The organism is Leptospira sp. B5-022 (assembly GCF_000347035.1).
Classification (GTDB): domain Bacteria; phylum Spirochaetota; class Leptospiria; order Leptospirales; family Leptospiraceae; genus Leptospira_B; species Leptospira_B cinconiae.
Map to the genome: position 1 here is coordinate 1 of NZ_ANIJ01000015.1, position 57,671 is coordinate 57,671.

Annotated in this window: 57 protein-coding genes and 2 tRNA genes (1 of these 59 running past the window's edge); 30 read left to right on the top strand and 29 right to left on the bottom strand. The window is 42.0% G+C overall.

The window, feature by feature from the left end; genetic code table 11:
* Positions 1-156 precede the first annotated feature (156 nt).
* From LEP1GSC192_RS05735 to LEP1GSC192_RS05750, 4 genes are all read left to right on the top strand, one after another.
* A complete protein-coding gene (locus tag LEP1GSC192_RS05735) occupies positions 157-840 on the top strand; it encodes a hypothetical protein (protein ID WP_020769210.1) in 684 nt (227 codons plus the stop codon).
* Positions 841-963: 123 nt separating this feature from the next.
* Positions 964-1,854, top strand: a complete 891-nt coding sequence (locus LEP1GSC192_RS05740; RefSeq protein ID WP_020769292.1) for an LA_3334 family protein — start codon at positions 964-966, stop codon at positions 1,852-1,854.
* Complete coding sequence (locus LEP1GSC192_RS05745; protein WP_020769411.1) at positions 1,851-3,245, top strand: kelch repeat-containing protein; 1,395 nt, start codon at positions 1,851-1,853, stop codon at positions 3,243-3,245. Before LEP1GSC192_RS05740 ends, LEP1GSC192_RS05745 begins: the two co-directional genes overlap by 4 nt.
* Positions 3,246-3,249: 4 nt before the next feature.
* Positions 3,250-3,882 (top strand): tol-pal system YbgF family protein, encoded by a 633-nt coding sequence (locus LEP1GSC192_RS05750; RefSeq protein ID WP_020769048.1) that lies wholly within the window; start codon positions 3,250-3,252, stop codon positions 3,880-3,882.
* Between the two features lie 37 nt (positions 3,883-3,919).
* Here LEP1GSC192_RS05750 and LEP1GSC192_RS05755 read toward each other — a convergent pair whose 3' ends face one another.
* From LEP1GSC192_RS05755 to rpsT, 9 genes are all read right to left on the bottom strand, one after another.
* The gene (locus LEP1GSC192_RS05755; RefSeq protein WP_232420971.1) at positions 3,920-4,681 is read right to left on the bottom strand and encodes an SH3 domain-containing protein; all 762 of its coding nucleotides are present in this window, start codon (positions 4,679-4,681) and stop codon (positions 3,920-3,922) included.
* Positions 4,682-4,851: 170 nt separating this feature from the next.
* The gene (locus LEP1GSC192_RS05760; protein ID WP_008595143.1) at positions 4,852-5,196 is read right to left on the bottom strand and encodes a P-II family nitrogen regulator; all 345 of its coding nucleotides are present in this window, start codon (positions 5,194-5,196) and stop codon (positions 4,852-4,854) included.
* A gap of 34 nt (positions 5,197-5,230) precedes the next feature.
* Positions 5,231-6,529: an ammonium transporter gene (locus tag LEP1GSC192_RS05765; protein WP_036089191.1), complete on the bottom strand. Its 1,299-nt coding sequence runs from the start codon at positions 6,527-6,529 to the stop codon at positions 5,231-5,233.
* A gap of 306 nt (positions 6,530-6,835) precedes the next feature.
* A complete protein-coding gene (locus LEP1GSC192_RS20040; RefSeq protein ID WP_020769204.1) occupies positions 6,836-8,443 on the bottom strand; it encodes a carboxyl transferase domain-containing protein in 1,608 nt (535 codons plus the stop codon).
* Between the two features lie 18 nt (positions 8,444-8,461).
* The gene (locus tag LEP1GSC192_RS20045) at positions 8,462-9,505 is read right to left on the bottom strand and encodes a GlmU family protein (protein WP_020769261.1); all 1,044 of its coding nucleotides are present in this window, start codon (positions 9,503-9,505) and stop codon (positions 8,462-8,464) included.
* 7 nt (positions 9,506-9,512) lie between these two features.
* Positions 9,513-11,345, bottom strand: a complete 1,833-nt coding sequence (glmS, locus tag LEP1GSC192_RS05780; protein WP_020769025.1) for a glutamine--fructose-6-phosphate transaminase (isomerizing) — start codon at positions 11,343-11,345, stop codon at positions 9,513-9,515.
* A 3-nt stretch (positions 11,346-11,348) separates the two neighbouring features.
* A complete protein-coding gene (gene glmM, locus LEP1GSC192_RS05785) occupies positions 11,349-12,740 on the bottom strand; it encodes a phosphoglucosamine mutase (RefSeq protein ID WP_020769359.1) in 1,392 nt (463 codons plus the stop codon).
* Positions 12,741-12,777: 37 nt separating this feature from the next.
* A tRNA-Val gene (locus LEP1GSC192_RS05790) sits at positions 12,778-12,850 on the bottom strand.
* A gap of 16 nt (positions 12,851-12,866) precedes the next feature.
* Positions 12,867-13,136, bottom strand: a complete 270-nt coding sequence (gene rpsT / locus LEP1GSC192_RS05795) for a 30S ribosomal protein S20 (RefSeq protein ID WP_008594460.1) — start codon at positions 13,134-13,136, stop codon at positions 12,867-12,869.
* A 564-nt stretch (positions 13,137-13,700) separates the two neighbouring features.
* On the opposite strand from rpsT, the gene LEP1GSC192_RS05800 reads away from it, so the two are divergent.
* From LEP1GSC192_RS05800 to LEP1GSC192_RS05810, 3 genes are read left to right on the top strand one after another with little or no spacing between them, the layout of a single operon-like run.
* Positions 13,701-14,816 (top strand): hypothetical protein, encoded by a 1,116-nt coding sequence (locus tag LEP1GSC192_RS05800; protein ID WP_020769177.1) that lies wholly within the window; start codon positions 13,701-13,703, stop codon positions 14,814-14,816.
* Between the two features lie 11 nt (positions 14,817-14,827).
* Entirely contained in the window at positions 14,828-15,622 is a 795-nt protein-coding gene (locus LEP1GSC192_RS05805) for a hypothetical protein (protein ID WP_020769269.1), read from the top strand.
* Positions 15,619-16,314 (top strand): glycosyltransferase family 2 protein, encoded by a 696-nt coding sequence (locus LEP1GSC192_RS05810; protein WP_020769372.1) that lies wholly within the window; start codon positions 15,619-15,621, stop codon positions 16,312-16,314. The genes LEP1GSC192_RS05805 and LEP1GSC192_RS05810 overlap by 4 nt, the downstream gene beginning before the upstream one ends.
* Before the next feature lie 9 nt (positions 16,315-16,323).
* Here LEP1GSC192_RS05810 and LEP1GSC192_RS05815 read toward each other — a convergent pair whose 3' ends face one another.
* On the bottom strand, positions 16,324-17,892 hold the full coding sequence (locus LEP1GSC192_RS05815; RefSeq protein ID WP_020769042.1) for a hypothetical protein: 1,569 nt from the start codon (positions 17,890-17,892) through the stop codon (positions 16,324-16,326).
* A gap of 171 nt (positions 17,893-18,063) precedes the next feature.
* On the opposite strand from LEP1GSC192_RS05815, the gene LEP1GSC192_RS05820 reads away from it, so the two are divergent.
* On the top strand, positions 18,064-18,651 hold the full coding sequence (locus LEP1GSC192_RS05820; RefSeq protein WP_020769280.1) for a YceI family protein: 588 nt from the start codon (positions 18,064-18,066) through the stop codon (positions 18,649-18,651).
* 163 nt (positions 18,652-18,814) lie between these two features.
* Positions 18,815-19,072: an integral membrane protein, PF10048 family gene (locus LEP1GSC192_RS05825; RefSeq protein ID WP_020769355.1), complete on the top strand. Its 258-nt coding sequence runs from the start codon at positions 18,815-18,817 to the stop codon at positions 19,070-19,072.
* Here the strand turns inward: LEP1GSC192_RS05825 and LEP1GSC192_RS05830 are convergent.
* Both LEP1GSC192_RS05830 and LEP1GSC192_RS05835 read right to left on the bottom strand, forming a co-directional pair.
* Positions 19,062-19,817 carry a DNA-binding domain-containing protein gene (locus LEP1GSC192_RS05830; protein ID WP_020769072.1) on the bottom strand — a complete coding sequence of 252 codons (756 nt, stop codon included), beginning with the start codon at positions 19,815-19,817 and terminating at the stop codon, positions 19,062-19,064. The two genes, LEP1GSC192_RS05825 and LEP1GSC192_RS05830, sit on opposite strands and share 11 nt — an antisense overlap.
* A complete protein-coding gene (locus LEP1GSC192_RS05835) occupies positions 19,814-20,626 on the bottom strand; it encodes a DUF692 domain-containing protein (RefSeq protein ID WP_036089276.1) in 813 nt (270 codons plus the stop codon). Before LEP1GSC192_RS05835 ends, LEP1GSC192_RS05830 begins: the two co-directional genes overlap by 4 nt.
* 46 nt (positions 20,627-20,672) lie before the next feature.
* Here LEP1GSC192_RS05835 and LEP1GSC192_RS05840 point away from each other — a divergent pair, with 46 nt between their 5' ends.
* Positions 20,673-21,131: a YHS domain-containing (seleno)protein gene (locus LEP1GSC192_RS05840; RefSeq protein WP_020769207.1), complete on the top strand. Its 459-nt coding sequence runs from the start codon at positions 20,673-20,675 to the stop codon at positions 21,129-21,131.
* On the opposite strand, the gene LEP1GSC192_RS05845 is transcribed toward LEP1GSC192_RS05840, so the two are convergent.
* Positions 21,132-22,043, bottom strand: a complete 912-nt coding sequence (locus LEP1GSC192_RS05845; RefSeq protein WP_020769247.1) for a DnaJ domain-containing protein — start codon at positions 22,041-22,043, stop codon at positions 21,132-21,134.
* A 105-nt stretch (positions 22,044-22,148) separates the two neighbouring features.
* Here LEP1GSC192_RS05845 and LEP1GSC192_RS05850 point away from each other — a divergent pair, with 105 nt between their 5' ends.
* Genes LEP1GSC192_RS05850 through LEP1GSC192_RS05870 form a run of 5 tightly spaced genes read left to right on the top strand, consistent with a single transcriptional unit; the run spans position 22,149 to position 27,502 of the window.
* Positions 22,149-24,008: a carbon starvation protein A gene (locus LEP1GSC192_RS05850; RefSeq protein WP_020769137.1), complete on the top strand. Its 1,860-nt coding sequence runs from the start codon at positions 22,149-22,151 to the stop codon at positions 24,006-24,008.
* Positions 24,005-24,556: an NUDIX hydrolase gene (locus LEP1GSC192_RS05855; RefSeq protein WP_020769052.1), complete on the top strand. Its 552-nt coding sequence runs from the start codon at positions 24,005-24,007 to the stop codon at positions 24,554-24,556. Before LEP1GSC192_RS05850 ends, LEP1GSC192_RS05855 begins: the two co-directional genes overlap by 4 nt.
* 34 nt (positions 24,557-24,590) lie before the next feature.
* The gene (locus LEP1GSC192_RS05860; protein ID WP_020769395.1) at positions 24,591-26,363 is read left to right on the top strand and encodes a hypothetical protein; all 1,773 of its coding nucleotides are present in this window, start codon (positions 24,591-24,593) and stop codon (positions 26,361-26,363) included.
* A 1-nt stretch (position 26,364) separates the two neighbouring features.
* Complete coding sequence (locus tag LEP1GSC192_RS05865) at positions 26,365-27,111, top strand: NRDE family protein (RefSeq protein WP_020769301.1); 747 nt, start codon at positions 26,365-26,367, stop codon at positions 27,109-27,111.
* Between the two features lie 7 nt (positions 27,112-27,118).
* Entirely contained in the window at positions 27,119-27,502 is a 384-nt protein-coding gene (locus LEP1GSC192_RS05870) for a PilZ domain-containing protein (RefSeq protein WP_020769393.1), read from the top strand.
* Here the strand turns inward: LEP1GSC192_RS05870 and LEP1GSC192_RS05875 are convergent.
* A complete protein-coding gene (locus tag LEP1GSC192_RS05875) occupies positions 27,494-28,342 on the bottom strand; it encodes an AraC family transcriptional regulator (protein ID WP_020769066.1) in 849 nt (282 codons plus the stop codon). The genes LEP1GSC192_RS05870 and LEP1GSC192_RS05875 overlap by 9 nt on opposite strands.
* A gap of 303 nt (positions 28,343-28,645) precedes the next feature.
* Between LEP1GSC192_RS05875 and LEP1GSC192_RS05880 the strand changes: the two genes are divergently transcribed.
* Positions 28,646-29,569, top strand: coding sequence for a porin OmpL1 (locus LEP1GSC192_RS05880; RefSeq protein ID WP_369750037.1), 924 nt, complete (start codon positions 28,646-28,648; stop codon positions 29,567-29,569).
* Positions 29,570-29,662: 93 nt separating this feature from the next.
* On the opposite strand, the gene LEP1GSC192_RS05885 is transcribed toward LEP1GSC192_RS05880, so the two are convergent.
* On the bottom strand, positions 29,663-31,837 hold the full coding sequence (locus LEP1GSC192_RS05885; protein WP_020769304.1) for a copper-translocating P-type ATPase: 2,175 nt from the start codon (positions 31,835-31,837) through the stop codon (positions 29,663-29,665).
* 166 nt (positions 31,838-32,003) lie between these two features.
* Here LEP1GSC192_RS05885 and LEP1GSC192_RS05890 point away from each other — a divergent pair, with 166 nt between their 5' ends.
* On the top strand, positions 32,004-33,182 hold the full coding sequence (locus LEP1GSC192_RS05890; protein WP_020769164.1) for an MFS transporter: 1,179 nt from the start codon (positions 32,004-32,006) through the stop codon (positions 33,180-33,182).
* 7 nt (positions 33,183-33,189) lie between these two features.
* Here the strand turns inward: LEP1GSC192_RS05890 and cueR are convergent, their stop codons facing one another.
* Positions 33,190-33,579, bottom strand: a complete 390-nt coding sequence (gene cueR, locus LEP1GSC192_RS05895; protein ID WP_020769106.1) for a Cu(I)-responsive transcriptional regulator — start codon at positions 33,577-33,579, stop codon at positions 33,190-33,192.
* Between the two features lie 137 nt (positions 33,580-33,716).
* Between cueR and LEP1GSC192_RS05900 the strand changes: the two genes are divergently transcribed.
* The 8 genes from LEP1GSC192_RS05900 to LEP1GSC192_RS05935 all read left to right on the top strand — a co-directional run bounded on the left by LEP1GSC192_RS05900 (position 33,717) and on the right by LEP1GSC192_RS05935 (position 41,906).
* On the top strand, positions 33,717-33,923 hold the full coding sequence (locus tag LEP1GSC192_RS05900; protein ID WP_020769403.1) for a heavy-metal-associated domain-containing protein: 207 nt from the start codon (positions 33,717-33,719) through the stop codon (positions 33,921-33,923).
* A gap of 5 nt (positions 33,924-33,928) precedes the next feature.
* Positions 33,929-34,351 carry a hypothetical protein gene (locus tag LEP1GSC192_RS05905; RefSeq protein WP_020769094.1) on the top strand — a complete coding sequence of 141 codons (423 nt, stop codon included), beginning with the start codon at positions 33,929-33,931 and terminating at the stop codon, positions 34,349-34,351.
* Positions 34,335-36,725, top strand: coding sequence for a cation-translocating P-type ATPase (locus tag LEP1GSC192_RS05910; protein ID WP_020769091.1), 2,391 nt, complete (start codon positions 34,335-34,337; stop codon positions 36,723-36,725). The genes LEP1GSC192_RS05905 and LEP1GSC192_RS05910 overlap by 17 nt, the downstream gene beginning before the upstream one ends.
* Positions 36,726-36,796: 71 nt before the next feature.
* A complete protein-coding gene (locus tag LEP1GSC192_RS05915) occupies positions 36,797-37,633 on the top strand; it encodes a hypothetical protein (RefSeq protein WP_020769208.1) in 837 nt (278 codons plus the stop codon).
* 75 nt (positions 37,634-37,708) lie between these two features.
* The gene (locus tag LEP1GSC192_RS05920) at positions 37,709-39,670 is read left to right on the top strand and encodes a DUF4178 domain-containing protein (RefSeq protein ID WP_020769288.1); all 1,962 of its coding nucleotides are present in this window, start codon (positions 37,709-37,711) and stop codon (positions 39,668-39,670) included.
* 9 nt (positions 39,671-39,679) lie between these two features.
* Complete coding sequence (locus tag LEP1GSC192_RS05925; protein ID WP_020769151.1) at positions 39,680-39,880, top strand: hypothetical protein; 201 nt, start codon at positions 39,680-39,682, stop codon at positions 39,878-39,880.
* Between the two features lies 1 nt (position 39,881).
* Positions 39,882-41,381, top strand: a complete 1,500-nt coding sequence (locus LEP1GSC192_RS05930; protein ID WP_036089195.1) for a polyamine aminopropyltransferase — start codon at positions 39,882-39,884, stop codon at positions 41,379-41,381.
* Between the two features lie 147 nt (positions 41,382-41,528).
* Positions 41,529-41,906, top strand: a complete 378-nt coding sequence (locus LEP1GSC192_RS05935) for a hypothetical protein (protein ID WP_020769110.1) — start codon at positions 41,529-41,531, stop codon at positions 41,904-41,906.
* On the opposite strand, the gene LEP1GSC192_RS05940 is transcribed toward LEP1GSC192_RS05935, so the two are convergent.
* The 10 genes from LEP1GSC192_RS05940 to LEP1GSC192_RS05990 form a co-directional block, all read right to left on the bottom strand.
* Entirely contained in the window at positions 41,881-43,905 is a 2,025-nt protein-coding gene (locus LEP1GSC192_RS05940) for a PP2C family protein-serine/threonine phosphatase (protein WP_020769421.1), read from the bottom strand. The genes LEP1GSC192_RS05935 and LEP1GSC192_RS05940 overlap by 26 nt on opposite strands.
* Positions 43,906-43,916: 11 nt before the next feature.
* Positions 43,917-44,396, bottom strand: a complete 480-nt coding sequence (locus LEP1GSC192_RS05945) for an EVE domain-containing protein (protein ID WP_020769085.1) — start codon at positions 44,394-44,396, stop codon at positions 43,917-43,919.
* A complete protein-coding gene (gene ftsH, locus LEP1GSC192_RS05950; protein WP_020769354.1) occupies positions 44,393-46,369 on the bottom strand; it encodes an ATP-dependent zinc metalloprotease FtsH in 1,977 nt (658 codons plus the stop codon). Before ftsH ends, LEP1GSC192_RS05945 begins: the two co-directional genes overlap by 4 nt.
* A 263-nt stretch (positions 46,370-46,632) precedes the next feature.
* The gene (gene pth, locus LEP1GSC192_RS05960; protein ID WP_020769266.1) at positions 46,633-47,196 is read right to left on the bottom strand and encodes an aminoacyl-tRNA hydrolase; all 564 of its coding nucleotides are present in this window, start codon (positions 47,194-47,196) and stop codon (positions 46,633-46,635) included.
* A gap of 42 nt (positions 47,197-47,238) precedes the next feature.
* A complete protein-coding gene (locus LEP1GSC192_RS05965) occupies positions 47,239-47,862 on the bottom strand; it encodes a 50S ribosomal protein L25/general stress protein Ctc (RefSeq protein ID WP_020769343.1) in 624 nt (207 codons plus the stop codon).
* An 18-nt stretch (positions 47,863-47,880) separates the two neighbouring features.
* Complete coding sequence (locus LEP1GSC192_RS05970) at positions 47,881-48,822, bottom strand: ribose-phosphate pyrophosphokinase (protein ID WP_020769221.1); 942 nt, start codon at positions 48,820-48,822, stop codon at positions 47,881-47,883.
* Positions 48,819-49,574 (bottom strand): sugar phosphate nucleotidyltransferase, encoded by a 756-nt coding sequence (locus LEP1GSC192_RS05975; protein ID WP_020769317.1) that lies wholly within the window; start codon positions 49,572-49,574, stop codon positions 48,819-48,821. Before LEP1GSC192_RS05975 ends, LEP1GSC192_RS05970 begins: the two co-directional genes overlap by 4 nt.
* Positions 49,575-49,599: 25 nt before the next feature.
* Positions 49,600-49,675, bottom strand: a tRNA-Gln gene (locus tag LEP1GSC192_RS05980).
* A gap of 10 nt (positions 49,676-49,685) precedes the next feature.
* A complete protein-coding gene (locus LEP1GSC192_RS05985; protein ID WP_020769005.1) occupies positions 49,686-50,579 on the bottom strand; it encodes a 4-(cytidine 5'-diphospho)-2-C-methyl-D-erythritol kinase in 894 nt (297 codons plus the stop codon).
* A 45-nt stretch (positions 50,580-50,624) separates the two neighbouring features.
* Positions 50,625-51,578 carry a YafY family protein gene (locus LEP1GSC192_RS05990; RefSeq protein ID WP_020769136.1) on the bottom strand — a complete coding sequence of 318 codons (954 nt, stop codon included), beginning with the start codon at positions 51,576-51,578 and terminating at the stop codon, positions 50,625-50,627.
* A 162-nt stretch (positions 51,579-51,740) separates the two neighbouring features.
* Here LEP1GSC192_RS05990 and LEP1GSC192_RS05995 point away from each other — a divergent pair, with 162 nt between their 5' ends.
* Both LEP1GSC192_RS05995 and LEP1GSC192_RS06005 read left to right on the top strand, forming a co-directional pair.
* A complete protein-coding gene (locus tag LEP1GSC192_RS05995) occupies positions 51,741-52,046 on the top strand; it encodes a hypothetical protein (protein WP_020769396.1) in 306 nt (101 codons plus the stop codon).
* A 284-nt stretch (positions 52,047-52,330) separates the two neighbouring features.
* Complete coding sequence (locus LEP1GSC192_RS06005) at positions 52,331-52,738, top strand: polymer-forming cytoskeletal protein (RefSeq protein ID WP_020769090.1); 408 nt, start codon at positions 52,331-52,333, stop codon at positions 52,736-52,738.
* Between the two features lie 32 nt (positions 52,739-52,770).
* On the opposite strand, the gene LEP1GSC192_RS06010 is transcribed toward LEP1GSC192_RS06005, so the two are convergent.
* Complete coding sequence (locus LEP1GSC192_RS06010) at positions 52,771-54,336, bottom strand: membrane protein (protein ID WP_020769000.1); 1,566 nt, start codon at positions 54,334-54,336, stop codon at positions 52,771-52,773.
* 128 nt (positions 54,337-54,464) lie between these two features.
* Here LEP1GSC192_RS06010 and LEP1GSC192_RS06015 point away from each other — a divergent pair, with 128 nt between their 5' ends.
* Positions 54,465-54,704: a hypothetical protein gene (locus tag LEP1GSC192_RS06015; protein WP_020769257.1), complete on the top strand. Its 240-nt coding sequence runs from the start codon at positions 54,465-54,467 to the stop codon at positions 54,702-54,704.
* A gap of 207 nt (positions 54,705-54,911) precedes the next feature.
* Here the strand turns inward: LEP1GSC192_RS06015 and LEP1GSC192_RS06020 are convergent, their stop codons facing one another.
* A complete protein-coding gene (locus LEP1GSC192_RS06020) occupies positions 54,912-55,247 on the bottom strand; it encodes a hypothetical protein (protein WP_020769078.1) in 336 nt (111 codons plus the stop codon).
* A gap of 577 nt (positions 55,248-55,824) precedes the next feature.
* On the opposite strand from LEP1GSC192_RS06020, the gene LEP1GSC192_RS06025 reads away from it, so the two are divergent.
* Positions 55,825-56,247, top strand: a complete 423-nt coding sequence (locus tag LEP1GSC192_RS06025; protein ID WP_020768996.1) for a VOC family protein — start codon at positions 55,825-55,827, stop codon at positions 56,245-56,247.
* A gap of 7 nt (positions 56,248-56,254) precedes the next feature.
* Here the strand turns inward: LEP1GSC192_RS06025 and LEP1GSC192_RS06030 are convergent, their stop codons facing one another.
* Entirely contained in the window at positions 56,255-57,370 is a 1,116-nt protein-coding gene (locus LEP1GSC192_RS06030; protein WP_020769374.1) for a helix-turn-helix domain-containing protein, read from the bottom strand.
* Positions 57,371-57,486: 116 nt separating this feature from the next.
* Between LEP1GSC192_RS06030 and LEP1GSC192_RS06035 the strand changes: the two genes are divergently transcribed.
* Positions 57,487-57,671, top strand: partial view of a DJ-1/PfpI family protein gene (locus LEP1GSC192_RS06035; RefSeq protein WP_020769115.1) — the beginning only. The gene runs 958 nt beyond the window's last position; only the first 185 of its 1,143 coding nucleotides appear in the window; the start codon lies at positions 57,487-57,489; the stop codon falls past the right edge of the window.

Sequence of the window (57,671 nt, forward strand, 5' to 3'; positions counted from 1 at the left end):
CATGAATCGTAGAAACTCAGAACCTGAATTTATGGCGAGCGGCTTTTTTAAAGGAAGCGGGGATGCTTGGGGGGCAATTGGAACTGGAATTTACACCGGCACTAGGTTTGATGCGTCGTTCAATACATTCTTCGATGGGTTATGAGAAGGTATCAAATGTATACTAGTAAAATAATTATGAATGATTGCTTAAAACGTTTCGGGATCTGCATATTTTTTTTCAGTTCATTCTTAGATTGCTCCTCAAAGCTCTCACTCTGGAGGGAGAAGATCCAACGCGCAGACATAAACGGAGAAAAAGGTATTTTAGAAATTTCAATAGACAATCTAGAAAATACGAAAATTGAATCTCTTTATTTTCATTTCTTTTTCTTATATGATAAAGAATTAGTCAAGGATCCCAAAAACCTTCCTAGTGCATTTCAAATACATAAAGGAGAGCTTCATTACAATTCTCCATATCAGATACAGTTACCAGCAGGTGAATATTATGCATCGTTACTCTCCGGGAAAGATTCAATAAATCGCCATGATTTAATGCTAAGTTTTGAAGCTTATTTCGGACTTCGTTACGAGTCTACTAGCCTTGCATTTAATCCAAGTTATAAGAAAACTAAATGCAGTATCGAAAAGCAGATCCTTCATCATTGCCAGATGATAATTGTAAAGAAAAACGAAAGAACGAAGATTATCATTCAAATACAAAAAGAAATTCCTATCAAATCAGAAATGGACATTAAATTCATACCAACTCCCCAAGGAATTCCCCTGCCTATTCCCCACCAAATCGTAACTCGCGAAACCCCTGAAGTTCTCATTGAGGTCCAAAATCCGAAATGAGAAATTTATTAAAACATAAAATACAAATTTTAGAAACCAGATGTCCGAAAAAGAAGGAAAATATCATATCATAAATAGATTAAACGATCTTCATAATTCAAGTCTCATAATGAGGAATACTAATTGAAATTAAAATTGAAAATTACCTGGCTTTTAGTAACCATTCTAACGTCGTCGGGAATCCAAGCTACAGAGCTCCTATTGAATAATGGAGACGCATTCATTCTGGAAGTGATTTCAGAGGACGAAAAATACGTAAGAGTGCAATGGAAGAATAGAGTCTATGCAATTCCTAAAAAGGACATTCGTAAATTAGATTATTCTAAAAAAGGAGAACAATCATCCTATAGCTACTCCACGTACCAATTAAAGGACGGAAGCAGGATCCAAGGAATTCTTGCCAAAGAGAACGATTCCGTTTATGTAATCCGTACGGAAGTAGGTTTTTTGGAGATCGATAAGTCCAGGGTCTCTAATGTGGAAAGCTCCGGGATCAAAGAACCGGACCTTCCTTCCGAATACCTACCTGCCAACCAACCGCAGCCGGAAACCGTCTTCGGTTTGACCGCCGCATATATGCCAAATTTTCAACCTCTTGGTCCGGCTTTTCCAGCTACGGGTGCTTTCGGGTTTTTTGTAGAGCCTGCTTTCATGCGAATGAAAGACACTTACCAATGGGGATTTAGGATAGAAGGTCTCGCTTCTAAAAGTGAATCGGGAAATTTTAGCGTCCTGCACGCCTGGACGAATTTTGGTCGAAACTGGCTTATAGGTGGAAATCAAAATTTAGATTTCTACGCCAAGCTCGGATTAGGTGTAGCATCTGTTCAATACAAACATGACGACACTTCCAGAGCTGGGATAGATCCTTCCGCATCCGTAGAACTCGGCTACCAAGGATTCCGTTGGGGAGATTTCCAACTTAGGACAGGGATAAGAGGGACCTGTTTTTTTGAAACGGCTGCATCCTTTTGCATGGCCGGTCTAGAAATTTCTATAGGTAAAAGATTATGAAATTGAAAAATGTATATGTTGTGGTCTTAGGTTTTTGGGCTGTCTTCTTTATCCGATGTGAAAACTCTCCGTTCTTGGAAGGAACAAATAATACCACGAATAAAGTTGAGTGGTTCCACATTTCTTTAGGAGCGAAACAAACCACATTAAATTGGAGTTGCTCATCCTCTACTAAAGCTTGGCTTGCTTACGGTAAACACACTCCCGATTCCTTTAAGGCATCCATGATGAACGAAAAAATCCACTCAGTCCAAATGGACCATCTGGAACCTAATACCGATTACATGGCTTATCCTTACTGTGGAGAAATGTCCGAAGAAAAAATTTTTTCCGTCCCATTCAAAACATGGATCAGCGATGATCCGATTAAGACCAGGGGAATTTGGATAGTTGGTGGGATAGGCGCAGATAGAAAGCCCGTAGCCGAAATCGATTTATACGATCCTGTAGAAAACAAATGGTATCCAGCGGTCTCTCGTATACCTACTCCTAGAGCTTATGCTTCGGTTGTGAACCATAAAGGAATTATCTTCGTAATCGGAGGTATTATCGATGTCTCCGGTGCTTTCGTCATTAGTAATAAAGTGGAAGCATACGATCCGATTTCAAACACTTGGAGATCTTATGCCGATTTACCTACAAATATCCAGGGAGCCGTAGCAACTTCGGTAGAGAATAATATTTATGTTCTTGCAGGTACCACTACAATGGATATGACTACGGGGACTTTAACAAATCAAGTCTACAAATTATTTCCAGATATTCCGGAAGGGAGTGCAGGGACTTGGGTAAACTATACTTCTTCCACAAATATATACAAAAAGATCGATATGTCGGGATGTACGATCGGGGGAACATTATTTTTCACCGGAGGTCGCTTCTTCAATAGCGGAAATCCGGATCCTTCTTCCGATGTTTATGTTCCTTCTGCAAATGCGGTTACTTCTTTTAATGAACCTAGTTTAACCGGTGACTCTAGACATGGTGCAGGGATTGCCTGCATTCGTCCTCAAGCGGGAGATCCTTATCCGGCAGATCGAAGCGGAGTGATTGCAGCAGGAGGTTCCACTACAGGAAGTATTACCCAACCTGCCGGTATTATTAGTCCGAGTTTTCAATTCGATTATTTAAGTACCGAACCGACAGCCGCTTCCTTTACCGCAGGACCTTCCATCCCGATCGCAAGATATTTTCCATCCGTCGAATATTCTTACGAAAATAGAAAGGCTTACGTCATGGGAGGAGCGGTTAGTTTAAACGTTCCAAGCACGAACGTTTATGCTATCGAAGTCAATCTATCCGGAGCAGTAGGGGGTCCTTGGGAAACTTCCGGGTTAGCCTCAATGCCGAGGGCAAGATATGCCCATTCTGCAGTGATCATCAGCAGGTAATCTTATGAAAATAGTATATACATTTTTTATAATTTTATTTATTCCCATTTCTTGGGCACTTGGAGAAGGAATGCCGGAAGATTATCCTGAGATCAAAAAAGTTCTCGAATCGGGGAACTTTACCCAAGCGCAGGAGATGTTAGATCCTTTACTTCAATCCAAACCTTCCGACCCTACTTTGGCATTATACCAGGCTGAAATATGGATACGTAAGGCGGAATCGTACTACCAAGAAGGAAGGAAACTTTCTGCATTCGAATTTTTTAAAAAAGCCTACGAGGTTTGGCCGAATCATAGTTTAGTCCGTAATAGATATTGGGAACTGCATGGAAAACCGCTAAAAGATTCTATGCCAAATTCTCAGAACCGAAACTCAAGCACCAACTTTTCAGGAAAGACCGCTACCAATCAGAAAACGGTTTTTGTGTTTGATCCGGAACTCCAAGAGCTTTCCGCAGAATTAAAGGAAGAGATGAAAAAAAATATCTCAGATTTGCAAGCTCAAAGGGCAGCATCGGAAGATCATAGATCGTGGGAAACAAAGCCCTGGATGAAATGGATATGGCTTTCCGTAGGCTCTGCAATCGGATTCCTAGTGGGTATTTCAGCCTCCATTTTTTTGCGTCGAAAAGTCTAGTCATTCGAAGGATCCAATGCACTGACAAATTCGAAGCTCACTCCGAGATCCCCTTTAGTCGATTGCCCGGATCGAAGATTGTACATTGTATTCCTTTCGTTTTCAGAACTGGTTGTAAAAAGGACTCGTCTTCGCTTAAAGTCCAGGCAATGCGGATTTTCAATTTGTCCAAGACCAGCTCATAATGATTTCCGATGATTACTCCGGTCTTTCGGATTTGGATCTTTAAGATCGCAAGAATGATCTCTTTTCCATCTAACCCTGGAGTACGACATTGGGCAGTAACTCGATTCAATATTTCTTCGTCTTTTTCCGGGATATCCAAAGTGATCGCATGCAGAATCCTCCATTCGATTACATCTTCAGAGAACTGCTTCTTTCTTTCTAAAAATGCGAATATATGTTTTAAGTCCGCTTCGTATAAATTTAAGAACAAATCCTCGTTTATTACATCGCTACGAATTAGTTTCAGCGACTGAATGGGATGACGATAAACCAATCCTGTATAAGAATTAGAACCTGGAGGCAAAAGGTCCGGATGTTTAAAACTCAAATATCCTCCGAAAACCCAACCTTCTCCTTCTTCACTTTTGATCTTGTACCAATAATTTTCGAACCCGTCGATGTGTACCAATCTCTGATCTTTATCTAAGATTTTCACTTCTCCTTTATAAGGAATAATTCCCATCTTTTTGGAAGAAAGTTTAGGCGCGGAACGGATCCCAAGACCGGTTCCGTTATTTACGTATGCGGATTGGTAATTAGAAAAACATCCTAACAAAACCGTTAGGTAAAACACAATAGCAAAGTATTTTAGACACCTAACCGTAAGATCCACAGTTTAGATATACCCTGTTAAAACCGGATCGTCTAACAAAAAACAGGCGATTCGTCGCCTTCTAATAAAAATGGGGCCGGTAAATCAAATCACCGACCCCGAAGCTAGTTTCGACTCGTATTGGGGAAGAATTAAATCGCTGAGCTTCCTCTTTCTCCGGTGCGAATACGGATCACATCTTCGAGCGGAAGAATTAGGATCTTTCCGTCTCCGATCTTTCCGTCACCGGTTTTGGCAGCCTTCAAGATCGCATCAACGGTAGGTTTAACGAACTCGTCATTTACCGCGATCTCCAATCTTACTTTTCTTAGCAGGTTTACTTGGTATTCATGTCCACGAAATACTTCGGTTTTACCTTTTTGCTGCCCGTAGCCTTGCACGTCGCTTACGGTAAGTCTATAAATTTCATTCTTAGTAAGCTCCGCTTTAACCTCTTCCAGTTTATGGGGCTGGATAATTGCTACGATTAATTTCATATGCTCTCCTTTACTTAATGTATAAATTCAAAGGTTATATAATATAACCTTTTTCTCCGTGAATCTCTGAATCGAGTCCAGCTATCTCTTTCTCCTCGGAAATCCTGAATCCGATTGTTTTCTCTATGATAAACACTAAGATCAAGGATACTACGATTGAGTAAGCACCGGTTGCTACTACACTGATAACCTGAACGATGATCTGGTCTCCACGAGTAACTCCTTCAGGTATATATTGCGCAAGTGCGAATACACCTGTAAGGATCGCACCGATAGCTCCACCTACGCCGTGAATTCCGAAAGCGTCCAGGGAATCATCATAGCCGAGTTTTCCTTTTAATAGGATTGCTCCGTAACAAATCGGGGAAACAAGCGCTCCCATGATCAATGCGCCGGTAGCGTCCACAAAGCCTGCTGCAGGAGTGATCACAACCAGACCAGCAACGATCCCCGAAGCTGCTCCCAAAGCGGTAGCTTTTTTAGTATGAAGATACTCGATCAGTAACCAAATAGCACCTGCAGTTGCAGGAGCGACTAAAGTTACAACGAAAGCTCTTGCTGCCTGTCCGTTTGCCGCCAGACCGGAGCCCGCGTTAAATCCGAACCATCCGAACCAAAGGAATCCCGCACCGATCAAAGTGTAAGTCAAATTGTTCGGAGCGATCAAGGCAGCGCCTTCTCCTTTACGTTTTCCTAATACGATGGCTGCTGCCAAACCTGCGATACCGGAAATCAAGTGAACCACTGTTCCACCGGCAAAGTCAAGAGCAGTCTTTTTGAAAAGCCAACCGTCAGCGGACCATACCCAGTGTGCAACAGGGTCGTAAACCAAGGTAGACCACGCCAGAATGAATACGATATATCCGGAAAGTTTCACTCTTTCTGCGATCGCACCGGAAATCAATGCCGGAGTGATCAGCGCAAACATACCTTGGAACAGGAAGTGGATATATTTTGGAATTGTCCCCTCCAAAGTTTCGTCGGTAATTCCGTTCAACAAAAAGAGATCAAAATTGCCGTAAAACGGATTATCGCCTGAGAATGCGAAGCTATATCCGAATACTGTCCATTGAATAGTTAGCACAAGGATTGCGACAAAGCTGTGCATCATTGTAGAGAGAACGTTCTTTGATCGTACGATACCGCCATAGAACAATGCGAGTCCCGGGATCATAAAGAACACGAAAGTGGAAGCCACGATCATCCATGCGGTATCCCCTTTATCCAAAGGGGGAGCGGGCGCAGCTTCCGGTGTAGGTGTAGCGTCTTGACCCCAGATCAGTACTGGAGCGATTAAGATCAAGAGCGCGATAAGTTTTTGGGCAATTTTCATTTTCTCAAATCTCATCTCGAAATATGTTTTATCCAATTAATGCAAGAAGGGTACCTGCGTTAAAAATTCTTATGAAAAAAGGTTAAAAAAAAAGAAGAGGGAGCTAAGAGCCTTTAAATGAGGTTTTCGCTAGAAAAATGCACCTAAATTCTTATTAAAGGCAGATTTCTCCCTAGTTTAGGGAGAAAGTCTCCTGGTACAGCCTAGCAGTTTGCGTACTTATTGGGCAGATTTTCAGGATCTGTCGGGAAAATAAAATTTAAGCAGAGAAAACTATACTTAGGTATCATTCCTCCGGAGGAAAAATCACATCCGAAAGATTGCGTAGGAAGGTTCAATACCCTTAGGAGAAAAATCGGAATACAAGGCCAAACCTAAAACTTCTCTTGTACGCGCCGGATCCAGAACCCCATCATCCCAAAGCCTTGCGGTAGAATAGATACAAGAAGAACGATTATCATAATCTTCTAATATGGGTCTCTTAAATTCGGCCTGTTCAGCGTCAGAGAGGGATTTTCCTTCCTTCTCCAATTGTTCCTGCTTCACTGTAAGTAGAACATTCGCCGCCTGTTCTCCTCCCATCACTGAGATCCTAGCGTTCGGCCACATCCACAGGAATCTAGGTCCGAATGCACGGCCGCACATTCCGTAATTTCCAGCTCCGTAAGAGCCCCCGATCACTACTGTGTATTTAGGAACTACGGAAGTAGAGACCGCATTTACCATTTTTGCACCGTCTTTTGCTATTCCTGAGTTCTCATACTTCTTCCCTACCATAAAACCTGTGATATTTTGCAGGAAGAGTAAAGGGATCTCTCTTTGGTTGCAAAGCTGGATGAAATGAGCGGCCTTCAAGGAACTTTCGGAGAATAGAACTCCGTTATTTGCAATGATGCCGACTGTTTTTCCGTAAATATTCGCGAATCCTGTGACTATGCTGGTTCCATAATATTTTTTGAATTCTTGGAACCTAGAGCCGTCGACTACTCTCGCGATCACTTCTCGTACATCGTACGGTTTGCGAATGTCCTTTTGGATGATCCCGTAAATTTCCTCGGCAGGATAAAGAGGTTCTTCGTAATGGATATGTTCTTCTAACTTCTTCGCTCTAGCGCCTAAACTGGAAACTATATGTCTTGCGATCTCGAGTGCATGCGGATCATTCTCCGCATAATGATCAGTCACGCCTGAAATCCTACAATGAACGTCAGCGCCGCCCAATTCTTCCGGAGTGACGATCTCTCCTGTGGCAGCTTTTACAAGAGGAGGCCCGCCCAAAAAGATGGTTCCGTTTCCTTTTACGATCACAGATTCGTCGGACATCGCAGGGATATATGCTCCACCCGCGGTACAACTTCCCATTACGATGGAGATTTGAGGGATCCCCAGTCTAGAAAGATTTGCTTGGTTATAGAAGATCCGACCGAAATGCCATTTATCAGGAAACACTTCGTCTTGCATCGGAAGAAATGCCCCACCGGAATCTACAAGGTAAATACAAGGAAGACGATTCTCTAAAGCGATCTCTTGAGCACGGATATGTTTTTTGACAGTGAGAGGATAATAAGTCCCACCTTTTACGGTAGCATCGTTTGCAACAATCACACATGGAGTTCCGGAAATTTTTCCGATCCCGGTCACAATCCCTGCGGAAGGAACATCATCCGCATAAACCTTTTCCCCTGCCAACGCGGAGAATTCTAAGAAAGGAGTGTTCGGATCTATTAGTCCTTGTACCCTTTCTCTTGCGGTAAGCTTCCCGCGACTCTTATGTTTCTGGATGGATTTTTCTCCTCCGCCTAGTCCGGCTTTTTGGAGAAGTTTACGTATATCCGCGACCTTCTCTGAAAGGTCCTTATAATTCTCTTTATATTCGGGGGAAGACGTACTAATACGCGATTCCAAAACTTCCATGGAGCCTCCGGTCCTTTTTTATTTCCGGACCTTGGTTTCGTATAAAATTCTAATAAGTTCCGATTCGGAATGAGAAAGTTCTCTGTTCCTTCTTGCCATGATCTTGCGTGAATCACGTAAGAATAGATCCAAGATATAAGGCTGACCGTCCGCCCAAATAAAAGGAGGAAGATATCCACTCACCCTGGAAGAAACCACATTACATCCGAAGTCTACCACTGTTCCGGTATTCAACATCACTCCGATCCCTATTTTGGAAAAATCTCCGATGATGGAACCGAACTTGATGGAACCTGTTGTGATCTCCGTATTTTCTTCCCTAATCTTAACTACACCGTAGTTATTTTTTAGATCGGAGGTGGTGGATAATGCGCCTAGGTTGACCCAGCTTCCCACCACGGAATGTCCCAAGAAACCTTCGTGATGTTTATTCGTAAAATCTAATATAATACTGTCCCCGACTTCGCCACCTATCCTGCACACATTCCCTATGGAAGTGTTTCCGGTGATACGAGCGTTGTCCACATGTGTACCTTGGCCTATGTACAACGGACCTTCTAAAAAACTGAAAGAAGTTACTTTTGCATCCTTATCTATGATTACAGGTCCTGAGGTTACGTCGATGACCACACCTGGATAAATTTTAGCGGAAGGATGGATATGAACGTGTTTGGATTTTCCTACTACTTGGAAATCCCCGGACTTTACCTTAAGTTTTCGGGCCCATTTACGTAAGTCCTTATGATTTTCCAAGTCTTGGTCTATGTTTTTACCGACAGACTCCAAGGATTTCCAAGGAAGAAAATCCTCAGGACGAATGATCAAATCTACGTCCTTTCCATCGTATTCCGAAATTTTTGGGTTTCTTTCAAAGAAAGTTTTCTCGAAAGCGGAGTTCGAGTTAGAATATAGTATCTTAGAATCCGGATACTGCTCTTTTAAACGTTGGAGTGGAGTTAAAACCCCGTCTCGAATCTCCGAGAAAGATCGAATTCTGGTTAAAGCCCCCAAACCGGGAGGTGTTTCCCTCTCATCGATCCAAATTCTCTGAATTCTGCCCACGCGTTCACTACTCCACTGTGACGGACTTCGCTAGGTTTCTCGGTTGGTCCGGAGGACAACCCCTAGCAACGGCAGAATAATAGGCCAGAAGTTGGAGAGGAAGAACATTCAGGATCGGACTCAAAATTTCCGGACAGTCCGGAACTTCAAAACAGTAGTCGGAAAGCTCTTTTGCTTCCCTGTCCCCTTCCGTTACGATGGAGATAATGATCCCGTTTCTTGCCTTGATTTCCTGGATATTGGAAAGCATTTTGCTATAAATTTCGGATTTGGTCGCGATACATACGACCGGCACTTCGTTTGTAATGAGTGCGATCGGCCCGTGTTTGAATTCCCCGCCGGCGTAACCGGAAGCGTGAATGTAAGAGACCTCTTTTAATTTCAAGGCACCTTCTAACGCAACCGGATGATTATAGGTCCTTCCTAAAAATACAAAATCTTTGGTTTTAGTAAAATCCGCCGCCCAAGTTTCCAAGATATGGGCCTGAGCTAAAATCCTTTCCATTTTGCCTGGGAGAAGTCGGATCTCTTCAATTAAAGTCCTGAGTTCTTCGTCGGAAACGATCCATTTCAAACGAGCTACATATAAGGAAAAAAGAAGAAGGTTGATTACCTGTGCAGTAAACGCCTTTGTACTCGCAACGCCGATCTCCGGTCCTGCATCCGTTCTGATAAATGAATCGGATTCCCTTGCGATGGTGGAGTTCACATTATTTACCAAGGAAAGAACTTTGATAAATTTTGCCTTAGCTTCCAGTAAAGAAGCAAGAGTATCCGCAGTTTCTCCGGATTGAGAAATCCCTACGATCAGCGTATCACCTTCCACCACAGGGTTTCGGTAACGGAACTCGGAAGAGGTTTCCGTATCCGTTTGGATCTTTGCGAAATTTTCGAGATAATGTTTTCCAAGCATTCCCGCATAGTAGCTGGTTCCGGCTGCTTGAATGATGATACGATTTACCTTGGACATCATTTCTCTGGAAATCGTACTCTCCGGAAATTCTATCTCTCCGGCTTCGCTGATACGAGACTGGATGATACGGCGGAAGATCCCGGGCTGTTCGTGGATTTCCTTGATCATAAAATGAGGATAACCGCCTTTGTCGACGTCCTCGAACTTGATATCTTGCTTTTTGAATTCGATCTCTTTTTCGGAACCGTCGAACCCGAAGATCTTACATTCGGTTTTTGTAAAATATCCCCATTCCTTGGAGTTGATATAATAGACTTCTCTGCAGTTTCGAGTAAGAGGAGAAATATCGGAAGCAAGATAATATTCTTCCTTACCTCTTCCTAATAGTAAAGGCGCGCCGTCCTGGGCAAAATACACTCGATCCGGCTCGTTGTCGAATACGACTGCGATCGCCCATTTACCGTGAACTCTATTAAATAGATCTAAAAAAGCTTCCTTATTGGATAAGCCTCTTTTTCTGCTCTCCGCCAAAAGATTGGGGAGAACTTCCGTATCCGTCATACTATGAAATACGAAACCTTTTTGTTTCAGTTCTTGGCGAAGCTCCGAATAATTTTCTATAATTCCGTTATGAACTACTGCAACGGTGGATTTGGAATCGGTATGAGGGTGAGCATTGATCTGGTTAGGTTCACCGTGAGTAGCCCAGCGAGTATGGCCTATACCCACATTACCTCGGATCGGATGTTCTTTTAGGTAATTTTCCAGATCCTTAATTTTACCTTTTTGTTTGCGGACTTGGATCTCTCCTTTGTCCAGGACCGCGATCCCGGCCGAATCGTATCCACGATACTCCAAGCCGATGAGCCCTACTATGAGCACGGATTCTACGTTTTTATCACCAGCGTATCCTACGATTCCACACATATATTATGAATTCTCCATGATCTTTCCGGCTTTATTTAAAAGGGATTCCAGATCCTTTTTGGTTCTGGCCTCTCCAATCAACCGGAGGATCGGCTCGGTATTCGAGGGTCGAATATGTATCCAAGAGTCCTGGTTCGCTAAACGTAAACCGTCTCTCGAATCTTCTTTATATTCGGAGAAGGCGCTGCGAAACTTAGAATAAATCTGCTCCGTCTTCTGCCCCGCGATTTTGTAGGCGATCTTGCGCATATAGACCGCAGGAAGACTACCGATCACAGTTTCAGCATCTTCCCCCTTTAGGGCAAGCAGATTCAGTATATGAGCCACCCCCGAAAGAGAATCCCTTCCAAAAGAAGGAATTGCCGGATCGATCACTCCTCCATTTCCTTCTCCGCCGAAAACCGACTTACGGTGTATCATTTCTGCCACAACATTGGCTTCCCCTACCTTAGATCGATAAGTCGGAATTCCAACAGAATCCGCAACCCAATCGTTCACAAAGCTAGTAGAGAGGTTTACCGTGATGGATGCCTTCTTCGGCAGGGAATTGGAACCAAGGTAGGACATAAAGCTAAGGGGAAGTGTTAATTCTTCGGAGATAGCTCCTTTTTTAGGAGATAAAACGACAAGTCTATCCGCATCCGGATCCAAAGCAAAACCGATATCCGCCTTGGACTTTTTGATCAGACGAGATGATTGTTTGAGCGCTTCAGGCGTAGGTTCAGGAGGACGAGGAAATGTTCCGTCGGGAGTACAGTGCTGCAAAATCACCTTACAACCCAAGCGCCTTAACAATTCCGGTAAAACGAAGCTCCCGCCGCCATTGACTGCATCTAAAAATACGGTAAATTTTTTCCGTTTGATCGTGGACACGTTTACCCGAGCTAAAACGGAATCAATATGGGCTTGGATCCTATCGGTACCATCTTCCACATTCGTATTCGGTTTGAATTGGAAAGGTTTATAATCTTCTTTTCGGACCAGATCCAAAAGACCCTCTAAGTCTTGGGCATTCGTAAAAAACCCGCCAGGTCCGATAAACTTAAATGCATTCCAGATCACCGGATTATGAGAAGCGGAAATCATGATCCCACCTGCCGCTCCTGATTGAGCCACCACCGCCTTGACGGTAGGAGTTGGAACAATCCCGAGACGGATCACATTTTTGCCCATGGCGAGCATGATCCCGATCGCGATATTTTCTATATAAGCTCCGCTCGGACGAGAATCCCTTCCGATGACGACTGCGTTTCCTTTGAGTCTGGACCCGAAGGCCATGAGAGAATGGAAAATTACGTCGGGACTTAATCCGGTGGGAATGATTCCCCGGATTCCGGACACGGAGACCATCAAATCCGGGTGTTGGAAGACCGGTTTTTGATGATTTAGAGCCATGATTCCGGGGAATGTTTTAAGATTTGGGATGAGAACATGGGCGATGACAGGATCGAACTGCCGACATCCTCCTTGTAAGGGAGGCGCTCTCCCAGCTGAGCTAATCGCCCGTAATGATTACGGTTATTATGCGGTTGCAGCCTGATTGATACGCAATGCCATCCGACTCTTTTTGCGGTCCGCATTTCTAGAGTGGATCAGGTTGGTTTTCGCAGCTTTGTCCAGAAGAGAAGAATATTGACTGAACAAAGATTTTAAGGAGTCTTTCTCTCCGTCTTGGAGCGCTTTCAGGATCTTTTTAGCTTGGGTCCTAAGGCGATTCCTGTTTTGAGAATTCGCCGCATTCCTGCGTTTCGTTCTACGGATATCTTTTTCTGAAGATTTAATATTCGCCAAGGATCTACTTCCTATTAAGGGATTACGCCCAGATTTTCGTACCCAAGTAGCCTGTCAATGAGCTTTTACGGGTCTTTTACAAAGCCTATCTCAAAAATTTTTTAAGGAAATAACCCCAGGAGTAAGTTCTTTCCCTGAGAGCGAAGCCAGGATGGCGAAGTGACCCGGAGTTCTACACAAGATGTGCAGGCGGAGGGGATGGGAAAGCGCTCACTCCAATCTATTCAAAAATATTTTTGAAATTTGGTTCAATATACTGCTTAGTAAGGGAGCCGCCCAAGTCTCGGCGGATAGAACCAACCCAACGTTACATACAAGAAATCATTTCTAATTCGACTAATACGTTATTTGTCTTTACCTCAACTGAGGGATCTCGTAGTAACATTTGGCATCTACGATGTCACCGAATCGCAATAGGATCGCTTTCTCGCCCTATTCTCGCTGCGGGAAGGTTCAGGAAATTTTTTTTGCATTGCTTCGAAGGATTTCCATCCTATTTTTTGTTATCCGAAAGATTGGAAATTAATTATTCGTCGTATAGAAGACCCAAGGACGCCTTCTCGCATGATATCCAGACACGCACAAGACTATATCATTGTGAATTCGATCGATGAAATCGATCCTAATAAACTTTCTTTGGCTCAATTGGGGACCAAGTATTTAGACAGGAACGGAAACCGTTATGCGGTCCGTTTTAACAAAGAAAGCAGAAAGGCGGAGATCATTCGGATCACTCTTCAAAAAGCTTCCGAGGCGGATGTGAATAGACCAAAATTGGGAAGAGTAAATCCAAAAGCGAAATCCAATCCTTTAGACTTAGAGAAATTATCCAATCTTCTTAAAAGTACAAAACACCCTAGTGCAGACTGGATAGATAATCTGGCCGAAAAAACCAAACATACTAAGCCGAGTTCTGCAAATTCGGAAAAGCCAGCTTATACTCCGAATCCCCAAAAAGAATTAGACATCACTCCAGCAGAGGGTCCGGACCTATCCGCCAGAATGAATTCCGTTCAAAACGATATATTCGATCTTTCCAAAGTGGACTTGAATATTTCGGATGCGGGACTCTCTTCCAACGAAGGGAAAGAGGATGTTCCCGTCTTTATAGAAAATATAGAGGCAGGCTCCAACAGAGAAACGAAATATATTGAAGATAGTGTACAACAATTCCAGAAGATCAAAGATAGGATCGAGTCCGTACTGAACAATATTAGAAATTCTAAAATTTTCGAAGCTACCGGAGATCCTTCCGAGAACAAGAACATAGTAGGAAACCTAGCGAGAGAATTCGATATTGAGTTCTTCCAAAAATTAGAAAAGATATTAAACTATCATAAAGAGCTGACTTCTTATCCCAGATCGATTACCTATTACGTGGCAAAGTACGAGTCATATCGTAAGCAGGCATTACAGTCCAAAACGTCGGATCTGGAAAAATTAAAGTTAGTGATCCGCTGGGAAATGCAGGAACTTCTTTTGGATCTGGCCAGAAAACTCAAAAAAATGGTCCTGAATGCCTTAAATGTTCTGAATACTAAAAACGAAAATCACCTAAAACAAGTAGCCTATAACCAACAGCAGATGTATAAGGATGCCAGAAGCGCCTTATTATATTGTTCGGAAGATATAGGAGCACTACTTATCTCCTTGCAAAAATGGGCCGATAGCGAAGGATAGAAACCTTTTGCATGGCACTTAGCGATCAAGAGATAAAAAACATCGTAGAAAAACTCCGAACCGAGTACCGGGAAGGGGCCAAACAAAGTCCTAAAATTTTCGACGCCAAAGGTTTCGAAGATCGTTATATCCAAACCCTAAAACATCGGGGAAACCTGGACAATTTCCTGAAAGACGAAGTGGACTTTCTGGAAAAGATCAAAACCAAACATAAAGAACTTACGGAAAGAAGGAACGCCTCCAAAGGGGAAACGATCAATCGTATCCTAGACGAACAAGAGGAAAAACTTTCCAAATACCAAAGGGTGGATTTCCATCCTTTGGCCAGACCGGAAATGAGATATTTTTACGGGGCAATGACCTCCTTCGCAGAAACCGAACTTCCCGTTCTCATCCATATATTTAGGGGAACGCCGGAATACTCCGCCTTCCAAGATAGTGTCTCAGTAATAGAAAGAGTGGGAATCACGAAAAGAGGAATGCCTTCTCTCCGTATCTCGGAACATATTAAAGCGTTATTGGACGCGAACGGGAACCAATCCACAATGGAAAGGGATTCCCAGAACATTCTAAAGGAAGTGTGTATCGCTCTTGCCGGCCTTAGAAAGACGGCGCTGGAATGTGTGGAGAAAAATAGGGTCAGCGACAGAATGACCGTACAAGTCAGCGATAGAGACTATCCGAAAGCTTCGGAAGCGTATAAGAATTTACTTTTCGGTATCGCATTGGAAAAAATAATCGTTAAAGCCGAAAATATCATCCGGGATTTCCGGATGAGCGACTTAGTCGGTCTGGACGCTAAATGAAACTTTCCATCGTAATTCCCTGTTATAACGAAAAACAGACCATCAAAAACATTTTAGAAACGGTAAAGAAGGTCCCTTATAAGGATAAGGAAATCATCCTTGTGGACGATTTTTCCACGGACGGAACGAGGGAACTCCTACAGACCGCTCCTTTTAAGAAGTTAGTGGACCAACTCGTTTTCCACGAAAAAAATCAGGGAAAAGGCGCCGCACTTCGCACAGGATTTAAAGCGGCCAAAGGTGATATAGTCATCGTGCAAGACGCGGACCTGGAATACGATCCGTTTGAAATTCCGGATGTAATCGATCCGATCTACAAAGGAAAGGCGGACGTGGTTTTCGGAAGCAGGTTCATGGGCGGAAGGGCCCATAGAGTCGTATACTACTGGCATAGACTCGGAAATCTATTCTTGACCACTCTTTCCAATATGTTCACGAACATTAATCTGACCGATATGGAAACTTGTTACAAGGCATTCCGCAGAGAAGTGATACAAGGTATCGAAATTAAAGAAAATCGTTTCGGGTTCGAACCTGAAATTACCGCAAAGATCGCAAAGATCCCCGACATTCGTATTTACGAAGTTGGGATCTCCTATTACGGACGCACTTATGCAGAAGGAAAAAAGATAGGCTGGAAAGACGGATTTAGGGCCATCTATTGTATCCTAAGATACAATCTATTTTCCTAATATTCCATTCTAATCTTTGGGAATTTCGTATTCTCGATATTCCCAAAGACCCTTCGTTTTTACTTCCTTTTCCTTCCAAGCATGACCCAATAATTCCACCCAAACGGGGCGAATCTCCGCTTCAGCCAATACTTTCATACGATATTTGTTCATGAGAATATTATCCGACTCGGGAAGTTTTGCCGCATATTCCACCACTGCATCCGAATAAGAAATAAATCCGACTTTTTCTCCCGGATGTTTTTTTGAAAGGAAGGAAACTATATGATCCATTCCTTGGGAAGAAGTTTCATTATGAACACATAATACTCTTTTTTGGAAATAAGAAGGCCCGATGGAGCCGCAAAGAACGTCATCCAGGAATAATAGACTGGAAGCTTGAGAATCCGCATAAATAGAACGGATCGCTCTGATCTCCTTGGAACTTCTTTGGTAATTCACAAATCCGGCCAAGGTCATTCCGAAAGAATAAAACAACAAAATAGTAAACGTTAAGTTTTTGCCGGATCTTCCTAGTTTCAATTCGGAAACTTCGGCAATTTCTTTCAAAACCAAAACGAACGGGATCAATGCTAGTCCAACGTATCTTGGTCCCCAATTGGAAACTCCATCGTTGGGAGCTAAGAATGCGATCAATATGATAAACACAAACGAGCTGATCCCTAAATGAGAATAAGTAGCTTCTATCTTTCCTTCTTTTGATTTTTTTACAAAAATATAAAATAAAGGAAGAAGGATCGGTAAATAGATCAAAAGTCCGGGCATTGTGTACGTCCCGATCAATATCGTAAACGCTCTGGAAAGAACCGTGCCTTGGTCTTCTCCCGTATTAAAATTTTGGAAGTATCTAGGTCCGATCGGATGTTGGTAATCCAAGGTATGGAATAAAAATAGAAGAAGTACAACTACTGAAAAAGATACAGAGAACCAAAAAGATCTTTTCCACCAATCTTTTCCGAAAGCGATCCAACCCACGGCCCAGAAGACCACAAAGAAGATCAGAACTTCTAATCTTAACCAAACTCCGAGTCCTAGAGCGATCCCTCCGATCAGCTTATTGAAAATTTTATCTTCCGTTTTATAAAAGAAAGTGAGTCCGAGTAATTCTAAAAGAAGAAGAGGGGGATGTTCCGAAAGTTCCGGCCCCATCAAAAAGATATAAGTTCCAAAAAAAGTGAAAACGAGCCAGAACCAGGAAAGATCCCAAAATCTTCTTAGAATAAAAGCGGAAATTAGATTGAACACTCCCATCAAAATGGAAACGATCGGGACCCAACCGAAAACTAAAAAAGGCGCAATGATAAGTGTGAGAAAGATCGGATATTGACCGATCATTCTATCTCCGATCTGAAAGACCATCGGGGCTTTCCATAAAAAATAACTGTAATTCGGATCCAGATCCAAGGAAGGATAGATCAGATTTTCGGTGCTGAAACCGGACTGGAACATGGAATATGCTTGGTGGTATTTCAGAAACTGATCCGAAAAAAGGGCCTCCCAAGGTTTTCCTAAAATTAGGATCCCGAAGTAAAATAAACTAAATACAATAAATCCTTTTGAAATTCCGGCTGTTTTCATGATCGAAGGCAAGCATCCCCTACCCCCTAATTTATGAAACGAATTCTTGCCGGTACAAACACTTATAAGAAAGTTTTTCGGAATAAATTTTGTATTTTTACTTGTAATTCCAATAATTACACCGGGAGATCAGTCTAAAATCCAAAACATTCTCAAAGGAGAAAATCACTCGTGAAAACGAAACTTTATCTGATCCCTAGCCTTCTGGTGCTTTTAACTTTCGGTGGCCTACAAGCTGGAAATTTTAAATTAGATAACGCTCATACAGGCGTTGGCTTCAAGATCAAACACCTTACCATTTCTAACGTATCCGGAAGTTTTAAAGACTTCAGCGGAAAATTCGCTTACGACGAAGCTACCAACACTCTTACCGACCTGGATGTTACTATCAAAGCGGCTTCGATCAACACTAACGACGAGAAAAGAGACGGACACTTAAAAGGAAAAGATTTTTTCAATGTAGAAGATCATCCTTCTCTTACATTCAAAGCAAAAAAAGCCACCGTTAAAAAAGGTGGAGTCTCCAAGATCCAAGGAGAATTGACTATCAAAGGAGTGACTAAACCCGTTACTTTAGATGTTAAATTTTCCGGTTCTGCAAAAGACCCATGGGGAAACACTCACCTAGGTTTCGAAGCGGAAACGAAGATCAAAAGAGCCGATTTCGATATCGCTTGGAACAAACCTTTGGAAAAAGGCGGACTTTTGATCGGAGAGGAAGTTTCTATTCGTATCGAAGGCGAAGCAATTCCAGAATAATCTTTTTTAACCAATCGGGGCTTTTGGAAGAAGGTCCCGATGTTAATGACCATTCTTTGCGGATTTTCCTTTTTTAACGTAACCTTCTCCCCTGCTTATCGAATTAAAAATGGATCGAATCTAAAAATCGTGTTTCGATCAAATCATCCGGAGAACCGAAAAGATGAACAATCTAACCAAAAGTATGATCATTGGAGCAGCTCTAACGGGCTTATTTGCTACTGGGGCAAAGGCCGAAACGAAAGATGCAAAAACGGAAGAGTCTAAGGGAGAATGTCACGGTATCAATTCCTGCAAAGGAACGGGAGACTGCGGAGGAAAAGGACATAGCTGCGCGGGAAAAAATTCCTGCAAAGGACAAGGCTGGATCTCTCTCACTAAAAAAGAATGCGAGGACAAAAAAGGGACTTTTAAAAGTTAACCTCGGATACAAGACGGTTTATCTTCATCCCCGAAAGGAATTCTGAAATCGATCCCAATCCTTTCGGCGGACTTCCTGAAATTTTCAAAGACTCAAGGATACTTTTTCCGTCAGATAAACTTTTACCGAAGGTCCACTCCCATTCTTCCAGCTCGGAAACGAATAAGTCCGATCCTTTTTTTCCTAAGACCAAATATTGTTTTTTTTCCTTTAAGAATTGAGGCAGATCTTCCGAGTTTTCGGTTTTCCAAAGATCATAAACTGGATAAGAATATTCTAAAAATCGAACTGACTCGTGAAAGGTAATTTTCAGATCCTCCGTTTCATTTCGGGAAAGCGAGTTCCGCAGATTATCTTCCTCATTTTTAGGCAAATGGAATATTCTAAAAACATGAAGTTCGAAGTCCGCAATTTCAAACAGAACAGGATGTTCGGAAAAGTTTTCCTTTAAGAAGTTCGGGAAACTTTCCCCATAATTAGATATATTATAAGAATGAGATGGATGATCTTCTATAAACGACTTTGCAGTTCCAAAAAAGCCCTCGTCTCCTAAAATCTTCCAGACTGTTTCGTATTTTTCTCCCAGAACTTCCGTAAATCGAGCTTGGTATGCATTTTGGTAGACTGCAATCGCCGAATTTGGTTCTAATTTTCCACCGGGCAGAATATAATCCTGCAAAAGCGGACCTTCTTCTCTTCCTAAGAGCGCGTTATAAAATATATTTCGGAATTCTTCCGGTTTCATTTGGACACCGATTCCAAAATGGATTTTGCTTTCAGAGCTTCTTCTTCCATTTCCGGAAAGCCGGGAATATCCTCGTCCCATTCTAATAGGATTGGAATTCCTTGGATCTTATCCGAGAAAGAAGAGAATAGTTCCCAGACTTCTTTGGCAACCGGCCTGGAATGAGTATCGAATAGGAATTCTCCTGTATCCGTATGTCCCGCAAGATGGATCTGGCCCACATTTTCCCAGGGAATAGAACGTAAATATTCGGACGGGGAAAATCCATGGTTTACAGAGTTCACATATATATTATTAATATCTAATAGAATTCCACAGCCGCTTTTTTTTGAAAGTTCGGAGATAAATTCCCATTCAGTCATTTCATTTTGGGGAAAACTCAAATAAGTGGAAACATTCTCCAATAGGATCCTTCTTCCTAATATTTCTTGTATTCGTTCGGCTCTCTCTATCGCAAACTCCAAAAATTCTTTCGTAAACGGGAAAGGTAAAAGGTCGTGCAAATAATTTCCCGATTGTTCGGTCCAACAAAGATGATCCGAAACCAAGAAGGGATCTATCCTTCGGATCAATTCCTTCCATCGTTGTAGATATTTTTTATCGGGAAAAGTTCCGCCAAGTATAGATAAGGAAACTCCATGGAGAGCGACCGGAAAATGTTTGCGGATGGACTCCAACATTTCCAAGGGGCGACCTTGTGTATCCATATAATTTTCGGTGATCGCTTCGAACCAAGAAATCCTGACAGGTTCACCCTTTCTTAAATAAGGATAATGTTCTTTTCTTAAGCCTACTCCGATGAAAGACATATTTTCTCCGATGTAACCTATTTCGATCCGATCCGAAGAAGGATACATGAACAAGTCATATTTTTTTCCGATCCTATTTTTACTATTCTTGGACTGCTCAGGCAGACAGCTCGTAGACCCAATCTTTAAAGCAAATGGAAAAACCGCGATCCACGGTTACGACGTGGTCGCTTATTTTACGGAATCCAAACCGAAAGAAGGAAATCCTAAATTCAACTACCTTTGGAAAGGTGCTGAGTGGAGATTCTCTTCCGAAAAAAATCTGGAAACTTTCAAGAAGTCCCCGGATAAATTCACTCCTCAATACGGAGGTTATTGTGCATACGCAATGAGAGACGGAGAAGCGTATGAAACGGATCCTAAGGCTTGGAAAATTGTATCAGGTAAATTATATCTGAACTATAACGAAAAAGTTCACGGTTTTTGGGAAAAAGATGTACCCGGAAATATCGTAAAAGCGGATCGGCAATGGAAGGTCTTGCCTATAAAAGAAATCAAACCTTGATCAACGATCTTTCATTACTAAAAAATTATACGAAGCGATGATCCTTTGGGTCATTTCCAGTCCGTCTTTGTTTACATCCGGGTGGTATTTTTTGATCATCTCTTTGTATTTATTTTTTAATTCAGCTTTTGTGTATTCTTCGGAGAGTCCTAAAAATTCACGATGTTCTCTTGTTTCCGAGTCTTCATCCTCGTAAAACGATCTCGAAGAGAACTTTTTGCGGAAATTGGATTTTTTCTTTTTAGTCTTTTCTTTTTCTTCTTCCCGAAATTTTCCGAAAATTTCGTAATAAGCTCTATCCCTATATTCGGAAGTGATTTGTCGGATAGGGAATAATTTTGTATTTAAGATTTGGTAGAAATAGTTTTTTAAGAAGACGTCCGCTCCAAAATCTCCCGAAAAACTTTTTCTGTCCAAAAATTCCGAGATCCCATTGTCCACTAATCTTTGCAGATCGAATTTATCGTCGAAATAAGAATCGAATGCATCCTCGAATTTTTTTGTGGAAGAAATAAGTAAAAGCAGAAGTTCCTTATCCAGATCATGTCTTTCCAATTTGGAAAGAACAATCTCTTTTAAATAAGAACGGAATTCATCCAGATAGCTATCATCAAAATATACTCCGCCCTTTGCGAATTCATAGGCGAGGCCTTCTATTTTTAAGACCTTCTCCAATAATAAAATGAGAAGATCCGCATTATCTTGGGTAAATCCTTGGGAACCTTTGGAGGAATATTCCCTTTCTCCTCTGAGAGTATATAAAAGTTTAAAATAATCCTCTCTTCGGATCTCCAAAATTTCGATCAGTTTCTCGGAGGAGATGAACCACTCACAATCATTACTCCCGGACTGTAATTCGAAAATTACGTCCTCTAAGGATGATTTGACCTGATCGAAACTTCGGGCGTTCAAAGCAAGAACCTATACTTAGACCCTCTGCCCGTACCTGAGTTTGTCCATTCATTTTCCCGAGAAAAAAGATTTGATCCGGGCCGCATAAAACGAGATTTTTCCCACATGTTACCCCTTCTTGCGGTTTTCGGTTGTTTCACTCTTTATTTTTTAGGTTATAAGTTTTACTCCGGATTTCTATCTAAGTCCATTTTTCAACTCAAAGACACAGTGGGCGATACACCCGCTCATAAATTCAACGACGGTGTGGATTATCTTCCTACGAAGCCTGCAGTTCTATTCGGTCATCATTTTGCTTCCATCGCGGGACTTGCTCCCATCTTAGGCCCTGCGGTTGCAGTGATCTGGGGATGGTTGCCTGCAATGCTTTGGGTGGTATTGGGCGGGATTTTTGTAGGTTGTGTTCATGATTTCGGAGCGATTGTAGTTTCTATCCGGAACCAAGGAAAATCCATCGGCCAAGTTGCCCAAGATCTTTTAGGACCTAGGGCGAGAAGTTTATTTCATGCGATCATTTTTTTCTTAGTAGCTTTAGCTATGGGTGTGTTCGTGATCGTTCTTGCGGAAATGTTCTCCGCGGATCCGAAATTGAAACAGGCTCCTGTTATCCCTCCGCCTAAAATCGAACAAACACAAACTACTCCGAGCATCAAAGATCATGTGCATCCTTCCGAAGTGAGAGTGGAAACTCCTTCTTCTCCCATTAAACTCAGAAGCCATTTTCCTGAAGCGGTCATTCCGACTGCAGGGATCATGCTGTTTGCCATCTTGGTAGGTTGGCTTCATTATAAAAAAGGAATGAAACTTGGTCCTCTTACGTTCGCATCCGTGGCTCTTACATTAGTAATTATGGTGCTTGGGATGAACGATTCCATCCTGACCTGGACGGGTTTAAATGATGTAGAGAAATCCCCCGGTGTCCCAAGCTGGAAAATTATACTTCTAATATATGCTTTCTTGGCCTCCGTCACTCCGGTTTGGCTTCTTCTCCAAAGTAGGGACTATATCAATTCTTTCCTACTGTATATTGGAATTGTCGCAATCTATTTCGGGTTCGCAAAAGGAAGTATCTTCGGTGAATTTTCTTCCTTTAACGCGGAAGCAATCCGGACCGAAAAAGTGGACATGGATATCATTCCGTTCGTATTCATAACTATCGCATGCGGCGCCGTTTCAGGTTTTCATGCTTTGGTAAGTTCCGGTACCACGGCTAAACAATTGGATAGAGAAATTGACGCAAGAGTGATCGGATACGGTGGGATGATCGGCGAGTCTCTTTTAGGTCTGACATCGGTTGTTGCCTGCACGATCGGATTTGCTTCAGCGGGAGAGTGGTCTTCCTTTTATAAATCCTGGTCGGGTATCCAAGGTTTAGCTCCTTCCGTAGGAGCATATATCTACGGAACCGGAAGATTTATCTCTCAATTAGGTTTCGACGAAGATTTTGCGCAAGGTTTTATCGCGCTTGTGGTAGTAAGTTTTGCCTTAACTTCGTTGGATTCTGCAACTAGATTATTAAGATATAATATAGAAGAGATTGCGGAAAGTTTCGGATCGAAAACGATCGAGAAAACTTTAGGAAATCGTTATGTTTCTAGTATCCTTGCTTGTGCGGCCATCGGATTTTTTGCATTCTTACAGATAGATCAGGGAGGAAAAAAGACCGCTGCAGGATTGGCACTTTGGAAACTATTCGGAACCACGAACCAGTTACTTGCAGGACTTGCTTTACTTGTCATCACAATCTATCTATTATACTCTAAAAAAAAGACGTGGATCAGTTTTATACCTATGGTATTCGTATTAGGTGCTACATTATGGGCGATGGTCATTAACTTCTACGACTTCTTATTCTCCAAATCCCCTAGTTATTTGCTGGCAGCAGTCGGAGGAGTTTTGATTTTTCTAACCGTTTGGTTATTATTCGAAGCGATCTTAGCTTGGAGAAGGTTTTCTAAAACATGAAATTTTGTAGCGTTTGCGGGGCGGAGGTAGTCCAAAAAATCCCGGAAGGAGACAGTCTCACTAGACATGTCTGTGAGAACTGTGGTACCATACATTACCAAAATCCAAAGGTGATCGTCGGGACCATTCCTATCTGGGAAGGGAAAATACTGCTCTGCAAACGTGCAATAGAACCCAGAAAAGGATACTGGACCCTACCCGCCGGATTTTTAGAGAATAGGGAAACGGTAGAAGAAGGCGCTGTAAGAGAAACATCGGAAGAAGCAAACGCGAAGATAGATATAATCAGACTTCATTCGGTATATAGTATCCCTCATATTAGCCAAGTGTATATGTTCTTCCTCGCCAATTTGATAGACGGAATTTTTTCAGAAAGTCCCGAATCTGAAGAAGTAAAACTATTCACACCGGAAGAGATCCCTTGGGAGGAAATCGCATTTGCCTCAGTAACATTTGCATTAAAACGTTATACGGAAATATCGGAGACCTCCGAGGCCGGCACTCATTTGGGTTCCATCCGAAACAGAAAACTAGAGGATAAAACATAAGTGCATTTTTTCTCGGAAGGAATTTCCTAGTAGCATGTTCGGAAAAAATTTTCCTTTTTTAGGTCTTCTTTGGATCTTATACGCTACCTCGATTTCCGCAAATTCGCTCATCAGCACGGAATCGGGCTCATTCTCTCCGAACTGGGATGGGGTCTCGGATATTCTGCGATTCAAGATCCAAACTTCTTCTTTGCCCAAACTTCAAGATTGGGAGCTTACGATTAGAAGCGCCTCCGGGGAAATTGTACGAAAATTCGAAGCAGGTAAGATCCGCAAAAAAGGATTCACACTTTTTTCAGACGAGAATGAATTCGCTCCGGAAGATATTTATCTACCTTCTATCCTAGAATGGGATGGGGAGAATGAGAACGGCGTTCCCGTGGGAGACGGATATTATACCTATCAGTTATTTTTGCTAACAGCGAACAAAGAAAGGATCCTTTCCGAAGAGTCCACATTCTATCTGGACGCAAGACCTCCTAAAGCGGAAGCAAATTGTAAGACGAAATTACTATTAAGCGAAGATAGGAATTTATCCAAGATCATCATACAACAGAAAACTTCCGGAGAATCAGCGGATATTTTTATCGGAGAATTTTTGGACCTTGAAGGCAGGTCCTTAAAAGCTTATACTTGGAGAACAAGGGAAGTCCCATTTCAACTCGTTTGGGACGGAACGGATTCCAACGGTAAACCTGTCGCTCCGGGGCTTTATACTTATAAACTTACCGGTAGAGATCCTGCAGGGAACGAATCCGTAGACAAGATCGAAAATCTGACGATAAAAAACGAATCTTCCGGAGTTGATCTAAACGTAGAAGGATATCTATTCCCTTCGGATCCGAACAATACGTTAAATCGCATTAAGTTTTCCTCATACGTTTCCTCCAAATTAAAATCGGATTCCTACGAATTGGAAATTTTTAAGAACGAAGTAAAAGAGGACAATTTGGTCTTCTCCCAAAGATCCTTAGGCGAACCGCCTGCTGAATTGTTCTGGGAGCCCAAAAACAGGGAAAACAAACCTTTAGGACCGGGAGTCTATTTTTATCGTTTAACCGTCCATAATAGATACGACAAACACATCAGCGTTCCTAAAAAATTCCAGCTTTCCGATCAAAAACCGAAATTCTCCTATGATGTTTCTCCAAACGGTTTTACTCCTGATGGAGATTGGCAAAAAGATCTGGTAGAGATCCGTCTAAGATCAAAAGGACTTCCAATCGTATCCTGGAAGATCAATATTATGGAATCCTATTATGATGGGGAAAAGCAGGAAGAAAGAGTCGTCCGAAGCTGGAACGGGACGGGAAACGGTCCGGATAAATTGATCTGGTACGGATTAGACGATCAAGGTAGAAGAATAGGATCTCTTGCCGAACTAAGATTTGTTCTCTCTTATAAAGACGTATTCGGCGGAGAAGAAGAATTGGAACTAGGAGATATCAAAACGGATATCCTGGTCGTAAAAGAAAAAGAAGGTTTCAGATTCTCAATCCCGAATCGGATCTATGAGGACAAATGGTGGACCTTACCTTCTAAACTAAAATCGGTCTTAAACAAATTTCCGGGATATAAAGCCGAACTGCAAATCCACACTTCTCATCGAGGAGACGACGAATACAATCTAAGAGCTTCCGAAGAAAAAGCGAAGAAGGTATTCCAATCCTTATTCGGAAAAGATCATGAATTCGGAAGATATAGATTCAGAGGATATGGAGAAACGCTCCCTTTGATCCCGGGCAACGGAGCTTATGAAGTGGATCGGAACGAAAGAATCGATTTTTTCTTAAGCGTAGGAAAATAAAATGTGCACTTCTTTGATCTATAGGGATCCGGAGAAAGGAATACTTGGAGTCGGATTCAACCGAGACGAATCTGTAAAAAGGAAACCTTCTCTTTTTCCCCAACTACTCGAATCCAATTCCGGAAAAGCCATCGCTCCCATCGATGGAGAAGCAGGAGGCACTTGGATCGGAGTTACCCAAGCAGGGGAAATTATCTGCCTAGTGAATTACTACGAAGCTACCTTAAAATTACTGCGTAATCCTGTAAGTCGAGGATTATTAGTCCGCTCTATATTGCTTGGAGAAAGAACCCCCGAGTCTTATACCGACTCCGAACTGGAAAAATATTATCCGTTCAAACTTTTCAAGGTAAACGTCGAGAAGACAGAAATTTTTATCTGGGACGGTAAGACTTACGTAAAAGAAACGGACTCCGAAACATTTGCCGTTTTCGGAAGTTCTTTCACCCAAGGACCAAAGGCACAAGTCGTAAGAAGAGAAACCTTCGATTCACATTTTCGTCCGTCCTCCCTTCCGGATGCCCGAGGTTTTACAAACTTAGCAAAGTCCTTCCTGTCTTCTCACCTACCGGAACAAGGCGCTCTATCTCCTTGTATGCATAGAAGAGACGCGCGTTCCGTCTCCAGGACAGTAATCGTTTTGGATGGAACTTCCGTTTATTTCTCTTACAAGAATTCCCAACCTTGCGAGGAAGGACCCGAAGAGGATTATAATTTCACTTTGACTGAATTTCGAACTTCTGCATGATTGTCGTATGGCGGGCACTAATTCCCTTTTCGACGATAAATACGAATACCGGGACCCTTCTCAACAGAAGAGGAAGAACGCTCGCGTCAAGATCACTATAGACGGTGATTTTATAGTTAAGGGTAAGACCCAGAGATTTCCGGTATTCATCGTTGATATAGGAACTGGGGGAGCAGGCATTGAGACCCGCACTTCCGTTTTTGAAGGAGACCGCATCATCCTATTCGGAAATATCAACGGCAAAAATATGGAACTTGAGTCTGAAGTGATCCGAGTTTCCGGAAAAAAAGCCAACGTGATCTTCATCAATCTTTCCGACGAGGACAAGGATCTTATCCAAGACTTGATCCATAAAAAATTCTTCGACAAAGATAAAAAGCCTTTATCGTAAAGAATGGCGAATTCCATTTATATCTTCTTCCGTTTCTTTCGGATTTTTCACAAGTATTCTCGGCCTTTCCCATTCTCTGCTTAGTAGAATATTGGAAGGTTTCTGACCGCAAGCAAGGCGGAAAGATCTACTAAAATGTGCGGCATCCGCAAAACCTCCCATAATAGAAGCCTGGACCAAATTCCTTCCGGAAGCAAAACAATCCGCCGCTCTTCTGATCTTAAGATACATTAAAAATCTTTTTAAGGATATTCCGATATTCTCATAAAATAAATGTCTAAATCTACCGGGAGACAAACCCACTCTTTTAGATAAATGTAATAGATCTATCTCGGAAGGAAGATCGGATAAATTTTTTAAATACCTTACGATCTCAAAGATCCTAGGATCGATTGGAAGAATTTCGGTCTGAAAACCGGGAAGATCCTCCAGAGACTCGATCAAATCCTCCGTAAACTCCGTTGCAATTTCATAATCCACGTTTCCGCGAATAATCTGGCTTGCTTTCTCTTTCAGATCCGGAAACATTTCCTCATCAAAATGTAAAATTCCTCCGGATAAATTCGCCCGGATACGAGCAAATTGAGAAGAACTAGGATCTACCAAAAGCACAATCGCACCTGTTCCGGAATAACGCACTTTATGCAGTAAATTCGGAGGAACTAATGCGATACCGAAATGGATCACCTCTTTTCCCGGTAGAAAAATTTCGGAAGGTCTTTCCAAGGAAACCGCGATCTTAGCAGTACAATTTCTATAATATGATCTGCTATTTTCTCGATACGGTCCGAAAAGAGAAGAAAAGAAAACCATTTCGTCCGAAATCCATAAAAAGTCCATATGGCTTCTCCTGTAAAAAAGTCAGCCCAGTAAGTTCCCCTTTAAGATCTTTTTTAATCGAACGTTATAAAAAACCCGTTCAAACAAACGGGAGTCGATTGAACAATAGAGGCCCTATTTAAAATACATTATATTTTTATAATTTGTAACCCAAGGCTGGACTTTCCCTTTTTTATTTGAATATAAAGGCTATAAGAAGACAAGTTCGACCTCCATATTCAATCCTTTTTTGCCTCCCCTTTTAAAAATCGTTAGATGTAAAATTTTTTAGGTGTATGGATGAAAAAATCAAAAGGAAGGTTTATGAAAAATCAATCCGTACAAAAAACTACAAAACGAAAACAGAATCTCAAAACGTTAGGAATAATGACGTTACTAGTATTCACTTCTTCCATCCTCGAAGCTAAGACTTACGTTTTCGGAGGTTTAGGACTTCAATTCAATTTGGGAGCACTTGGAGATACGATCACCAAAGACGGATTAGAGTCTTCTACAAACTACCCTGACACTGCTACAGACGGTACTCCAGGAATTCTACCAAGGCGTCTGATCGTTCCTGAAAATAGAATGATCACCTTGGACAAAAGTACGAACGGACTTATCAGTGCTAAAACTGGAGGTCCTATGACAGGGCTTGTGCTTTCTTTCGGATACGAACAAGATTTCGGAAAAGCGTTCTTCTGGAGAGTAAATGCCAATTATACCCGTAAGTTGTTAGGTGGAGAAAGCGAGGCCAAATTTTTAAGAGCAAAATTCGCGGAAACAAACTGGGACTATAATGCGGTGCAGATCCCATTCAATATTGGAATTAAATTAAACGTAAGTGATGACGCTTCCTTTTACATAGGAGGTGGAGTTCATTATTTCAAAGGAGGATGGACTTTAGGGGGTTCTAACTTTTCGGAAGTAGTGCATGATCAGTTAGTCGCCTTAGGAGTAAGCAGCAATATCTCAAATCTTCTCCAAGACGGAACGGATCCGCCTGCGATTTTTGAGAACACTCGGTTCAGCGTTTCGGGTGTTGCACCCAACTGGATCGTAGGAGCGCAAGCTCGTTTATCAGACAAGGGTCATATCTATATTGAAGCCGAGACCTTGTACTCGTTCAAATACGGAATAGCTCATCCAAGTTCCATCGGAGGGATCGCAGGGCTTGCGCCTAGCGTATCTTATCCGATCGTATTAGGAGGAACCCAATACAGGGTTGGATACAAACACGAAATCTAAAAGCGAAAAGGTGTAGGCAAAAATATCCGCTCTTTAAACGTATCGTAGCAAGAAGGAAGTCCTTCTTGCATTTTTTTTACCCGTTTGCAAAAATCATAATTTTGTTTTTCTGAGATGAAGTGCATTCATCACTACCGAAACGGAGCTCAGGCTCATAGCAGCTCCTGCGATCATTGGAGAAAGTAATATTCCGAATAAAGGATATAATAATCCGGCAGCGATCGGTATTCCCAAAAAATTATAAGCGAACGAAAAGAATAGGTTTATTTTTATATTCTTCATAGTCGCTTTGCTCAAACGGATCGCTTTAGATATTCCTAATAGATCCCCTTTGACCAAAGTAATGGAGGCACTTTGAATGGCGATTTCCGTTCCGGATCCCATAGCGATCCCAACGTCCGATTCGGAGAGTGCGGGAGCATCGTTAATTCCGTCGCCTGCGACTAATAGGATCTCGTTTTTTTTCTTAGCCGCTTTTACGATCTCTTTCTTCCCTTCCGGACTTAATTCGGAATAGATTTCCTTGATCCCTATCTGATCTCCAACTTTTTGGGCGGAAGTTTTTGCATCTCCCGTAAGCATCACGATCCTAATTCCAAGTGCTCCGATATCCGAAACCGCTTTTGGAGTAGTCTCTTTGATCGGATCTGCGACTGAAATGATACCTATATATTTTTCGTCCTCACCGACCCAAACCACCGTTTTCCCTTGGTTTAAAAAAAGTTCTTCTTTTTTTAGAAGATCTTCCGGTATTTCTTTTACGTTCCAATATTTTTTCTTTCCTACGTAAGCGGATTTACCCTCTATCTTACCCGTTACTCCATTACCCGTAATCGAAGAGAAATCGATCACATCCGGGAGTTGAACGTTAGACTCCTCAGCTTTACGAACGATTGCTTTAGCGATCGGATGTTCGCTCCTTAATTCTAAAGCAGAGGCTAATTTTAAGATCCGCTCATTTTCCGGATAAATTTCCGTCACTCGAGGACGCCCTTCCGTCAATGTTCCGGTTTTATCAGTGAATAAAACTGTACCCTTCTCCGTTTTTTCCAAGGCTTCCGCATTTCGAATCAAGATACCGTTCTGAGCGCCAATGCCTACTCCCACCATTACGGAGATAGGAGTTGCAAGGCCTAATGCACAGGGACACGCAATAATCAGAACGGATAATGAATTTAAAACCGCATAAGAAAGTGAAGGTTCCGGACCGAAAAAGTACCAAACAAAAAAGGTAATAACAGATAGAAGAAGCACGAAAGGAACAAGCAAGCCTGCGACACGGTCCGCCAAACCTTGTATCGGCGCTTTGCTTCTCTGAGCTTCTTCGACCATATGAATGATTTGTGATAGAGCAGTTTCGGATCCTATCTTATCCGCTCTTAAAATGAAACTTCCGGTTTGATTCACTGTGGCTCCGAATACACGATCCCCTTTTTCCTTTTTTACAGGAAGAGGTTCTCCGGTTAGCATGGACTCCTCGACATAGCTGGAGCCTTCCTCTATCTTGCCGTCGATCGGGATTTTTTCCCCGGGTTTAACTCTAAGTCTGTCTCCTACTCGGATCTCTTCAATTTGGATCTCTCTTTCCGAATTTCCTTCCAGCAAATGAGCGGTTTTAGGAGACAATCCTAAGAGCGCTTGGATTGCACCTCCTGTCCTTCGTTGCGCTCTAGCCTGAAGATATTCGCCTAATATGACTAAAGTGAGAATAACGGAAGCCGCTTCAAAATACAAAGCCGGTTTACCATGAGATTGAAGAGAGTCGGGAAAAAAATCGGAAAAGAAAAGAGCCGCAGTCGAGAACAAGTAAGCCGCTCCTACTCCAATCAAGATCAGACTGTACATATTCAGGTTCATACTCTTGAAAGAGGTGACCCCCTTTTTTACTAAAAAGAATCCTGGTCCCCAAAATATGAAAGAAGATAAGACAAATTGTATCCAATCTCCAAAGCCGAAAGTGAAATCGGAAACGAAATGAGGAAAAAACATTTCCGACATCGCCAAAAAAAATAAGGGAAGAGTTAAGATAGAAGATATTACAAACTTGCGAAATAAAGAGAGGATCTCTTTATCTTCCGCATCCGAGTCAGGCTCTCCTCCTCGAGGTACCAAAGACATTCCACAAATAGGACAATCTCCCGGTTGGTCTCGGCGTATTTCTGGATGCATTGGACAAACATATTCTATTTTTCTGAATGGCTTTATAGGTTCGGAAACCTTTTGTGTTGCCGGATGATGAGTATGTTGGTGATGAGCATGTTCTTCCATAATACCTTCCGCCTTTTATTTCCTTACGTCAGATCCTATACCTAAAAGGAAAACTGGTTTTTTCCGTTCGGAAGGACCGATATTATCCAAAAAGATACGAAATTCTTTTATTAAAAAATCCTTTTTTATTCGGATTACAACTAGCATTTATCAAAAACGAGGAACAATGAAAAAAATCACGAAAGCCGTCTGGATACTCTCCTTGATCAGTCTTTTTACGGACATATCCAGCGAGATGTTGTATCCGATCATGCCGCTTTACTTAAAGAGTATTGGATTCTCCGTGGTCCTGATCGGCGTATTAGAAGGGTTTGCGGAAGCGATCGCCGGACTCAGCAAGGGTTATTTCGGAAAACTTTCGGACCAAAACGGCAAACGGGTCCCTTTTGTTCAGTTCGGCTATTTATTAAGTGCGATATCCAAACCAATCATGGGATTTTTCACTTTTCCACTTTGGATCTTTTTATCCAGAACCATGGACAGATTAGGAAAAGGTATTAGAACAGGCGCAAGAGATGCATTACTTTCGGACGAGGCAACACCCGAAACCAAAGGTAAGGTATTCGGATTCCATCGGTCCATGGATACATTAGGAGCGGTTATCGGACCTACTTTCGCTCTAGTCTTCCTATATTTTTATCCGGAGAATTATACTGCTCTATTCTTTATCTCGGCGGTCCCCGGTCTTTCCGCATTCTTGGTATCAGGTCTTTTGAAAGAAAAGAACAAAACTGACCAACCTGTCGAACGGGAGAAAACCGACATTCTCTCCTATTTTATCTATTGGAAGAATGCTCCGAGCTCATATAAAAAATTAGTGATCGGTCTTTTAATCTTTGGATTGGTCAATAGTTCCGATCTTTTTCTTCTCTTAATGGCAAAGGCCAAAGGTTTGGGCGACTCTCAGATAATCGGAATATACATATTTTATAATCTAGTTTACGCTTTGTTTTCTCTTCCGGCAGGCATCATAGCGGACAAGATCGGGCTCAAACCTACGTTGGTCTTCGGTTTATTCACATTCGCTTTGGTTTATGGCGGAATGGCCTTTGCGATAGATCAGATCCATTTTTATTTCTTATTCTTTTTATACGGGATATATGCTGCTAGTACGGAAGGGATTTCCAAGGCATTGATCTCTAATTTAACTCCCAAATCGGATTCCGCCTCCGCAATCGGCACATTTGCAGGATTGAATAGTATTGCAGCTTTGATCGCAAGTAATTTGGGAGGATTGATTTGGTTTTACTCCGGGCCTAAGAGTATGTTCATGTCTGCCTCTTTAGTTTCCATTGCTGTTTCATTCTATTTTATTCGCCTTTCGATCAAAAAGTCAGAAGATTAGAAGGAACTCATTCTCCTTCCAATTCTTCTAAAATAGGACAATCAGGTCTATGATCTCCGTGACAATGTTTCGCTAAATGAGCGAGTGTATCGCACATGGATTGCAATTCCAAAATTTTGGCCTGCATTTCTTTAACATGTGCCATAGCCAGAGATTTGACCTGAACGCTTGCTCTGGATTTGTTTTTCCAAAGTCCCAGCAATTGTTTGATCTCGGATAAAGAAAATCCTAACCCTCTTGCCCTTTTGATAAATCTCAACGTATGTATATCTTTTTCCGAATACAATCTGTATCCTGATTCCGCACGAATGGGTTTGGACATTAATCCTATAGATTCGTAATGCCTGACTAATTTCGGGTTTACCCCGGATAATTTGGCGACTTCTCCGATATTCATAAAATTTAAACCTTCCAATGATTAGAAGGTTTAAAAAAACAATTTTTTTTAAAAAAAAGGTTTTTTTTCGGATTCGGGCCTTGACCTTCCCATCATTGGAAGGTTGACAATGGGATGATAGATCAAGGAGAAATAAAATGTACAAGATCAAATTATCAGGGATGACCTGCGATCATTGCGTAAAAACGGTAACAAGGACAATACAATCCTTCGATCCGACAAGTAAACCATCCGTCGACTTATCCTCACAAACCGCCCATTTTGAGACTGCGAAAGACATTACCACATTGTCCTCAAAATTGGAAGAAGAAGGATATCCTGTTCTTTCCATAAATAAGGAGTAAATGTTATGAACCAAAAAATGATCTTTATTGCAATTTTGGTCTTTCTTTTCAACTTTCCAATTCTTTCGCATGGAGAGAATAAACCGGGACCTCACGGAGGATTGATTAGAATGCCAGGAAATTTTCATGTCGAGATCTTGGACTTGGGAAATTCAAAGTACCAGATCTACCTTCTGGATATAAATTTCGAAAATCCGAGTTTAAAAAGCTCATCCTTAGTCGCAAAACTAAGAACCTCGGAAGGTTACAAAAATCTATCCTGCGAAGCTGCGAAAAATTCCTTTATTTGTACAGGAGATCCTAAGTCAAAGAAAACCAAAAAAGAACTAATTCTTTTTGCGAACCGCGAGAATTCCAAAGGATCGGAAATCAAATTAGAATTACCTCTCAAGAAGGATAACGGAGATAATCATGAACATAAATATTAAAGAAAACGAAACTTCTTCCTTCACCCAGGAAGAAAAAACATCCGAAATCACTTTGGATCTTTTCGGCATGACCTGCGCCAACTGTGCTAGAAGAATTGAAACAGGACTAAGCAAAGTTCCGGGAGTGGAAGAGGCACGAGTAAACTTCGGAAGAGAGACCGCATTCGTTAGATTTAAGGACCCGATAGAACCTTCAGAATTATTTTCCAAAGTAGAGTCCCTAGGTTATTCCGCAAAATGGCATTCTGAAAATAATTACAAGGAAACGGAAGAACTACATAAAAAGGAAAGATCGAAATTAAGATCCAGATTTTTAATCTCTCTTTTGTTTACGGCTCCGCTATTCTATTCGATGGTTTCTCACTTTTCGTTTTTAGAATTTTTACCGAATCCGAAATTGCTCATGCATCCGTGGGTGCAATTTCTATTGGCATTCCCAGTACAATTCTGGATCGGTTTTCCATTCTATAAAAGTGCGTTTAGAGCGATCAAAAACGGAAGTGCAAACATGGACGTGTTGGTTTCGTTAGGGACTTCGGCTGCTTTCGGATATAGCTTTATACTTTCTCTCTTGAAAGGAAAACAACAAGGAGATATACTCTTTTCTTCTTTATGGATAGAAGGAGCACATATACACTCGCTTCCACCATTATACTACGAAACCTCCGCAGTGTTACTTTGTTTTATACTCGCAGGAAAATGGATGGAAGCGGAAGCAAAAGGAAAAAGTTCTTCGGCAATTCAAACTTTGTTGGAATTAAAACCGGAAACGGCTCGCATTAAAAAGGAAGAGATTTGGTCGGAAATCCCGACAGAATACGTAAAAAAAGGAGATATCCTGCAAGTCAGGCCCGGAGAAAAATTTCCGGTAGATGGAGTTGTGACGGAGGGTTTTAGCTCCGTAGACGAATCCATGTTAACAGGAGAAAGTCTTCCTCTAGATAAAAAGAAAGATAGCCAAGTATTCGGAGGGACTGTTAACGGGAATGGAAACCTAATCATACAAGCTGTCTCGGTCGGGTCCGAAACAGTGCTTGCATCCATCATCAAAACGGTTGAAGAAGCGCAAAGTTCCAAGGCGCCGATTCAAAAGATCGCAGATAAAATTTCCGCCGTATTCGTTCCGGCAGTAATTTTGATCTCTTTATTTAACTTTCTATTATGGTTCTTCTTTTTAGAGGCGGGCAATTTAGGATCAGCTTTGGAAAAATCGATCGCGATCCTAGTGATTGCCTGTCCTTGTGCTTTAGGACTCGCTACTCCGATCTCGATTTTAGTCGGAACAGGAAAAGCTGCCGGCCAAGGGATCCTATTTAGGAATTCGGAAGTTTTAGAAACCGCAGCTTCCTTAAATCTGATCGCATTCGATAAGACAGGGACCATCACAGAAGGAAATCCTTCCGTGACGGATTATAGGTTTGTCGGAGACGGATCGGAGCTACTTTCTTTTTCCGCATCCGCAGAGTCTGCTTCTTCCCACCCTTTAGGTAAAGCGATCGTTTCTTTTGTAAAAGCAAAAGGACTTCCTGTCCATTCTCCGGAGAACTTACAGACGATTCCGGGACTCGGGATTACTTCTCAAGTAAACGAAAACAATATTAAGATAGGAAAACTGGAATTTTTTGACCGAAAGGAAAATTTCCCGAAGGATCTATTAGAAATTTCTAATTCTTGGGAGAAAGAAGGAAAAACGGTAGTCTGGGCAAGATCAGAGAATCCGGGAGTTGTCAACTCAAACGGCACGGCCAGGCCTTCCGCAAGTGCGTCCGGCTCCACTGTAAATTCGACTGTAGACGGCGATCTTGGATCTCCGACATGGATCATTTTTTCAATAGAAGATACAATCCGTAAAAATGCAAAATCCGCTTTGAAAAAATTGGATTCTCTCGGGATCGAAACTTTACTACTTACCGGAGACCACCTGTCCGTGGCAGAAAGTATCTCCTCTAAGGTCGGGATAAAAAATGTTCACGCTTCTCTTCTTCCGAAAGATAAAGCTGAGATAGTTTCCGACCTGCAAGCGGAAGGAAAAATCGTCGGCATGACGGGTGACGGTATAAATGATTCGCCTGCCTTAGCAAAGGCTGACGTAGGAATCGCTATGGGCACGGGAACAGGAGTCGCAATCGAGACGGCGGGTGTGGTTTTAGTAAAAGGAGATCTTGAAAAAATTGCCGAGGCAATCCTGATTGCAAAGGCCACCACGGGAAATATCCGACAAAATTTTTTCTGGGCATTGGCTTATAATACTCTTGGAATTCCGATAGCGGCAGCCGGACTTTTAGCTCCTTGGATTGCAGGCGCGATGATGGCATTCAGTTCCGTTTCCGTAGTCTTGAATGCGCTCCGACTTAGGAAAAAGGACATAAGATAAAAAATCGTTCAGTAAAATTTATCTCGTAAAGGGGTTCAATTTGGACCCCTCTTATTTCCGAAAATCCTAATATGGGACCGAAAAGAAATCGTATATACGTCATTCTTCTTTTCGCAATTCTGATCCTGCCTTTTGGACAACCGAAAGCAGACTTGGACAGTAATCGAGCCACCGCTTTAGTCCGTGTCGAAAGAGGATTAAAACAAAACGAATTTCATCTAAAAGCGATCAATAGCACTATCTCGAATTATGGAACTGAAGATGATAAGATATTGTTCCGCAGATGTTTGCAGCATCATATCGAGACATTTACCCTATACTTACAATTCGATCTCGCACACTCTTACGATGAAATGCGCCAAACCCAAAGATTATTGGTGATATTATACTCAAAGGCCGTGGAAGCCTCCGCAGCCAACGTGAGAAGAGAATTGGATTTTTTATCCAAATTTGCGCTTAGGACCAAAGACGCGGAAGCAAGACATCATTTGGAAATGGGTTATAGAGAATACGGGGCATCCAACCAAAAAAAGATCATAGCAGACAACACAAGACCTTATTTGCCAGGAATCAAGACACAATACCTCTACGAAGCTTTGAAATTATTAAAACAATCCAGGGAATACGTAGTTCTTCTTTCTCTAAAATTTCTCTCCGATTTCGAGCCGGATCTGCAAACCACCGAATTCGAAGAAATTTATAACGAGATCAATCGCGCAATGTTCAGCAAGGCGGACTATTATAATCGCATCCATTTCGATAACCATTTTCACATTTTCAATTCCCCGAACCTATACGAAGCTACTTGGGAAAATCCTGGCTTGCAAGAATTGGAAAAGGCCTTAGGAGATATAGATCCAGCCAGCGATCGGGCAAGAAGAATGGCGAAACGCTCCGTTATCCCGTAAAAATTCAGGAAATTTCTTTCGGAGCCGTAAAACCAGGATTGACAGAGTATCCTCCCGAAGTTATCACCTTTCTTTGTGTCGGAACTAAGTTGTCCCAATTGCGGAGCCCCAGTACCCATCATCAATAAAGCTTCCGTTTACGCGGTTTGCTCCAGTTGCAAAACTCTTTCCCTCAAAAAAGACGTGAATCTGGAAAAGATCGGAACTGCGGGAGAACTCGCCGACGATCATTCCATTATCCAACTCGGGACCCAGGGAAATTATAAAGGCACTCCATTCCGAGTAATCGGAAGGATCCAACTCAAATTCGAATTAGGATTCTGGAACGAATGGCATCTTATGGAAGGAGATGGAAGTTCCGCCTGGTTAGGAGAAGCCCAAGGTTCTTATTATTATACAAAACTAAATGTTGGAATTCCTACAGACAAGTTCCCAACCATAGAAGGTGACGGGGACCCTATCGTAATTGCTTCAGGCAGAAGAGAAAAGATCACTCCGGGGGACATTTTTTATTTAGGGGAAAACTGGACCTTAAAAGAGATCATGAAAGCGACCTGCATAGGCGGAGAAGGTGAACTCCCCATTGGGTTCCAAACCGGATACGAAGCGGTTCTTTTGGATCTTGCAAGCGAGGATGGATTATTCGGCACCTTAGACTACTCTGAGTCTCCTCCATTATTATTCTCCGGAAGTTTTGCTCCATTAGGAGAATTGAATCTAACCGGAATTAGGCAAGAAGAAGTCGCGTACAACCAAGCGCAGATCCCTGCAAAGACCATACAATGTAAAGGTTGCGGGGCCTCTCTCAATCAATTCAGTCCTGATTTCTCCAAATCTCTGGCTTGCGAATATTGCGGATCCGTAATGGACACAGAAAGTGATGATCTAAAGATCATCGCTAAATTCGATCAGATTTCCAAAGAAAACGTTCGTCTTCCATTAGGAACTCCCGTTAAGCTCCCCAACTTTCCCGAGTCCAAAGTCATCGGGATCTTACGAAAATCCACGGAAGTGGACGATGAGACTTATACTTGGACGGATTATCTTCTCAGATATAGAGGTGGATACGCTTGGCTCAATGAGAACGGGGATAATTGGACCTACTTTGAACCTTTGCCCGGAGTACCCAAATGGGCTCCCGGATTGAAACGTATCTTCCAGAAAAGATCCTATAAATGGTTCGCAAATTCGGATGCCAATACGGATTTCGCATTGGGCGAATTTTACTGGAAGGTTTCCGCGGGAGAAAAAGCACAACTCGAAGATTATATCTCTCCTCCGTATATGATTTCCTCCGAAAGAACGGATAAGGAAATTTTCTGGTCCAAAGGGACTTTTATTCCGTTCGACACAATGAAGTCTGCTATCCCTCTGGATACCGCTTCTAAATTAAGAAAACCTGAAATAGTCGGCGTATGCGAACCGAATCCTTTTAAGATCAGACTAAAACGGAATTTATGGGTGGCGTCGATCCTCACGGCCGTATTTTTTGTGTTTCAAGTATACGGATGTATAAAGGCCAAAAACCAAGTAGTCTATGAAGGAAAATTCAAATACGTCCAAACTTCTATGCCGAATACGGATATTGGCAGTACGAATTTCAGGGATAATTCTTTCGTAACCGAGGTGTTCGAACTAAAAGGAGAATCAAGCGAGAATGTGGAGATTCAGATCGAAGCTCCCGAATTGGACAATAAGTATCTATTCTTCTCGGCCGTATTGATCAATGAGGATACGGACACGGCATACGATACCTCTATAGAAACCAGCTATTACCATGGGGTAGATGACGGAGAATCCTGGTCCGAGGGTTCCAAATCCGATTCCAAATCATTAGCGGAGATCCCTCCAGGAAGGTATTATCTTAGATTGGAAAGCCAATCCGACTTCCCCGTGGGTTGGGGTTCCGATTATAACGTAAAGGTAATAAGAGATGTAATGAGCCCAGCTCCATTCTTCTTATTTTCCATTTTTTTATGGCTTCCTTTGATCTATACTTTTTTCAGAAGTTATTCTTTCGAATCCAAAAGAGTTTAAGGATTTATTATGTGGAATTTTATAAAAGGCCTTGTTTATCCTTTGTTTGCAGCTTCATTAGGGCTGGGATTTTTTTCGGAATATACAAAAGGGGGAGCCTCCACGGATTTCGAAGAAGTAAGCCAAGTTCCTAAAACCGTGAGACAGAATCCTGGCATCTACCGGTCTCACTACGCTTGGTTCACTAGAAATTTCCCGGGGGGAAAATAAACTGCAGAGAGCCTTATTAATCTCCGTCTTAATCCTTTCTTCTTGCGGCTTAGTATACGAGCTACTAGCGGGCACTGTTGCGAGTTATCTACTCGGAGAAACCGTGACTCAATTTTCTTTGGTCATCGGAGTTTATCTATTTTCTATGGGTATCGGAAGTTGGCTCTCTAGATATCTAATAGAAGATCTGATCCCTAAATTCTTGGACGTGGAACTCGCCTTGGGACTATTAGGCGGATTCAGCGCAGCGATTCTGTTTTTAAGCTTTGGGCAGACTAGGATTTTCCAAATCCCTCTCTTCAGTATCGTAGTGGCAGTGGGCACTTTGGTAGGAATGGAGATACCCTTACTTCTTCGTATCCTAAAGAACAAATTAGGATTTCGTGATATGGTTTCCAAAGTGCTTAGTTTGGATTACGCCGGAGCACTTTTGGCTTCCTTGGCATTTCCGATATTTTTCGCACCTAAATTGGGAATGGTGAGAACTTCTTTCTTTTTCGGATTATTGAATGCAGGAACCGCACTATGGGGAACATTCGTTCTTCCATTATCCGAAAAACATAAAAACCTATTAAGGGCAAAATCCGCTCTGGTATTGACATTGTTAGGATTAGGTTTCGCGTTTTCAGAGATGATCACTTATTATAGCGAAGAAAATCTTTTTTCTGACGAGATTATCTATTCTAAACAAACCAATTTCCAAAAGATCATCGTCACCAGATACAAAAACGAACTCAGGCTTTTTTTGAACGGGCATCTTCAATTCAGTTCCAGGGACGAATATAGATACCACGAAACATTGGCTCATCCGGCCCTTCTATCTCACCCCAACCCTAAACGAGTATTGGTTTTGGGGGGAGGAGACGGACTCGCAGTCAGAGAGATCCTAAAACATCCAGGTATAGAATCCATCACCTTAGTGGATCTGGATCCTGAGATGACGCGTATTTTTTCGGAGCAACCGGTTCTCACCGAGATTAACGAATCTAGTTTAAAAAACCCTAAAGTACAAGTCCAAAATGCGGATGCCTTTTTATGGTTAGAAGAATCGAGTTCGGTATTCGACGTGGTACTGATAGATTTTCCGGATCCGAGTAACTTCTCCATAGGAAAATTATACAGCACAGCATTTTACAGAAGTTTAAAACGAAGACTTAACGAATTTTCAGTCGTAGAGATACAATCCACTTCCCCGTTATTTGCCAGAATGTCTTTCTGGTGTGTAGAAGCCACTCTCAAAGAATCAGGGTTTAATACCAGAGCCTTGCATGTATACGTTCCTTCTTTCGGAGAATGGGGATTTATTTTAGGAAGTGTGGGGAAATTGGGAGGATACAGAAAAGATCTCCCAACCGGATTAAAATTCCTGAATGAAACAGAATTAAGATCGATTTCGGAATTTCCGCAAGATATGTCCAAGGTACCGACTGAACCGAATCGTCTGGACAACCAAAGTCTCGTACGCTATTACGACCAAGAGTGGAATCGGATCTTAGATTAAAAAGATCCGGAACTTCCTCCATTTATAAGGTTCCCAAATTTTAAATAGATCCCGATTTTTCTAATCTAGGATCCTTTTAAAAAAAATGGAAAGAACTTCCCGAAACGTATAATAAGATAAAAATTGCGGAAAAGAGGACTTTTTCGGATGAATCGTAAACTTAAAAATTTCCCCTTCGTTTTATTATTCCTATTTAGTGTTTCCGCTTCCTATGCTAAAACCGCAACTACGGAAACCACGTTGCATGATTTTATGGAAGATTATACCAAACCTGCTTCCAAAAAAGCTAAAAAAGGAGATAAGGCCGCTCTCGAAAGGATCTTAAAAGAAATCCCGAACTGGGCCTTGGACGAACAAAAAACAAAATGGAAAGAGATCACCGATGCTGCTTTTGCCTCCGGAGATCTGGAGTCTTCCTGCAAAAATTGTCATAAAGAATATAAAAAAGAATATAAAAAGAGCTACAGAAAACGCCCGATACAAGTTTCCAACGAGTTGATCAACTTTTTGAAAAACTCGAAGTAATTTCCTTTTTTGGACTCTCATCGGGGATCGGCAAATAATCTAAGACAAGAAACGTTAGATCGTCCTCGAAATGTTTTCTATTTCCCGCAAATCTTCTCACGGTAGTAAACAGTTCCTCTGCCAGTTTTTCTCCGGGAGAATCCATTAAATCACTTAACAATTTATAAAATCTTTGGAATCCGAAAATTTCCCCGTTTTTACTTCTGGCTTCCGTGATCCCGTCCGTATAAATGATCAAACGATCCCCCGGTTTCATTTGGAATTCTATCACGGAATTTTTAAGATTCGGATCCATTCCCATGATCCAACCTGGTAAAAAGATCTCCTTGGTATCTCCCGATCCCTTGTCTATTGCAACAATGGGAGGATGTCCCGCGTTTGAATAAGTTACCTTTCCATTCTCAGGATCGATGAGTAGGTACGCCGCGGTGATAAAATGTTTCCCGTATTTGCCGCTTAAGGATCTATTGATACTTCTTAAAACTTCCGCAGGATCTTCATTTTTTCTTGATTCGATAGAAAACGCCAACTTGACCATAGAAGAAATGATCGCAGCGGGAACTCCATGACCGGAAACATCGGATAAAAAGATCCCTAACTTGCCGGATTCCAAATATTGGAAATCATAGAAGTCTCCTCCCACCGAACTTGCAAATTCACTTCGTACGGAAAGTTTTAGATTTTTTACTTCCGGCAAACGGTCAGGAAGAATGGACTCTTGCAGCTCTCTTGCGATCTTAAGCTCTTGCTCTATCTCTGTTAACTTTAACTGGCTTTCATAATTTTCCAATCGAGCTTGCAGGGAATCTTTCTCTAACGTTTTGATACGATCCGCCAAAGCGAATGAAAGAAGTGTCATTTCTACCAAGGAACCGAACTGCGCGGACCAATGTGTAAGTTCCGTATCCTGGATAATGGACAGATTCCTAAGAGCGGTGATCAGGACAAAAAGTATGAGTACCGACCAAGCCAAAAGGAAATAACGTGCAGGACGATATCCCTTTCTCAATCGGATCGCAGCCGAATAGATCACCAAAACCGCAGCCAAAAAAGGATACCAGGAAACGGCCCAGATCATAGGGCCGTAAATGTTAGGGAATAAAGATGCGAAAAATCCCAAAATCGCAACGCCGGCCAATATTAAGAAAGCATAATTCTTCCAGCCGGTCTCCCTTTCCATATGCAAGAAAGAACGGGTAAACAAAAGGGAAAATGCCACTGACAAGAATGCAAAACCTGTCAGATAATCGTTCCAAGAGGTAGCTGGAGCCGGGATTAAATACTGGGCCCCCACTCCTGTAACCGCCATTTGCCAAAGTCCATAGAACAACAGATAGAGAACGTAGAAAAAATAACTGGAGTCTTTAACCACGAAGGAAAGAAATCCGTTATACACTAACATAATCCCTATCGCCCCGAAGAAGATCCCTAAAAACAAATTCTCCATTTGGATATGAGCTGCGAATTCCTTGGGAGCCCAGGCCTGAAAATTCAAGACCAAAGACCTTCTGGTCGAAGCGTGGATCAAAAATTCTTCCTGTTTGTTGGGAGGAGTTTCTATTAAGAATGCAGGTTGGATATAGGACATCCTCGTATCCATGGAGAGTTCGGACCAGGCCCATCCTTGCGGACTCCATACCCTTTTAAAAACTGTGAGATTTTCCATCCCAGGGTTATTCAAGACCAAGTACCAGGAAATCGTTCCTTCTTTAGGGGGAGCTTGTATCTTGAACTTTATTAAAAACTGATCGTCGGTGAAACTGAAAGAGAGGCTGTCCGTATCCACTCTTGTCCAATCACCTGTTTCTAAATCTATTGGAGCCTGTACTTCTCCGGGACGTATCTTTCTGATAAAAGTGAATTTATTTATAGGAGTCCCGGACATAGAACCGGAGATCGGAAAAACGGGAACATCTTCCTGAGAATATAGTGAGTCTATGCTCAAGATGACGATCAGCAAAATGAAGCTGAAGTTCCGAATTTTTCGGAAAATATTCACAAAAAATCTCCCTAACCGAGGAGACTTTTTGCCCCGGCCAATTTACAAATATACTGAAAATGTTCTTCGCTGACCGGTTGGATCGAAAGTCTTCCCCCCGGCTGCAAAAGGACCATTCCTTCTAGTTGCCCGTGGGATCTTAATTCTTCTAGCGAAATTGGGCGAGAAAATTTTTCCTTAAATTTCACATCCACCATGAACCAGGTCGGTTTTTGCGGATCACTTTTTGGATCATAATACTTATGTTTCTTATCAAAAGCGAAATGATCCGGGTATCCTTCTTTGACTACTTCCGCAAGTCCTGCGACATGAGGAGGTTTACAACTGCTATGGTAGAATAGGATGAGATCCTTCTTTTTGATCTCATCCCTTAGGTAATTTCTTGCGCCATAACCTCTGACTCCCTCCCAAGGAGCTGTTTTGCCGGGAGAAGAAGCCAGGGTATCTATGGAAAAAACGTCGGGCTCGGTCTTAAAAAGCCAGAATTTCATTCTATGCCAGTAGAATATGCGGGTTTGCTCGGAATTTCTCCCGCCTTCTCCTTTTTGTTAGAACGTTCCGTTTTCTTTTTAGTTTCTTCGTGAGCCGGATGAACAATCGCCATCAACTCATCATGAGAAACCGTTTCTTTTGCAAGAAGAGCCTTCGCAAGATTTTCAAACTTGGTGGAATTCTTACGGACTAGTTCCCGACCTTTGTCGAGGCAGGTCTGCACTATATTTCGGATCTCTTTGTCGATCATGGCTGCAAATTCTTCGCTATAAGCCTTATTACTTTGGCCCATATCCCTGCCCAAGAAAGGGCTCTCATGACCGCTTCCGTAATTGATCGTGCCTAGTTTTTCGGACATTCCCCAATCACAGACCATTCTTCTTGCGATATTTGTAGCCTGTTGGATATCGTTGCTAGAACCGGTAGAAGTCATTTTGAACTTATACTCTTCTGCGATGAACCCGCCCATACAAACTACGATCTGGTCCAACCAATATGCTTTCGTATGAATATGTTTGTCTTCCGTAGGAAGGGACTGAGTAAGACCTAATGCCCTTCCTCTCGGAATGATGGTCACCTTATGAACAGGCTCGGTATAAGCCAAAAGTGTTCCTAAGATCGCATGGCCTGCTTCGTGATACGCGATTACTTCTTTTTCCTTTTCGGAAATAAAGAAGGATCTTCGCTCAGGGCCCATCATGACTTTATCGCGAGCTTCCTCTAATTCTTCTTGGGTTACACGTTTTTTATTCTTACGTGCTGCAAGTAGAGCGGCTTCATTGATCAGGTTAGAAAGATCCGCACCAGTAAATCCAGGGGTTCCTCTTGCGATGGAATTCAAAGAGATATCGCTGGTTAAAGGGACTTTTCTAGAGTGAACTTTTAGGATCTGCTCTCTTCCGTTCAGGTCCGGAAGGTCCACCATTACCTGGCGGTCAAATCTTCCCGGTCTGAGTAAGGCCGGATCTAAAACGTCAGCACGGTTTGTAGCTGCCATTACGATCACACCTTCGTTTTTCTCGAATCCGTCCATTTCGACAAGCATCTGGTTTAGGGTCTGCTCTCTTTCGTCGTGACCACCACCCCATCCGGCTCCTCTCAGTCTTCCCACCGCATCGATCTCATCTATAAAGATGATACATGGAGAATTTTTTTTACCTTGGTCGAAAAGGTCTCGAACACGAGAAGCTCCCACACCTACGAACATTTCTACGAAGTCGGAACCGGAGATACTGAAGAATGGTACACCCGCTTCTCCGGCAACGGCTCTAGCAAGAAGTGTTTTACCTGTACCGGGAGGGCCCACTAAAAGAACTCCGGTAGGGATCCTTGCACCCATTGCTTGGAATTTTTTAGGGTCTTTTAAGAATTCTATAATTTCGACCAATTCTGTTTTGGCTTCTTCGCAACCTGCAACATCGGCAAAACTAACTTTTACCTTTGGATCCACAGTCATCTTTGCTTTGGATTTTCCGAAGGAAAACGCTTTGTTGCCGGTAGACTGGACCTGACGCATAATAAAAAAGTAAAATACGAAAATGCCGATCACGGCGATCAGAAGAAAGGAACTTAACATTCCGAACCCATGCCCGTTCTCGGAAGGAACTACTTCCAGATCGATATTCGTTTTTCTTAAAGAAGTAAGGAATTCTTTGTCGATAGGCGCAATTCTGGTCTCGAATCGAACGGGAGTTTTTGCAGATCCTTCTTCGAACGGTTCGTAACAACCTTTGATCATATCCCCTTCTAATATCAGCTTGTCACAGCCGGGGAAATTAGAGTCAGAAGTTTTAACCAGTTTACCTTTCGGCTTGGAAGAAGTATCCGGTTCTACCATATTCATAAATTGGGAAAAAGGTAGTATCCGAGGTTTTCCCAGAGCAGTTTGTATCTGCGGTACTAGAAGTGCTAATCCTAGGATTACTAAAATGAAAAGTATAAGTAATCTAAGACCTTTATTATTGTTATTCATGTGTAACTCCCAAGCTCCGCCATCTCTTCGGAGCCACATTCTTCCCGTAGATTAGACTAAGGGAAGCAGGCTTGAACCTGCCGGAATCGTAAACCGGTGATGCTATTTGGAAACCGATTTCTTGGAAAAGGTTCCCCATAATCAGAGTCCCTTTTTTTCCGGAAAAGTAAAGGATTTTTAGATCTCGACGGAACCGAGAGAAAAATAAGATGGAAGGCATTCCGGACCCAAGTCCGGAATTTTTTTTGAGAAAAAATCAGATCTTACAATCTGTATTTTTCGATCACGTCTTCTATATCACCCAAACTAATGGAACGAATTGCTGCTTCTGCGTCATTGATGATCTGGATCAAACTTAAGTTCTCTAAAGGTTGGAAATCTTCCTTCAAAAATCCGTCCAGATTAGAACCATCAAATTCGTCGTTGCCGATCCCTATCCTGATGCGGATAAAATTAGGAGAACGTAAAGACTGGATCACGGATTTGATCCCTGGATTTTCGTTCCCGTTCGCTCCCTTATCCACTACAATTTTACCCAAGGGTAAGGTCCAATCTTCGTGGATCACAAGAATATCCTGTACCTGAATTTTCAGGAAGGAAGCTATGTACAGAACGGATTCGCCCGATAGATCGCTGAAGGTCTGAGGTTTTAATAATACGACCTCTTCTCCCTCGAAATCACCTCTTCCGATCAAAGACTTTTTCTTTTTAGTCTTGATCTCGACGTTGATATTATTGGCGATCACGTCCAAAATTTTGAAGCCGATATTCGCTCGATTATTATTGTATTTATCTCCGGGATTACCCAATCCGACGATTAGCTTCATACAATAACGTACTCCAAATTTTTAGATCTCAGGACGGGGAAATTATTTCCCTTTTTTACCTGCAGGTTTTGCTCCAGCAGCTTCCTTAGCTTCCGCTCTTTCTTGAGCGAGTAAAGCTTTGGTTTTTAGCACTGCTGCTACGATCGGATCTCCGTTAACTAAAATTTCCCAGCTTGCAGGAACTTTTAAGTTACTAACTTTGATAAAATCGCCTACATCTAGATCGGTTACATCTATAACTAGAGTTTCAACCAGATCCTCAGGAACGGTTTTCACTCGGATCTCATGGATTAAATGGTCGAATTGACCGCCCATCTTAGAACCTTTTGCGGTTCCTTCAGTGCGAATTCCGATCTTAGTAACGATTTTCTTTCCAGGTTCTACTTTGTAGAAGTCTACGTGACGGATCCTGTCGATCTCTGGGAAACGTTGTACTTCTTTTACGAAAACCTTTTGGCTTCCTTCTCCTTCCACTTCCAACTCGATCAGAGTGGATTGGCGGATCCCGGAATGAACTAGTTTTTCAAGTTCTTTCTCGTTTACGGAACCGGAAGCGGCATTTCCGCCTCCGATAATGTTAATAGGAACCTGTCCTGACTCGCGAAGACGATTGTTTACGTTCTTGCCGGTTTCAGTCCTTTTTTTAACAGCTAATTTGTGGCTCATGGTCTTTACCCTTGTTTCTTATATAAATAGATCGCTGACCGATTGATTGGTCGATATTCTCTGGATCGCAGCCGCGAATAACGGAGCTACGGAGAGAGTTTTTAACTTTGTGATTCTTTTGGATTCCGGGATCTCAATCGTATTGGACAATACGACCTCAGTAAAAGGAGTAGAGTTTAATCGATCGATAGCTTCTCCGGAAAGTACTCCGTGCGTAGCTGCACAATATACGGACTTAGCTCCGTTCTTTAAGAGAGCATCGGCCGCTTTGCAGATCGTTCCCGCAGTGTCGATCATATCGTCCAGAAGGATACAATTCTTACCTTCTATCTCTCCGATCACGTTCATCACTTCGGAGACGTTCGCTTTCGGTCTTCTCTTGTCTATGATCGCTAATGTTGCGTTCACTTTTTTACCGAAGGATCTGGCTCTTTCCGCACCCCCTGAGTCAGGAGAAACGATGACTAGGTCTTCGAACTTTTTACTTAGTATATATTCTACCAGTACCGGGCTGAAATGTAAATTATCCACAGGCACTTTGAAAAAACCTTGGATCTGGTCCGCATGAAGATCCATCACGATCACTCTAGTCGGCCCTAAGGTCTCGATCAGATCTGCAACTACTCTTGCGGAGATCGGTACTCTCGGTTCCGCTTTTCTATCTTGGCGTCCGTAACCGTAATATGGGACAACCACCGAAATACTTTTTGCCGAAGCGCGTCTTAACGCATCCATGATCAAAAGTAATTCCATCAAGTTGTCGTTTGCCGGAGCAGAAGTGGATTGGATAACGAATACGTCTCTTCCTCGAACGTTCTCTTCTATTTTAACCGCGATCTCTCCGTCGGAAAATTTACGAAGATTGATCTTGCCAGGTTCGATCCCAAGCTCTTGGCAAATCTCAATTGCGATCGTACGATTGGAGGATCCTGAAAAAACCGCAATATTAGAGCCGCTCATTTTGCAACCGCTCCATTCAAAACTGCCGTTAAGTTTTCCAGGTCTGCAGGAGAATTCACACCTTGGCTTTCTCCGCTGTTTTTAAGAATCACTGCGCCCAACTTTTTTCCTTCTTTTTTATACAACTCTACTAGATCAGGAAGATAATATTCTCCCTGCGCGTTGCTGTTTCCTATTTTTCTAAGAGATTCGAAAAGGATTTCGGAACTGAATACATAAGTCCCGGTGTTGATCTCGTTTATTTTTTTCTGTTCCACGTCTGCGTCTTTTTCTTCGACGATTGCGATTACTTCTCCGAAAGAATTACGAACGATCCTTCCGTAACCGGTAGGAATATCTACCTTTGCGGAAAGAAGAGTAGCGGAGAAGTCGTTTTGGACATGTGTGGAAACGAGAGAACCGAAGGTGTCCCCGGTGATCATCGGCACGTCCCCGCAAGCTACGAGGATTGGGCCTTTATGGGATTTAACTAATTCTTCGGCGCTTAATACTGCGTGAGCCGTGCCTAATTGCTCTTTTTGTTCGGCGAAACGAATACCGGGAATTCCTGCACATAGCACTTGGACTTCTTCTTTTTTATAGCCTACAACTATGACTATGTCATTGATCCCTGCTTCTTTGAGGTGATCGATAACATGGTTTAAAAGGGGCTTTCCATTTAAAGGAACAGCCACCTTTGGGAGCTCCGTCTTCATGCGGGTTCCCTTTCCCGCAGCTAATACTACGGCGACTGCTTCCTTTTTGGCGTCCATTCAGTAATCCGGTGAAATCAAACAGTGGCTGGGCCGATAGGATTCGAACCTATGAAATGGCGGTACCAAAAACCGCTGCCTTACCACTTGGCGACGGCCCAGTTTCATTCTTTAATAATTAAAGCTTACAAACGTAAGGTCGGGAAATTCCGTTTGCATTTTGGCTAACAGCTCTTCCCGTATCTCCAATCCCTGCACCAAACCGTAGATACAAGATCCGGATCCGGTTAAGGAGGAGTAACTAGCTCCATTCGCCAAAAAACTTTCCTTTAATTTCCCTAGCTGGGGAAACTTTTGGAAGGCAAGAGGCTCGAAGTCGTTTACGAGCTTTTCTCTCAAAGCCGCCCAATTCCCTTCTTTTAAAGAAAACTCGACGTCATTGCCTAGAGAAATCCATCTTTTCGAGGCAGGGTCGGCTTGTAAAGGCTTTTTGAGACCTGCGTACATCTCGGCGGTTGAGAGTATCTGAGGAGTTAATGCCAGAATTCCTTGTCCAGGATGCACTTCTATGTCCCTCAAGATCTCACCTTTTCCGGACACCAAACAATGATTTTCAGATAAGAAGAAGGGAACGTCGGATCCGATCTCAGCCGCCAATTTGAAAATATGATCCGAATGAAACTCCGGACTCAAACCAAAATAAAACGAGAAAAGAGAGGCGGCATTTGTAGATCCACCTCCAAGACCGGCAGCCGGAGGAATTTTTTTAGTCAGGTGGATCCTCACACCCGGAAGCTCCCTGTAATGAGCTCTGATCTTGGAGAAAGTTTTAAAAAGAATATTCTTACTTAAATCTCCTCTCTCGGAGACCTCGTCGTACAAACGCCTTTTTTCCAAAATGATCTGGTTATTAGAAACCAATTCGAAAGATCCGGGAGAGATCGGCTCTATTTGGATATCATCTCCCCAATTCAAACGTAAAAATACACTTCGAATCTCATGAAATCCGTCAGGCCTTTTGTACGGGATCTCTAATCCCAAATTGATCTTTGCGGGAGAAAGCAAGGTATATCCTGAATCAATGGTAAAGAACGATCAGTCAATCGATTCCTAATGAGACAAACCGGAAGAAACAGTCTCCCAATACGCAGTCATTCTTTCCTTTAATGCGGGAGGGTTATGAAGAATCACATTCGGACCAAAACCTTTTAGGACGGATAAAAACCAATCCTGATTTCTGATCCTTGCCTTAGAAAGATAATATGTGGTATCCCCGATCTGCTTTTTGGTAGGAGTCCTTTCTAAATGTATGCGAGAATGTAGATTAAAATACACTTCCGCAGTATGATAGATCTCCGCATAATTCGAATCCCCTTCTCCTCCTTGCAAAAATTCCTTTAATTTGGAGATAGCATTCTTTCTTTCTTCGTCCGGAATTTCCGCAACATTCTCCTGAGTTCTACTTAACTGCAAGATCGAATCCAATCTAAACGTTCTAGGCGCTTTTCTAGAATGGCAATAACCGAGCAGATATTCTTCCCGAAAGCTTAAGAGTGCCCAAGGATCCACTTTTCTGGATCCAGGTTCGGATTCTCCCTGTGCACGATATTTAATCTGCAAAGATTTGCCGTCAGCGATGGCGTCCTCTATATTGCTTTTTAATTCGTTCTCACTAGGTATCCCCGCAGAAGGCAGAATTGTATGAATTTTATCTAATATAGATTTCAGGATCTTTTTTCTGGAAGGACCTGTTTCCTTTTCGTCTTCTTCCAAAAATAATTTTCGGATTACGGCCCATTCTTTAACGCTTAGGACCAAACCTTGTTCCAGACTCAAGGGCATACGAATTCCTATCGTCTCTCCGTCATAATCCAATTCCACAAATTGGTCCGGAGTATAAGGATAGGAACCCACCATGTACAATTTTCCAAGCTCCTTTTTGAGATCTTTGATATCATCGATACCGGAATACTTGGAAAGATCCTCCAAACTCATTCTTTTGTTTTCCTGCAAAAGATGAATCACCGCTAATTTGGTTTGGAGTTTTTTCGTACTTGGATTCATGCCGGACATTCTTTCTTTCAGGAAATCTAGAGGCAATCAGAAATACGTATCATTTGAGAAGGATTTTTTAAACTCTTCATTTTACGAAATCGTAACCGAAAACACGATATTTTAAGACGGATGATACTTATTTGTCCGGCCTTTTCGATAGAATGCGCCTCTATGACTCGAACGTCTTTTTTAAAAAATACATTTAGACTTCTTCCTAAATTTTATCTGGAGTTATTCGATTCGGACCAAGTATTCTTGGCCGCAGCACAGATGATCGGAAAACGGATCTTACGATTTCGTATCGATTCCGGAGTTTCTTATAAAAAAGGAGACGGAGTTTACGGAAGATTGTACGGACTTAAATCCAGTTTTTATATTCCTATCTCAGGAATTATAAAAGAAAGAAAAGAGATCCAATCCAAATACTATTCCAAACTTTGCGAACTGGAATTGGAATCCGATGAGGATATAGAATAGCGGCTAACGTTACGATCCGCACCGAATTTCCAATCCAAAAACGACTCAGCTTGGATATAGGGAATGAACAATACATTTTATGCAATGAACCGAAAGTCGAGAAGTGGCCTGGATCTTTGGGAAGAAGTAATAATGTACTCCAAAAAAAATATTCCGCAAAATATATCACCCTACTTGTTGCCCTAGAGATACGAATAAGTACGATTGCCGCTTCAAAGCGGTGTATCGGAATCGTCCCTACAAAAGGGAGACGAACTTATGAATATAAAAACGGAGATACATGAATGAAACTAATGTTGAAACTCGTAACTGTGGTCCTCTTTTTAGGCGCTGGCTTGGGTTCCTTGCAGGCAGGGGATCTGAGAAAGAACGGCTCACTCATCGGAAGTATCGACTCAAATGGGGACGTAAGATTGAACGGGTCTCTCGTGGGAAGATTTGAATCCGGCGGGGATGTTCGCAAAAACGGAAGCTTGATCGGCAGAATCGATTCAAACGGAGACATTCGAATGAACGGATCACTCGTAGGTTCGATTGATTCCAACGGAGATGTACGTAAAAACGGAAGTCTGATCGGACGCATTGATAGTAATGGCGATGTACGAAAAAACGGTTCTTTAATAGGAAGTGCAGTGGGAATTCCGAGAGCGCAAGCCGCAGGATTCTTTTTCTTCTTCTTTTTGAACGAGTAAGATCGGAACAAAGCCTTACTTCGGCCCGGATATTACTTTTTTCTTTCCATAGAAAAAATAAGAACATCTTCCTTATTTTCCGACCAAACTTTTTTAAAATCCGGGCCTAATGTTTGGGAGATACTTTCGTAATATTTATTTTTCAAAAAAGGATCGGAATCGTTCAAATTTTCTAAGATAGAAGCTTTTGTCTGAACGAATAATATCTTTCTAAATTGTTCCGGTTTATTTTTAGAGAAGAAATTTTTAATATGACCTTCCCTCATCAGCCAAACGGAAGGTGTTTGGAAAAAATATTTCCCTAAAATTTGAGAATACGTCCTGATCTGGACCACGACCAAATCGGGCTTTTGTTCCAAATAGATCGCATTTAGTTTCGTAGTCTTTTTTCCATACTTTGCCAAGATCTGCGTGTACGAAAAACTGATATATACCGAATAAAGAAGGATCGAAAAAAGAAGAATTTTTACGATCTTACGGAACTTCTGCCCTAAATTCTCCAACATGATCAAAAACATTCCCGCGAAAGCGGGTAAACTCAAATGAAGATATCTGGAACCGAAATCTATGATCCCATCGTTCGGAGCGGATATCACCAACACCATAAATGCGGCAAGACCGGAATAAACAAACAGATCCTTATTTGAGATCTTGGATGCGTTATCCTTTTTAAACGGATTTTTCTTAAAGAAAATATAATATATAAAGAACAATAAAACGATCAAGAACCCGGGAGTGTATCCGAAAAATCCGATCCGATTGGGATTTGCGATCAATAATCCTGCGTAAATTTTCCATTTTTTCCAAGGAAACAAAAACATTGTCGGCTGATTAAAAGAAAACCTTGGACCCAACGGATGTCCGTATAGAACAAATTGGATCCAGAGCAAAAGCCCTACTCCCGTCAAAAATCCGAGAGAATAACCTAAAATTTTCCTTCGTTCTTCTACATTAGAAAACTTGTATATACTTAAAAAAAAGATAAAAGATAAGGGGAATACGATACTTTCTATCCTAAACCAAGCGGAAGAAGCACAGATAAAGCCGGAAATTATAAATTTTACCAGGGAAGAAGAATTCCCGGATCTCAAAAATAGGAAACACCCCGCTAAAAACAAAAAGGAAGCGATCCCAACATCCGGAAAAAAATATCCGTTGATCAAAAACGGAGAAGCTAAGGCCAGAATTCCCAAATAGATCGGATCCCAATCCCATAAGATGGAAAGGAATAGAAAAGATAGAAGTATTAAGATCGAAGTCGCAACATAAACGCCAAGTATCCCGCTCCAGGGAAGAAATACCGCATATACATAACCTAGAGCGGCAGGAAACGGGCTGATCAGCTCTTGGCCGAAACGGATACATTCCGTTGGGCAATAATTCCCTTCCGGGTCAAAATCCCTAGATGGCAACACCAGGTTGCCCGAGAGGAAGCCGTTCCTTCCTACGGATTCTCCCAATATAAATTTACCGAGATGGTCTGAGTATAATTGTTCCCCGGGTTTCAGTAAGAACGGGTATAAAAGCGGAAGGAGGAACAAAAAACAAAATGTAAGTTTTGTCCATTTAGAGGATAACTTTCCGCCCGGGAAACTCATCAGGGCAGATTAGAAGCCGCAAACCGTCCCACAATCCTTTTTCGGAAACGTATACTTTCCCAAATCGATTGACTCTAGGGAGGAAACCTGAAAGGGTCATAGAATCAGAGGATTCGCCGGAGAGTATGATGAAAAAATCGGTGTCATTCGTAATTTGTTTTTTATTCGCTCAGGGCTTACTCGGACAGGATACAAACACCCAAACTTCCACCAAAGAAAAAATGGTATGCGAACGTATGGATCTGGAAATCCAAAGCACTACTTACAATGACGCTCTTCGATGTGAGACCAAAGACGCCGTCTGTTATATGATAGAAGGTTTTAGTATGAGTTGTTTTCCAAAAGAGAAAAAAGTTTCCAAACAGTAGTCTTTGCTTCATACGAAAAGGAACTTATCCTTTGATCTAATGGGCGCATGCTCGCTGAACGCGAGCACCCGGCTCTTCGCTCCAATCCGCTCCGCGGGATTTCCGCTTCGATCCGTTGCGCGTTTTTCTCGAAAATTAAGTACATAAAAAAAGGCGCCTCGCGGCGCCTTCCAGTCGATGGATTTTTAGGATTTGTTGACTATTGAATTAGAGATTGTTCAAAAACTCTTGTGTTTTTGCTGCTTCTGCTTCAAGAGCTTTTGCTTGTTTTAAGAATCTCTCAGACTGAGCGTTGCTAGCGAGGAACTTTCCACCGGTAGAACGTTTAGCCAATGCTCTTAACTCTTCCGCTCTTTCAGTTTTTTGCTGAGCGATCGCTTTCAGGTAAGTAGCTACTGCAACTTTTTGCTCTTTAGTAACCGCAGCGGATACCAAAGCTTGCTCCAAAAGACGATCTTCAGTATCTTGAGATACCGCAAAAAGGGAAGACCCTGCTAGGAAACCTACTACTAATAGAAGAGAAGTGAGTTTGTTGATTTTCATAAAATTGAAACCTCTTGTTATTTTTATATGCTCTGTTCTCATTTTCGCTTTATATCCATAAGACCTATTCACATAGGCAAAAGGAACAAAAAAAATTTCAGAGGAGGAAAAAATTAAAAAATTTTGTTAAACGAACCCAAAAGACTATTTATCATATTTATGTTTATTAGAAATGTCTAATTCTCTAAGCACCTTATTACAGCTAGCTCCCATTCATTCATATTGAACAAAAAAGAAGCGCTATTGGAGGTTTTCCCAAGTCGCTGCCCGAATATGATACAAGTATCGATCTGAAAGGCTTTTTTTTCAAGCCGATCCTTTATTAGAAACTCGAAATATGCTTACTTTTTAAGCACACATGCTAAGCATTTAGCTTATTATTTGGGCAAAAATAGGGGTAAAAATGGTCTTTTTAGCGGAAAATCGGAAAGATCCAATATGGTGGATTTTCCCAAATTGTTCGATTTTTCAGCCTCACTTTGGGCTTGTCAGAGGGAAAATCCGCAGGTTTCCTTTCAAATAATAGGAACCAAAATCTTCTTTTTCAAAGAAGGAACCCTTCCAGAGGAACGATAAAATGAAATACTTACACGCTATGATCCGAGTAAAAGATTTGGATCTAGCTTTGGATTTTTTCTGCAATAAACTAGGATTAAAAGAAACAAGAAGGCACGATCATCCGGAAGGAAGATATACACTTGTCTTCTTATCCGAATCGGATACAAATTCTCCGGAGATAGAATTAACCTTTAACTGGGACCAAGATTCCGCGTATACGAGCGGAAGGAATTTCGGTCATCTTGCTTTCGAAGTAGATAATATTTACGAAACCTGTACGAATCTTCAGACAAAAGGTGTGATTATCAATCGCCCTCCTAGAGACGGCAGAATGGCATTCATTCGATCACCTGACCTAATCTCTATCGAGTTATTGCAGAAGGGTAAAGCACTAGAAATCTCCGAACCTTGGAAGAGTATGCCGAATACCGGAGAATGGTAAACTTCACTTAAGATTTTTTGGAAAAAGAAGAACGATATTCTCCTGGAGAACATCCGTATTTTTCTTGGAATAATTTATGGAACGCGGATTTGGATCTGAAACCCGCCGCGTAAATTACGGAAAGTACGGATCTTTGGGGTTCTTCTCTTAACATTTTGGAGGCCTCTTCCAAACGAAATCCTGCGATATATTCTCTGAAACCGATTTTCATCTTATCGTTTAATATCTCCGATAATTGATGAGTTTTAATTTGTAATTCTTCCGAAAGAATCGGAAGAGTTAGTTCCTCATCCAGGTACAACTTTTTGTCCCGCATTAGTTCTCCCATCTTTTGAACGACTGCATTCACATCCAGACTTTGGAGCCTGGTCTCGTTATACCCGGCTTCCTTTGCGGTTTTTCCGAAAGAAACGATCAACTCAGACGATACGGAAGCGCTTAAAAAAACGGCGCAGACGATCAATGTCAAAGCGGCCGACGCAACGCTGAACAAAGGCATAAAGAAGATCTGAGCGACCACAAACAAAAAGATCACAAATATACTCGAATAAAAAAGGATAAGAAACGGTGAGAACACCCTAGCTTCTTCTTTTTTCAAAAAGGTTTTCCATTTGCGAATTATGCCGATCAGTAAAAGTGGATACACTAAGTTGGAGATCGTTCCTAAGACCAAGAGCCCGAATAGGAGTTGGAAATAAAGATTTCTGGGAGGGAAAACATTTACATATTCCAATTTGGAATTCGGATCGGATAAAATAAAAGGTAAAAGCGCTAAAAACGAAATCAATCCGGGAACAAAATGTACGATGTTAAGCGCTTTTGCAGGTAACCCTCCTAACCTTCTGAAATACAAATACGCCAATGGCCCCGTGAAAAATAGAAAAGGGATATGGATCTCGGCAAACCAGAGATTCTCTTTTAATTGGCCGGATAATTCCAAATACAAATGAAACTGAACTATCGAAAGAGATAGGAAGAAGAATCCAATCGGTTTATAGAAAGCGAACTTGGCTTTCGGTGAAGGATCCGAACTTTGGGATTTGAAAACTTTATCTTTTTGGATGAATTCGGAAATCGCCAATAAAAAAGAAAGTCCCGCTCCAAATGCCAGAAACGTATCCATAAAATGAAAGAGTCCTATCGGAAAAAGATGTCGAGATTTTTTCAGGATTTTTCTTTTTTTAGTCCGTCCGGATACGGAAGGACGACTGTTTTCGGAAAAGATCGTATCCTGAAGGTATGCAACATCCTAACCTACAACCAAATCGTTTTGTAAAATTCTTCTGCGGGAGTCTGGCTCTCTTATTTTTATTCGGATTTGTGGAATACGGATCATCATCGGAAATTTCAAAAATACGGCCCCAAGAAGAAAATTCCAAAATCCCAAACTATCAATCCAGATTCGGCAGAAAAGAGCCCGTCAT

Bases quoted from the DNA above. Each gene is read 5' to 3' on its own strand.
- LEP1GSC192_RS05735 (WP_020769210.1), top strand. From the start codon at position 157: ATGTATACTAGTAAAATAATTATGAATGATTGCTTAAAACGTTTCGGG.
- LEP1GSC192_RS05745 (WP_020769411.1), top strand. From the start codon at position 1,851: ATGAAATTGAAAAATGTATATGTTGTGGTCTTAGGTTTTTGGGCTGTC.
- LEP1GSC192_RS05750 (WP_020769048.1), top strand. From the start codon at position 3,250: ATGAAAATAGTATATACATTTTTTATAATTTTATTTATTCCCATTTCT.
- LEP1GSC192_RS05760 (WP_008595143.1), bottom strand. From the start codon at position 5,196: ATGAAATTAATCGTAGCAATTATCCAGCCCCATAAACTGGAAGAGGTT.
- LEP1GSC192_RS05765 (WP_036089191.1), bottom strand. From the start codon at position 6,529: ATGAAAATTGCCCAAAAACTTATCGCGCTCTTGATCTTAATCGCTCCA.
- LEP1GSC192_RS20040 (WP_020769204.1), bottom strand. From the start codon at position 8,443: ATGGAAGTTTTGGAATCGCGTATTAGTACGTCTTCCCCCGAATATAAA.
- glmS (WP_020769025.1), bottom strand. From the start codon at position 11,345: ATGTGTGGAATCGTAGGATACGCTGGTGATAAAAACGTAGAATCCGTG.
- glmM (WP_020769359.1), bottom strand. From the start codon at position 12,740: ATGGCTCTAAATCATCAAAAACCGGTCTTCCAACACCCGGATTTGATG.
- LEP1GSC192_RS05800 (WP_020769177.1), top strand. From the start codon at position 13,701: ATGATATCCAGACACGCACAAGACTATATCATTGTGAATTCGATCGAT.
- LEP1GSC192_RS05805 (WP_020769269.1), top strand. From the start codon at position 14,828: ATGGCACTTAGCGATCAAGAGATAAAAAACATCGTAGAAAAACTCCGA.
- LEP1GSC192_RS05810 (WP_020769372.1), top strand. From the start codon at position 15,619: ATGAAACTTTCCATCGTAATTCCCTGTTATAACGAAAAACAGACCATC.
- LEP1GSC192_RS05815 (WP_020769042.1), bottom strand. From the start codon at position 17,892: ATGAAAACAGCCGGAATTTCAAAAGGATTTATTGTATTTAGTTTATTT.
- LEP1GSC192_RS05825 (WP_020769355.1), top strand. From the start codon at position 18,815: ATGAACAATCTAACCAAAAGTATGATCATTGGAGCAGCTCTAACGGGC.
- LEP1GSC192_RS05830 (WP_020769072.1), bottom strand. From the start codon at position 19,817: ATGAAACCGGAAGAATTCCGAAATATATTTTATAACGCGCTCTTAGGA.
- LEP1GSC192_RS05835 (WP_036089276.1), bottom strand. From the start codon at position 20,626: ATGTCTTTCATCGGAGTAGGCTTAAGAAAAGAACATTATCCTTATTTA.
- LEP1GSC192_RS05840 (WP_020769207.1), top strand. From the start codon at position 20,673: ATGAACAAGTCATATTTTTTTCCGATCCTATTTTTACTATTCTTGGAC.
- LEP1GSC192_RS05850 (WP_020769137.1), top strand. From the start codon at position 22,149: ATGTTACCCCTTCTTGCGGTTTTCGGTTGTTTCACTCTTTATTTTTTA.
- LEP1GSC192_RS05855 (WP_020769052.1), top strand. From the start codon at position 24,005: ATGAAATTTTGTAGCGTTTGCGGGGCGGAGGTAGTCCAAAAAATCCCG.
- LEP1GSC192_RS05860 (WP_020769395.1), top strand. From the start codon at position 24,591: ATGTTCGGAAAAAATTTTCCTTTTTTAGGTCTTCTTTGGATCTTATAC.
- LEP1GSC192_RS05865 (WP_020769301.1), top strand. From the start codon at position 26,365: ATGTGCACTTCTTTGATCTATAGGGATCCGGAGAAAGGAATACTTGGA.
- LEP1GSC192_RS05870 (WP_020769393.1), top strand. From the start codon at position 27,119: ATGGCGGGCACTAATTCCCTTTTCGACGATAAATACGAATACCGGGAC.
- LEP1GSC192_RS05875 (WP_020769066.1), bottom strand. From the start codon at position 28,342: ATGGACTTTTTATGGATTTCGGACGAAATGGTTTTCTTTTCTTCTCTT.
- LEP1GSC192_RS05880 (WP_369750037.1), top strand. From the start codon at position 28,646: ATGAAAAATCAATCCGTACAAAAAACTACAAAACGAAAACAGAATCTC.
- LEP1GSC192_RS05885 (WP_020769304.1), bottom strand. From the start codon at position 31,837: ATGGAAGAACATGCTCATCACCAACATACTCATCATCCGGCAACACAA.
- LEP1GSC192_RS05890 (WP_020769164.1), top strand. From the start codon at position 32,004: ATGAAAAAAATCACGAAAGCCGTCTGGATACTCTCCTTGATCAGTCTT.
- cueR (WP_020769106.1), bottom strand. From the start codon at position 33,579: ATGAATATCGGAGAAGTCGCCAAATTATCCGGGGTAAACCCGAAATTA.
- LEP1GSC192_RS05900 (WP_020769403.1), top strand. From the start codon at position 33,717: ATGTACAAGATCAAATTATCAGGGATGACCTGCGATCATTGCGTAAAA.
- LEP1GSC192_RS05905 (WP_020769094.1), top strand. From the start codon at position 33,929: ATGAACCAAAAAATGATCTTTATTGCAATTTTGGTCTTTCTTTTCAAC.
- LEP1GSC192_RS05910 (WP_020769091.1), top strand. From the start codon at position 34,335: ATGAACATAAATATTAAAGAAAACGAAACTTCTTCCTTCACCCAGGAA.
- LEP1GSC192_RS05915 (WP_020769208.1), top strand. From the start codon at position 36,797: ATGGGACCGAAAAGAAATCGTATATACGTCATTCTTCTTTTCGCAATT.
- LEP1GSC192_RS05925 (WP_020769151.1), top strand. From the start codon at position 39,680: ATGTGGAATTTTATAAAAGGCCTTGTTTATCCTTTGTTTGCAGCTTCA.
- LEP1GSC192_RS05935 (WP_020769110.1), top strand. From the start codon at position 41,529: ATGAATCGTAAACTTAAAAATTTCCCCTTCGTTTTATTATTCCTATTT.
- LEP1GSC192_RS05945 (WP_020769085.1), bottom strand. From the start codon at position 44,396: ATGAAATTCTGGCTTTTTAAGACCGAGCCCGACGTTTTTTCCATAGAT.
- ftsH (WP_020769354.1), bottom strand. From the start codon at position 46,369: ATGAATAACAATAATAAAGGTCTTAGATTACTTATACTTTTCATTTTA.
- pth (WP_020769266.1), bottom strand. From the start codon at position 47,196: ATGAAGCTAATCGTCGGATTGGGTAATCCCGGAGATAAATACAATAAT.
- LEP1GSC192_RS05965 (WP_020769343.1), bottom strand. From the start codon at position 47,862: ATGAGCCACAAATTAGCTGTTAAAAAAAGGACTGAAACCGGCAAGAAC.
- LEP1GSC192_RS05970 (WP_020769221.1), bottom strand. From the start codon at position 48,822: ATGAGCGGCTCTAATATTGCGGTTTTTTCAGGATCCTCCAATCGTACG.
- LEP1GSC192_RS05975 (WP_020769317.1), bottom strand. From the start codon at position 49,574: ATGGACGCCAAAAAGGAAGCAGTCGCCGTAGTATTAGCTGCGGGAAAG.
- LEP1GSC192_RS05990 (WP_020769136.1), bottom strand. From the start codon at position 51,578: ATGAATCCAAGTACGAAAAAACTCCAAACCAAATTAGCGGTGATTCAT.
- LEP1GSC192_RS05995 (WP_020769396.1), top strand. From the start codon at position 51,741: ATGACTCGAACGTCTTTTTTAAAAAATACATTTAGACTTCTTCCTAAA.
- LEP1GSC192_RS06005 (WP_020769090.1), top strand. From the start codon at position 52,331: ATGAAACTAATGTTGAAACTCGTAACTGTGGTCCTCTTTTTAGGCGCT.
- LEP1GSC192_RS06010 (WP_020769000.1), bottom strand. From the start codon at position 54,336: ATGAGTTTCCCGGGCGGAAAGTTATCCTCTAAATGGACAAAACTTACA.
- LEP1GSC192_RS06015 (WP_020769257.1), top strand. From the start codon at position 54,465: ATGAAAAAATCGGTGTCATTCGTAATTTGTTTTTTATTCGCTCAGGGC.
- LEP1GSC192_RS06020 (WP_020769078.1), bottom strand. From the start codon at position 55,247: ATGAAAATCAACAAACTCACTTCTCTTCTATTAGTAGTAGGTTTCCTA.
- LEP1GSC192_RS06025 (WP_020768996.1), top strand. From the start codon at position 55,825: ATGAAATACTTACACGCTATGATCCGAGTAAAAGATTTGGATCTAGCT.
- LEP1GSC192_RS06030 (WP_020769374.1), bottom strand. From the start codon at position 57,370: ATGGATACGTTTCTGGCATTTGGAGCGGGACTTTCTTTTTTATTGGCG.